Consider the following 57,671-nt stretch of genomic DNA (forward strand, 5'->3'; position numbering starts at 1 on the left):
GCAGGTTGCCCGGTGGAATTTAGATTTAATCTCACGGTGTAAGTTTTTACCAACAATTGGGCGTCAATCAGATGGTGCATTTGCTGCTAAATGGCAAGTACTTTTAGACAGCGCTGTAGATGGAACCCGTCTAGAAAGATTTTCTGCGAATATGCCGTTGGTTTGTCGTACTTATCAGGAGGGAGTGGGGAGTGGGGACTGGGGATTGGGGACTGGGGAGGAGTTTTTTCAATCCCTATTTTATGTAAACTTTCCAGCCGAACCTCAAGAATTGTTGCTGGGATTTCTTAACAGTACGATAGATGCCCAAGTGCGAGAAATGGTGGGTTCTCAACCTCCAATTGAAGCTAAAGCGAGCGCATCTTTACCAGCTGCGGTGCGACAGTGGTTGCAAGCGTTAACTAGTACATCTCATACAGTTAATGCAAATACAATTGAAGTGGAACGACTGGAAGCGGCACTGAAAGCTTGGACTATGCCGCTACAATACCAATTAAATCTTAAAACTCTATTTCGTACCTGTTTTCAACTGCGTTCTCCAGAGTCTGGCGAAACAGAGTGGACATTGGCGTATTTCCTGCAAGCGGCTGATGATTCTGAGTTTTTGGTGGATGCGGCTACTATTTGGAACAATCCAGTTGAACGATTGGTTTACAAAAATCGGACAATTGAGCAACCACAGGAAACATTTTTGCGAGGTTTGGGGGTAGCTTCCAGATTATATCCAACAATAGTAGCCAGTTTTGAAACCGAATATCCCCAATTTTGTCGGATCACCCCTATGCAAGCTTATGAGTTTATCAAAGCTGTAGCTTGGAGGTTGGAAGACAGTGGTTTAGGAGTAATTTTGCCTCCCAGTTTAGCTAACCGCGAAGGATGGGCGAACCGTTTGGGTTTAAAAATTACTGCTGAAACCCCAAAGAAAAAGCAGGGACGTTTAGGCTTACAAAGTCTGCTGAATTTCCAATGGCAATTGGCAATTGGCGGACAAACTATTTCTAAAGCCGAGTTTGATAAACTTGTTGCTTTAAATAGTCCGCTAGTGGAAATTAACGGCGAGTGGGTGGAATTGCGGCCTCAAGACATTAAGACAGCCCAAACATTTTTTACTACTCGCAAAGATCAAATGGCGCTTTCCCTGGAAGATGCCTTGCGTTTCAGTACAGGGGATACCCAGGTAATTGAAAAGTTACCAGTGGTGAGCTTTGAGGCATCTGGGGCGTTGCAAGAGTTGATTGGGGCGCTAAACAATAATCAAGCGATCGCACCTTTGCCCACACCAACAGGCTTTAAAGGACAGTTGCGACCGTATCAAGAACGTGGTGCTGCTTGGCTGTCATTCTTAGAACGTTGGGGTTTGGGTGCATGTCTCGCAGACGATATGGGACTCGGTAAATGCGTAGCGAATGATACTCTAATAAATGTAAATGGACTGTTACGCACAGCCGAGACAATCTGGAAAACTCACGCTGGACAAGCAGAGTTTGACGGCGAAGGATTTTGGACTAACCCTACAGAGGGATTACTAGTTAATTCCATAGATGAAAAAACTGGCAAAATTGTCCAGGCTAATGTTAGGCGGTTGTATCGGCAGCAAGTCTGCGAAAAATTGCGAAAAATCACGCTAGAAGATGGTAGCAATATCACCATCACTCATCGTCACAAGCTGCTAACAAGTAAAGGTTGGACAAATAACTTACAGGTGGGTGATTACGTTTGTGTACCAGGTAAAACGCTTTGGAATGGGCAACCACAAGACCCTGATTTAGTCAAGTTTCTTGCTTGGCAGATTGCTGAAGGGCATGAACTACCCGATGTGGGAAGAGTCACAATATCCCAAAAAGACACCAAAGTATTAGAGGATTTACTCCAGATTTGCCAACGTATTAAAGAGCGCTATAACCTCAAAATTAATAGCCCTAATATATCTACCTTCCCTAACAGAGTTTCTGCTCTTCGAGTTAACAGCCAAGCCTATCGGGAATTCTTAGAAGCTAAAGGTTATGTTTGGGGTAAACTATCGGCAGAAAAATCTATTCCGCCCTTCATTATGCAGGCAGACTTGGATAGTGTGCGGATATTTTTACAAAACTATTTTGATGCTGAATCTGCTGTTGTTTTGAGTATGGGGAGTATTGAAATTGCTACAGCTTCAGCTTTACTAATTCAGCAACTTTCTGCACTGTTGCGGCGCTTCGGCATTTGGTTACGAATATCGCCCAAACTGAAGTGTGCCACTAATGGAACTCATACTTTACGCACTTACTATATTGGTGTAATTGGAGGTAATTCTGCCCGCAGATTTCTCCAAGAAATTGGTTTTAATAACTCAGATAAACAGAGCAAGTTAGAGCAAATTTGTCAATTGGTCAGCAACACAAATATTGAAGGAATTCCTGCTTCTGATATGGTTGCCCAAACAGTCATAGCAACGGGACTCCCATTGCGGCATTTTGGGATGCACAACACTGTTTACATTAATGGTTCACAGCAATTTTCTAGAGATAGTTTACAGCGAGTAATAGCTGGTATGAGCCGCATGATTAGTGGAGAAGCCCAAGAACAGTATCAGCTACTAAAACCTTCCAAGTGGACAACTCAAACCCTGACAGCATATAGCAACCTAGATGTAGAACTGTTGAGCTTAACAAGACAGTCTTTGCAATGTCTCCTCGATCAAGAGGTATTTTATTGTCGGATTGAATCTATAGAAGAGATAGATTATGAGGGATGGGTTTATGACTTTGAAGTTAGCGAACATCACAATTTTGTCGCTAACAATATTATTTGCCATAACACTGTCCAATTCATTGCTTTTCTGCTGCACTTAAAAGAACAGGACGCACTAGAAAATCCAACACTATTGGTTTGCCCGACTTCGGTTTTAGGCAACTGGGAACGGGAAGTCAATAAATTTGCACCCAGCCTGAAAATTTTGCAATATCACGGTGACAAACGTCCAAAAGGAAAAGCGTTTTTAGAAGCCGTAAAAAAACATGATTTAATTGTTACCAGCTACTCACTTCTTCATCGAGATATAAAGTCATTGCAAAGTGTATCTTGGCAGATAATAGTTTTAGATGAAGCCCAGAATGTGAAAAACCCAGAGGCGAAGCAGTCAAAAGCAGTGCGGGAATTAGAAGCGACATTTCGTATTGCATTAACGGGGACACCAGTAGAAAATAGGCTGCAAGAACTTTGGTCTATTTTAGATTTTCTCAATCCAGGGTATTTAGGCAATAAGCAATTTTTCCAGCGGCGGTTTGCCATGCCAATAGAAAAGTATGGTGATACTGCTTCTTTGACTCAGTTACGTTCATTAGTTCAACCATTTATACTGCGGCGATTGAAAAGCGATCGCGACATCATTCAAGATTTACCAGATAAGCAAGAAATGACCGTATTTTGCGGTCTGACTGGTGAACAAGCTGCACTTTATCAACAAGTTGTAGAACAATCTTTAGTAGATATAGAGTCTGCTGAAGGATTGCAACGCCGGGGGATGATTTTGGCTTTACTAATTAAACTCAAACAAATCTGCAATCATCCAGCCCAATATTTGAAACAGGCGACATTAGAGCAACACAATTCAGCCAAACTTCTGCGGCTAGAAGAAATGTTAGAAGAAGTTTTAGCTGAAGGCGATAGAGCTTTAATTTTCACACAATTTGCTGAGTGGGGTAAGTTACTGAAACCCTATTTAGAAAAACAGCTAGGGCGAGAAATATTCTTTTTATATGGCAGCACCAGCAAAAAACAACGGGAGGAAATGATCGACCGTTTCCAACACGATCCTCAAGGACCACCAATTATGATTCTTTCTCTGAAAGCGGGTGGAGTCGGACTTAATTTAACACGAGCAAATCATGTATTCCATTTTGATAGATGGTGGAATCCAGCCGTGGAAAATCAAGCCACAGACAGAGTATTTCGGATTGGTCAAACTCGGAATGTGCAAGTACATAAATTTGTCTGCACAGGCACTTTAGAAGAAAAAATTCATGACATGATTGAAAGTAAAAAACAACTGGCTGAACAAGTTGTAGGTGCTGGTGAAGAATGGTTAACCGAAATGGATACAGACCAACTTCGCAATTTACTATTGCTCGATCGCAGTGCAGTAATTGACGATGATGCAGAATAATTTCGTAGTAAGGACTTTAGTCCTTGATTTGAGCGCTAAAGCGCTTACTACAAACCTCACAAAATTAATAAGACAGATTACTAAGTTTTTAAATTAATTATGACTAATTACACATTACAAGCAAGCCGAGAATGGTGGTCACAACAATGGCTAGATTTGTTAGATTCCTATCGCTTTAAAAAACGTTTAGAACGTGCGAGAAACTATGCACGTCAAGGAAATGTTCTCAGTATCGAATTTAAAGGAGCAAAAGTATTAGCTAGGGTACAAGGTAGTGAAGTCGAACCTTATAAAGTTTCCCTCTCCCTTGAACCATTTACCGATGAACAGTGGGATTATGTAATTGAAACCATGTCCCAAAAAGCAATTTTTGCTGCCAAGCTACTAGCAGGAGAAATGCCACAAAATATAGAAGAAGTATTCACGGCTAATGGTCTTTCGATATTTCCTTTTACTCTTGGTGATGTCCACAGTAAATGCTCTTGTCCTGATAAAGCAAATCCCTGTAAACACATTGGTGCTTTGTACTATCAGTTAGGCGATCGCTTCAGTGAAGACCCTTTTGTACTATTTCAGCTGCGCGGACGCACCAAAGAGCAAATTATCAGCGATTTACGTCAATTACGTAGTGCCAAGATTCAACCATATACCACAGAAACGCACGATATTCAACAGCCAATTTCTAATAACAAATACTCGGTAAAAATTGATTCTTTCTGGCAATATAATGAGCCACTAGAGTCATCCTTGGTAGTGATTGCGCCTTCCACTAATGAGATGGTATTAGATGTATTAGGAGCAATCCCCCTAGCGAAAGAAGAGGAAAACGCAGTAAGTTCAACTTCAAGTGATGTGGTAATGAAGTATTTGAATACAATTTACAGAGATGTGAGCCAGAAGGCTTTTTTAGCAGCAATGAATGTGGGAGGAAGCTGATACTAATTCGTAATGACGCAATGCTCCTGCGTCGCTAACGCGGACTCGCTACCGCGGACTCGCTACCGCTACACTAACGTAATTCGTAATTCATAATTATGAACTAGGTTGGCTAGTTCAATATTTACCCACTTCCGCACTGCCTAACGAATTGTCCGTCTGCCATTTGCCCGATTTTTATCAATGAGTTTTGGCAGATATCGAATTGCTAAAGTAGGAAATACTAAACTGTTCTCTAACTCGACATATTCCCCATTTTGTAGGTGGTAAATCTTTAGTTCACCGGAGTCATAACACCAGAGTTCTGGTACTCCCAGCGCGAATTTATCACAAACAATAGAAAATCAATTCACATCACTTGATGTAAGACATTTTTTGATATATCATCAATTGAAATTTATGAGACTAAACAAAGTAAGTATAAATTAGCAATCATCAGGCTTCAAGCAATCAAAATTTTACACAGTAAAATCAACTCTTTACCCCTTTCAGTGGCTCAAGCTTGCCCATAAACAATCATTTTTGGTGATGTTTTCATCTTCAGTTGACATCAAAACCACGGTTTGAAACAACGCTAAAGCAATGGTTTCAACTCTTTGACGTTACAAAACTTTACAGTATGTCCCAATTTACACGTATCCCGGCTGTACCCCATACCCGCTTAACTTCTACATAATCATTGCCAGTCACGACATTATATATGTCTGGATTTGTCAAACGCTGCCACTCAGCAAAACCTATTCTGCTGGTGGAAATGTTTTAATAGCACGGTCATTAAATTACCATGCGTGACAATAATCGGAGTCTTAGTATCGTACAACAAAATTTTATTTACTACTGCAACTGCCCGTTGCATTGCGGCACGACTTGATTCACCACCTAACTCTCGAAAAAAAATCTGCAAGTATGATTATGATTTTATTTTTAAGTTGAGAGTAAAGGAAAGACATTTACCTCTTGGGATATATGTTTACTATACAAAAAACGCGAAACTGATATATAAAGATGTAGCGGAAGTGAGCTTTGAATCTTTTTTCTTTCGCCCTCCTTCCTATCTTCTCTCTAGTGGGCTTTGAATCTTTTTTCTTTCGCCCTCTCTCCTATCTTCTCTCCAGTGAATTGTTAAGTTCGCCAACAGTCGTCATGGGCGATCGCCCACCAGCACAAATGGAAATCTATTTCCAAGTCAGTATCTATAAGCTTTTTTCAATGTGAAAGCTATGCCCAGATAGAATTATACTCTTTTTTACCTTCGATTTTGTTTAAGTCCCGATATCGCTTTTAGTTTAAACTCTAACCCAAAACTTCTCAAAACGCTAAAACTCACAAAAGAAAAAAATGAAACTTTTAACGATTGATACCAAAAACAATTGTTACGTTATTGACGCTAATGCAATGAACCACCTGCAACAAGATGTTGCTAGCACTTTTACTTTGGAGAAAGGGACTTTTGATATAAGAATTACCAGTGGTCGCTATAGTTATGCTCAGAGCGAAACTGAAGGCGAACCTTTGGTTGTACTTTGGATATATGGGGCTGATGGCAGTACATTTATCAACAAAAACACAGGCACTGAAACAGGTGCAACTTGGACAACTTTAAACGGATACAACAAGAAGTTACAGTTGGAAGTCAAAGGGAAAACTGTTATTTGTGCTTTATTTTTTGATGTTAACAATAGTGATAACAAAGGATCGGTCAATCTTTTAGTTAGCAGCAATAAACCACATTTTAATCCTCAAACTATAACAGTTGACAGTAAGCAAAACTGTTATGTTCTTGATGAAAAACTTATATCCAATCTGAAGCAACCAAGTTCCAATTTTGTTGAATTGGAACCAGGCAATTACAAGATAAAGATTCGTGAAAGCAACGCTACTTATTGGTCTTCTGAGCAAAGATTTCGATTAGAGCCTTGGGCTTTGCTATGGATTAAAGATGGGAAATTTGTTTCTAATCTTACTGGTCTTGAAGTTAAAGAAACTTGGTGTTCGCTCAATGGATTACAAGACGAATTCATTTTAGAAGTTAAAGAAAAAACCACTATTTTAGGATTTTTCTTTGATACCTACAAAGAAGATAACAAAGGACAAGTTGTTCTAGAAATTAACACAGTGAGTCAGGCTGTAGTAACTACAGGCTATGGCAATCAGCCGAAACCGCCAGTAACAGGAGTGCCAGACGGTAATGTGAATGAAGAAGGCAATGTCACTGTTGTAAGCACTGGTGGTGGAACTAGCACTGGAGGAACAGGTTCTGCTATCAGTAGTGGAGGAGGTAGCTTCAGTGGAGAGAATGCTTTCAGCTTCAGTTTCGATCAAGATCAGATGGAGCGAATGTGGCAAGAGATGTCAGCCAGGCTCGAAAGCTCAGTAAGCGTAACGGCTCAAAAAGACGAAAATAAACAAGCCTACTGGGAAGGTCTTGAAAAATCGATACTCAAAGGCTATCAAAGCCAAGCTAAGCAACTTGCCATGCAGGTAGCACGGCTTGAGTTCATGATGCAGACTCTGATACAACAAACGGAGGTAAATTTTAACCAAAGCTTCCAAGGTTGGTCTAGTTACTTTAATAAAAATCTCAATGACTTGTTTATTACGAGAATTCCCAGAATAGTTAATGATCAGGTCCATCTGGCAATTACTGAACAAACCCAAGAAGTTAAAAACTTAGTAATTCAACAGATACAAACAGAACTCAATGAGCGTGTTGAGTCTGTAGTTAATCTGAAACTCACTAATCAAGCTCCAGAGATTAAGGCTTCAGTCGTTCAGCAAATGCAAACAGAACTGGAGCAACGGATAGAAAATGTCGTTAATGTCAAAATTGCTAATCAATCTCAAGAGATTAACACTCAAGTCATTAACCAGATATCAAATGACATTGACCAGCGCATTGAGAATGTGGTTAACGTCAAAATTGCTAATCAATCTCAACAGATCAGCAATCAAGTAACTCAGCAGATACAATTTGACATCGATCAGCGTATTGATAATGTCGTCACTCTGAAAATTTCTGATCACACCCAGGATGTCAAGAATCTTGTAATTCAGCAAATGCAAAGCTACATTGAGGAACGGATTGACAATGCAGTTAACATCAAAATTGCTAATCAAGCCCAAGACATTACCACTCAAGTGGTTCAGCAGATCCAAAGTAACATTGATAAGCGTATTGATGCGGTAGTTAACCTTAAAATCGCTAATCAAACCCAAAATATTAAGAGCCTGGTAGTCCAACAGATTGAAGCTGATTTCGATCAACGCATCAATTCTGTCGTTAACCAATCTACCAATAATAATGTTCAGTTAGTCGTTAATAATGTCGCCAACGAGCTTGATAATCGCATCAATGTCAACTTAGACAATAAAATTGTCAACTTCCGCAATGAAGTATCTATGCTCGTTAACAATGAGATTAACCAAAACTTCACGGAGTCTCTCAAAACGACGATTTTATCAGATATCAAAAAACAGCAGTTCTACATTGATATGCAGTCAATCAAAGCTGAGGTGGAGAACTTTTACGCCCGTTTAGGACAGTTTGAGAGTCAGTTATATTTTCATATTGAACAGGGTGATACCCAACTTTATAATTGGACTCTCGAACAACTTATTGCCCTTCAAGGTTGCTTAACCGATCGCCAAGCTCTGGTTGAGATTTTTGAGGTCTTCGCCAGTAACCTTAAAGACCAACTAAATGGTGCTGAATGTGTTCATCCTAATCGGTTTACCCCTTGGGTAAGAAGAACTTCGCAAGCACAATTTCAGCCTATGGAGCCTCAGCAAATGCCAAACGCTTAATTATCCCAACTACATATCTGACTTTTCACCCTACATTCCGCAGGTTAGTTAAGAGAGAAGATAATATTTTTGACAAGGAGCGCCAAAAAACTGGAGAATCCATTGCCTTTCATGAGTCTTTCATGAGTTTAGTTGGCAATTTGCTTTATTTGGGCGACGGGAACGGGGTCAAATGAGCAACGGTACAGATACGCTAATGCTGTAACCCTTACTGTACAAGCATTCTGCCAATCGATATTTTTGGCAATTCTCAATGTACCAATTAACCCATAGGCTATTTGGTGTAACAATTTAATACGGCTCATCTTGGGTTTGAAGCTCCTAAATTTCAGAGACTTCAATTGGTACAGTTTCATCCGTGGCGATGCCTGCGGCGGCAAGCTACGCAGTATTGAAAACAGCCTATTAATTCCTTAGCGAAACTTTCGGAATCACTGCTCATTTGACCCCTAAAAGCAGCTAGGATTTTAGCGTCTGGTTTAGCCTGATGAGCTTTTGACAGTTGATGAAATCAAGATTGTAAAATAAGCTTGTGAAAAGTGTTCTGTTGAAAAGAAGCGCCTTAACGCAAATTTCTCACAAACAATAAAAAATCGATTTATATGGACTGATATGAGACATTTTTTCGATACATCACCCATTCAAATTGACGTAGATAAATAAACTAAGTATAAATTAGTATTTCTCAAGCTAAAACAATTACTCCCGATGCTCTCCCAAGTCTTTTAGAAGATTTTCAAACTGTTTCCAGCTAATGTCGTAAGGCATTACTCGGTCTGCTCGATTCTTGGCGACTGTCATTGTTACCACCTCCAGAATGTTTTATTGCCCAAACTCAAGCCTAGCCTGTTCTACCAAATTCGCTGTCACAACCTCTTGGCCTGCTTCACGAGCCAGTTGTTCAATTCTGGCTTTAGCTTGAGAGCGGACAAAAAAGGGAATATTTTGTAACTTTTCTTTAGCTTCAGATGTCCATCGCAAAGCATCAATAAAATTGGAATCGCTCATAGTATTAATTACCGTTGGTAATTCGCTCAGTTTAATCAATAGATTACTAATTTTCTTATAAAAAAAGCCCTTGCTTTTACGCAAGAGCCACTAAATTATTTAATTGTCAGTGATGAAATAAACTTTACAGCCTAATCTAGGTCATCCATGAACATCACTGGCTCAGTTTCACGGTTAATTCCTTTCTCAAAACCACCAGCCGCCGCCCGTGCGCGACCAGCGTGCCACAAGTGACCAACTAAGAAGAAGAATCCTAGTACGAAGTGAGAAGTCGCCAACCAAGCGCGAGGAGATACGTAGTTGAAGGAGTTAATTTCGGTAGCCACACCACCCACGGAGTTCAAAGAACCCAAAGGAGCGTGGGTCATGTATTCAGCGGCGCGACGAGCTTGCCAAGGTTGAATATCATTCTTGATTTTTTCCAAGTCAAGACCATTGGGGCCACGTAGAGGCTCCAACCAAGGACCACGGAAATCCCAGAAGCGCATGGTTTCACCACCGAAGATGATTTCACCAGTTGGAGAGCGCATTAGGTATTTACCTAGACCTGTAGGGCCTTGGGCAGAACCGACGTTAGCACCTAAGCGTTGGTCACGAATCAAGAAGGTCAAAGCTTGAGCTTGAGAAGCTTCTGGACCGGTAGGACCGTAGAATTCGCTGGGGTAAACGGTGTTGTTAAACCAAACATAGATGGAGGCAATGAAGCCCATCAACGACAGAGCGCCCAAGCTGTAGGAGAGATAAGCCTCACCAGACCAGATGGATGCACGACGTGACCAAGCAAAAGGCTTGGTAAGAATGTGGAAAATACCGCCAGCAATACAGATGAAGGCAATCCAAATGTGACCACCGACGACATCTTCCAAGTTATCGACGCTGACAATCCAGCCTTCCCCACCGAAGGGAGACTTGATTACATAACCGAAGATAACCGCTGGGTTTAATGTCGGATTGGTAATAACACGAACATCACCACCGCCTGGTGCCCAGGTGTCATACAAACCACCAAAGAACATTGCCTTTAGCACCAACAGCAGGGCACCGCATCCCAAAATAATGAGGTGGAACCCGATGATGTTGGTCATCTTGTTCTTGTCTTTCCAGTCGTAACCAAAGAAAGAAGAGTATTCTTCTAAGGTCTCTGGGCCACGAACGGCATGATAGATACCGCCAAAGCCAAGGACGGCTGAAGAAATTAGGTGGAGTACACCGACAACAAAGTAGGGGAAGGTGTCGATAACTTCACCACCAGGACCAACACCCCAACCCTGAGTGGCGAGGTGAGGTAACAGGATCAAGCCCTGCTCGTACATGGGCTTTTCAGGAATGAAGTGAGCGACTTCAAACAAGGTCATCGCTCCAGCCCAGAATACAATCAAACCAGCGTGGGCAACGTGAGCACCCAGTAGTTTGCCAGATAGATTGATTAAACGCGCGTTACCAGACCACCAGGCAAACCCAGTGGATTCTTGGTCGCGTCCAGTGCCGCCTAAGATACTTGGTCTATTAGAGAGCGTTACCACGTGGTAATACCTCCTCAGGGAATACAAATTGTTCGTGGGGTTGATCTTGAGGAGCCATCCAAGCGCGGATACCCTCGTTCAGCAAAATGTTTTTGGTATAGAAGGTTTCAAACTCAGGGTCTTCCGCCGCCCGCAATTCTTGGGAGACGAAATCATAAGCCCGCAGGTTGAGTGCTAAACCGACGATGCCGACGGCGCTCATCCACAAGCCTGTGACTGGCACGAACAACATAAAGAAGTGCAACCAGCGCTTGTTAGAGAAAGCAATCCCGAAAATCTGTGACCAGAAACGGTTTGCCGTCACCATTGAGTAGGTTTCTTCAGACTGGGTTGGATTGAAGGCGCGGAAGGTGTTAGCACCATCACCGTCTTCAAACAAGGTATTTTCGACTGTGGCTCCGTGAATGGCGCACAAAAGAGCACCACCTAATACACCCGCAACACCCATCATGTGGAAGGGGTTGAGTGTCCAGTTGTGGAAGCCTTGCAGGAATAGCAGGAACCGGAAAATTGCTGCCACGCCAAAGCTGGGTGCAAAGAACCAGCTTGATTGTCCCAAGGGGTACATCAGGAATACGCTGACGAATACCGCAATGGGAGCGGAGAAGGCCAGGGCGTTGTAAGGACGGATACCTACTAGACGCGCAATTTCAAATTGCCGCAACATGAAGCCAATCAAACCGAAGGCTCCGTGCAGGGCGACGAATGGCCACAAACCACCCAATTGGAACCAACGGGTGAGGTTGCCTTGGGCTTCTGGTCCCCATAACAGCAATAGGGAATGTCCCATGCTGTCGGCGGGGGTGGATACTGCCACTGTCAGGAAGTTAGCACCTTCTAGATAGGAGGAGGCTAATCCGTGCGTGTACCAAGAGGTGACGAAGGTGGTACCGGTCAGCCAACCGCCTAGTGCTAGGAAGGCGCAGGGGAACAATAGTATCCCTGACCAACCTACGAATACGAAGCGATCGCGCTTGAGCCAGTCGTCTAGAACGTCAAACCACCCTCTACTGGGGGCGCGTCCAACTGCGATGGTCATCGGACTAAAATCCTCTTTTTTTACTTAAATTGCAACGTTTCTAAGGCAGTGCGGAGAGTCAGTGTAACCGACTGCCGTGAGGAATTAACGTTTTTTTTTGACAATCTCAACAGCATGAAAGCAACTGAGATTCTGAGAGCTTGCTGATTAATTAAATCAGCATTTCTCTTTCTTTATGCCATTACACGTACCATCGGCTAGTAATCTAGCTTGTGGTAACTTAATGATTCTTAACTTATCACACTAGTCAGGGTTTTTGCCTGATACACAGAAGCAAATCAGGTATGAAACACGAACCTTATAAATAATATGAATATCAGAAATTTTACAATTTGACACAACTTTTCTCAGAAATCTAACAAAATTTAGTCAAGATGGACGTAGCTGGGTAACTCATTCCCAAGATGTGAAAAACAGGCAGGGAAAGGGGAGCAGAGTGGAAAGGGAGAAAGAATTTTTGTCAGCGATTGAGTAAAGAAATTATATAACGTGCTCTAGCAAATTATATGGGTAGCAAGAACTAGGGAGAAGCGCAGTTGAATTTTTGTCAACAATGTTTGGTAAAATGTGGATGGTTACTTCACCGCCACGGTCGTTGATACACCTCTCGAAAAACTATGTGAAACGTTAGACAACGGGAAAGAAAGTTGGCAAATCTTGACTAATACAAATAGCCTAAGTGGTTTGTCCCATAGTGCAAGCAAGCCATCATCATCCGGGACAGTAAAATTTGTAGGGTACAGGGTAAAAATTTATAGTCTGCGGTAAAGTATCCCGTGGACTTAAAATATAGCTCTCAATGCCTCCTAAGCAATCGCCGGATTGGCACAGAGAGCCACCACTTTATGCAAGAGCATTCAGTGTGCGAGTATGTCACAGCGAGTATCTCACGGGCAATGGTAGTTCAATGACGGCATCAACAACGATTAACAAAGGCGATCGCCTCCTGCATCAAAATGTTCTCGGTTCTCGTCGGTTCAGTAACTACTGGTGGGCAACTATCGTTACGCTGGGAGCAAGCGGCTTTTTATTAGCCGGGATATCCAGTTATTTAAAAGTTAATTTACTCATAGTTTCTGATCCAACTCAACTGGTATTCATCCCCCAAGGATTGGTGATGGGGTTATATGGCACTGCTGGCTTGCTATTAGCCACATACCTGTGGCTAGTAATCTTATTGGATGTAGGTGGCGGTTACAACGAATTTAATCAGGAAACTGGCACAATCAAAATATTCCGTTGGGGATTTCCTGGCAAAAACCGCCGAATTGAGATTGATAGCCGCATAGAAGATGTGCAATCTGTGCGAATAGCAGTCAAAGAAGGTCTTAATCCCATTCGTGCACTCTATCTACGCATTAAGGGTCGGCGAGATATACCCTTAACACGGGTTGGACAACCGTTATCTTTAACAGAGTTGGAAACAGAAGGCGCAAAATTAGCCCGCTTTTTGGGAGTGTCATTAGAAGGACTTTAATTTGGTATGGGGCATTGGGCATTGGGAATGGGGGATGAAGAAAAATAAATAATGTTTTGTTTGCTCCCTCATGACCCGCTACCTCCTCATCTTCCCCCACTTTCCACTCCCCAATGCCCCTCAAAACGATAAGATACTCTGGTTAAATCAGTAACTGGCAATGCGGTTAAAAATTTCACAATTTTTGCTTTCTCTTGTGATCATCAGTGTCTTGATGTTGGGAGGATGTTCAACACAGCAAGTCGCTTCTAATAAATCTTCTCCAACCTCGACAGCTACCTCGACCACAAGCGAGGCTGGTACTAAGACAACTACTGAAGCAACATCTGTATCTCAAACTAGTAGTGAGAGTATTCCTGGAATAACAGATTTACCAAGGCTCGAAGGTAAGGCTACTGTAGTGCTCACGGTTAAAGGCTCACCGATTACTATCGAAGTAGACGGTACTGATGCCCCCATTACAGCTGGCAACTTCGTAGATTTAGTGCAAAAGGGTGTGTACGATGGTTTAGCTTTCCATCGAGTTGTGCGCGACCCCCAACCGTTTGTAGTTCAAGGGGGCGATCCCCAAAGCAAAGACCCAAAAGTTCCAGCAGATAGACTAGGAACAGGTAGCTATATTGACCCAAAAACGGGAAATGCTCGTTATATACCTTTAGAAGTTAAGGCTAAAGGTTCAGATACTCCGACTTACAATAAACCATTTGATGCTACTGCTCAACCTGTCGTATTGCCCCATAAGCAGGGTGCAGTAGCGATGGCGCGATCGCAATCACCAGACTCCGCTTCTGCCCAGTTTTACTTTGCTTTAGCGGATCTAGCCTTCTTGGATGGTAACTACGCCGTGTTTGGCAATGTCACTCAAGGCCTTGATGTAGTCAACAAAATTCAGCAAGGCGATCGCATTGACTCTGCTAAAGTTACCCAAGGTGCTGAAAATCTGAAAACACCAGGGCAGTAGACGAGCAGAGGGAGAATACTACTCTGACAATTCAGTCCATGTGGAAAAGTGCACTCAAAACCTAACCCCCTTCCCGACGCGGAAAGGGAGAAATTCAAAGTCTCTCTCCTAAAAGGCTACGGTGTACACACAAGTCTTAAAAACCTAGCTTGATAAGGCTTGACTCGTTCCCAGTCTCCGACTGGGAATGCATTCATTGAGTCTCTGACTCAATATCTGACTGGAGGCGGCAGCCCCTAATAATCCATTCCCATGCAGAGCATGGGAACGAGAGAAATCCACCTTTTTCGCCTGGAAAATGGCTCTGGGTCTACTTGTGTGTATACCGTAGCCTAAAAGGAGAGAGAAATAGAGGTGAGGTTTTCCAGATACCGTGAAAAGTCAGAATAACTATTAACTCCTAAATTAGTGAAGGTTTGTGTTACTGGTATTGGTCTAGTTTCCGCCTTGGGTGGAAGCTTAGAGGATAGCTGGCAAAATTTGCTAGCAGGTAAATCTGGAATTCAGTTGCATCAACCATTTCCAGAAATTACACCAATTCCTTTAGGTTTAATCGGTCAACAACCATCTGAATTGACAATGTTAACTAAGATGGTTGTTGCTTTTGCTTTGCAAGATTCTGGGTTAGTTTTACCTTTAGCTGATTGTGCTGTAGTCATTGGATCAAGTCGCTCTTATCAAGCGTCTTGGGAAATTATGGCTCGGCAAATGTATGAAGAAGCGGCAAATTTGCCCGTGTCCTCTTTTGGAAATTGGCTAAATACATTACCTCACATGAATGCGATCGCAGCTGCACGACAAATCGGTGCATCTGGAATGGTTTTAGCACCGATGGCAGCTTGTGCAACTGGAATTTGGGCAATCGCCCAAGCAGCTTTGCTTATACAAACTGGGCAATGTCAACAGGCGATCGCTGGCGCAGTGGAAGCACCAATTACACCCCTAACTTTGGCTGGGTTTCAGCAGATGGGTGCTTTGGCAAAAACTGGCGCTTATCCCTTTGATTTGCACCGGGAAGGCTTAGTGTTGGGCGAAGGCGCAGCTGTGTTTGTCTTAGAATCAGCAGAGTTGGCAAAGCAGCGTCAAGCAAAAGTGTATGGTGAAATTCTCGGTTTTGGCTTAACTAACGACGCATATCATAGTAATTCACCAGAACCTGAAGGGAAAAGTGCGATCGCTGCCATCAAACAATGTCTAGAACGTAGTTGTCTGACACCAGCCGATATTGATTATATTCATGCTCATGGCACAGCTACCCAGCTAAATGACCAGATGGAGAGCATGGTCATCCAGCGTTTGTTTCCCCAAGGCGTGGCAGTTAGTTCTACAAAAGGAAGCTCAGGTCATACACTAGGAGCATCTGGAGCCTTAGGCGTGGCTTTTTCTCTCATGGCATTAAAGCATCAGATAATACCACCTTGTGTAGGATTGCAGCAGCCAGAATTTGATTTGGAAATCGTTACGGCAGCACGTCTCAGTAAAATTAGCCAAGTATTATGTTTGAGTTTTGGCTTTGGGGGGCAGAATGCAGCGATCGCGTTGGCAAGGTAGAAACTTGTAAGTTTAACTATCTGACCGACATAATATATAAGTTTTACTTAAGTATTTGTTTTTAATGTATAAGCACCCTGTTTTGCATCCATAGCAGGATATAAAATATAAAACTGTAACAAAAACTACAAAATTTCTACTTTCCCAAAAAAAAGGATAAGCTAGTTACATATGATATCCGGTTCGCAAAGATACCGTGATTAGGAGAAAATTTTATGATTTCAAAATCTCTGTTGCTGCCAGAACCTGCTTCTCCAGCGCACATATGTCCATTTGACCAGGCCTGTAGCTACTTAGAAGCGGCAGCTAAAGAATTAAATTTAAATCAGGGTGTGCTGGAAATTCTCAGCCACCCGCGTAAGGTTGTCACGGTTTCCATTCCCGTGAAATTAGATGATGGGGAAATACGGGTTCTTGCTGGACATCGCGTGCAGCACTCTGATGTTTTAGGCCCCTACAAAGGCGGAATTCGTTACCATCCGGCTGTGACACTACGTGAAGTATCCGCTCTAGCAATGCTGATGACCTGGAAATGTGCTTTGTTAGGTATTCCTTACGGTGGTGGCAAAGGTGGCATTCCCATAGATCCAAAACGCTACAGTGTTGGCGAATTAGAGCGAATCACCCGCCGTTATATCAGCGAGTTGATTAAAGACATTGGGCCTGCCGTAGATATTCCTGCCCCAGATATGGGTACTTCTGCCCGTGAGATGGCTTGGATGATGGACACTTACTCTGTGAATGTCGGTCATGCGGTACCAGGGGTTGTAACTGGGAAACCACTTTCTATTGGTGGTTCCCTGGGAAGGGAAATGGCAACCGGACGTGGCGTGATGATTATTGTCCGTGAGGCGCTGGCACAGCAAGGTAAATCTTTGGCAGGAGTGCGAGTAGCTATTCAGGGTTTCGGTAACGTTGGTAGTGCCGCAGCAGAATTACTACATCAAGCAGGCGCGAAAATTATCGCTGTTTCCACAGGTGCTGGGGGAGTATTTTCCGAAGTCGGTCTTGATATTCCCAAGTTGAAAGTCTACGCTGCTGAAAATCGCAAGAGTATTATGGGCTTCCCCCAATCTGTACCAATTAGCAATGCAGATTTATTAACTTTACCCTGCGATGTCTTAATACCAGCCGCTTTGGAAAACCAAATCACTGAAGAAAATGTGCATCAGGTGCAGGCGCAAATTGTAGCAGAAGCGGCTAACGGCCCGGTTACTCTTGAGGCTAACTTAGTGTTAGAGGCGCGGGGTGTGACAGTGCTACCGGACATCTTGGCGAATGCTGGGGGTGTGGTAGTCAGTTATTTGGAGTGGGTGCAGGGCCTTTCCTACGTATTTTGGGATGAGGAGCGCGTTAACCGCGAAATGGAGCATTTGATGGTACAAGCTTACCATCGAGTAATTCAGCAGTCGGAGGTGCGCCAAATTCCTCTGCGATTAGCTGCTTACACTTTAGGGGTGGGTAGAGTGGCGCAGGCGCTAACTGACAGAGGTCTTTATCCTTAAGATTTTATACTTAGTTGTTCACGGGGCAGAATAGATCATTGTTGGCAGTAACTATACTTCCACCGTCATTGATTTATCTGCCTTTTTTTGTTGAGCGATCGCTAAAAAATAACTAGTACTAAACGTCTTCGATATCACAATAATAAGCTTAGTATATATAGCAAGCAAACTCAAAAAAAGACGTTATTAATTCTTCAAGCAAATTTTTGACTATTCACGCGTTTTTTTGCAACACAACTTTCTTTACCAACGTCATTGATTAGAAATGCGACTTATACCAATTACTTGTGAGGTTGCTCCAGAACTTGGGCTTAAGTTCCAAGTTTGACTAAGGTTGATTTTGTCCAGTCTCCCAAAGAATTGGTATTAGTAATTATTATTTTTAGACTGAGAAGTTTGGTTATGATCACGTTTTTTGACTGGCGAAAACCTTTAGCGATAACTGCAACGCTTTCGTTGACACTGACAGCATATCCTGCTGGTTCTACTATTCCTACATCACTCCAGCATTCAAGTAAATACCAACTTGTACAGGCCCCAGATAACTGCCGTCGAGTTGAGACTAATGGTGATAATCTCAATATCCGGTCTAGTCCAGATGGTGAAATTATTGGAACATTGCGTAATTACTCACTTGTAATTATTGAAAATAGTAATTATTCAGGTACTTGGATACCAATATCATCGCCGCAGTCTGGCTATGTATCTGCCACTTATCTCAAGCCATGTGGGCAGCCAATACCTCCTTCACAAACAACTTCTCAAACAGATAATTGTCGCAAAATTTTTGTAGGAGGAGTTCTACGCGTAAGGCAAGCACCCTCTATTAACAGTCCTATTCTTGGAGTTCTACAAAGTGGTCAGCAAGTAACAATTAAAAATCGTGGAAAAGATGGTTGGGTACCAATTTCATCCCCTGTGAGTGGATATATTCCCTCAATAGTCCTCAGCAGTTGTACATAAATTACGACAGATGTGGTTCAAATAAATGAAAACTCCTATCCAATTCTCTCGTAATTCATCATCTTGAATTGTCGCGGTGCGTTAGACAAAACGTCTAACGCACCTACGATTAATGGATAATTTATTATTTGATATCGCCTTATTTGGTCAAGAATACTTCAACCTATCTTACGACTGTCCAGAAGGTGCAGCAGCGTGAATTAGGTCTGGCTTATCATCAACAGGAGGACGCTCAATAGTTTGAGCCGATGTGGGACGTTGATGGCGTAGTTTACCGCCGCAGGCATCGCGAGTTTGAATCTGCACAGGTTGATGCGTCTCAATTGACTGGTAAAGCGCTTGAATGATAGAAACATCAATCAACCCTTCCGTCCCAGATGGCTCTGGGTCTTTATCTTCGAGAATACAATCAGAGAAGTAGATAAATTCAGCTGCTAATTGATCGTGATCCTCAAAGGTACGCTCTTGGGTTTCACCATTAATTGTCAAGTAGTGCTTCAGTTCTCCCTGCCAAGCATAAGCAGGTTTTACTTGTAAATCGCCTTGATTACCTACAATTTGATAGGTTGAAACATTTGCCGCTCCAAAACTACAGGTAAATGTTGCTAATCGCTCATTGGGGAAACGCAAGATGACGCTAGTCATTTCTTCCACTTCACTGAAGCGTTGTTCTCCCTTATTGGCAGCTACAGCAAATACTTCAATTGGTTCATCTTGAAATAGATAACGTGCAGCATTAATGCAGTAGATGCCAATATCATAGAGCGTCCCGCCACCTGTGACATCTCGTAAACGAATATTCCCTTCTTCTACTTGCTGAGTAAAAACTGAGTTGAAAATCCGTGCTTCACCAATTTGCTTTGAACGCACAATTTCGACTGCTTGTAAATTGGCTTCTTCTAAATGTAAACGGTAGGCAATCATCAGCTTGACATTATTGTCATTGGCAGCTTTAATCATTGCCTCACATTCTTGTTCAGTCACTGCCATTGGCTTTTCACATAACACATGAATTGCCTGATTAGCAGCCCGTATAGTGTAGTCGCAATGCAAGTGATTGGGCAGCGCAATATAAACTGCATCAACCTCACCGCTTGCCAGACAGTCCTCATACTCCTCGTAGGAGTAAGTATGCTCAATACCATACTTTTTGCTCAGTTCTTCGTTTTTAGTGGGGTCATCTGAAACCAGTGCCACTAATTCTGAGTTTTCGGCGTGGGCAAACGAAGGTAAGGCAGCTTCTTGGGCAAACCAACCTAAACCAACAACGGCGTAACGAATTTTGCGCTTACCATTTGTAGCAGTCATTTTTCTACTCTCTGAATGAAGAAATACTCTGGTGATTTAAATGCACTAATTACGTGCTAATTATGGTTATTTTTTTATGAAACCTCTTGAAAAAATGCATTATTACATTGCTAATGCAGCTTCTATATCTGGCATCAATTTAGCTTTAGCTTCCTGAAACTCTTGTCCCAATTCAATTAGCTCTTGCTCATCCATACATTCGCGCACAGCATTAAAAATTTCGCTTTCTTCTTCTTCTATATGATGAGCAAGTGTTTCCTTTAATTCACTCATTTTTTCTTTAAACTCAGAGTCAGTAGGCTTCAGTGCCTTAATCTCTTCTAAAATCACTGAAACTTCTTCATGTTCTTCTTCAGCTTCTTCAACATATTGTTCAGTTTCTTCATATTCTCGCAAAGCTGGGTAGAAGACTAATTCTTCAGTTCTTGCATGTAAGCTCAAGGCTATATAGATTTGATTGAATTGCTCAACCAATTTTGCGCCCTTAGCTTTTTCTGCTTCTGCAAAAAGTTTCTCAACTTGGCGATGCTCTGCTTCAATTAATGAAAGAATGTCTGTTGCTTTAGTTTTAGCCATTTTTCCCCTCAGTAATAATCAATTTATAGGGCTGAGAATTTGGAGCTTGAGGAATGGGATCTCGTATATTCTCAATGACTTGGTAAATTAAAACCTCATTCTTTCAGTAAGCTTTAGTTTAGACTTAAGGAATATTTGCGGTATTGCACTCTAACTGAAATTCATAACCTCGGCATGATGGATACTGAGTATGTAGCGTTATCAGCCAAAGGCTACGATCTAAATATTGAATGCCTGCCAGTTGAAGATTCCCACAAATTTGGTGCAGCCTCACAAAGAAGTGGTGCGATTTGGCAAATATGATCATTAAATACTCAACTTGATGTGCGCTTAAACGCGATCGCCTACATAAGTACTGCTTTGTATCCAAAATAGATCAGAAAATAAGTGCAAATACTTTTTAACTTTATTTAGTCGTGTTGCACAGTCTGCTTTTTATCATAACTATACGTAACCACCCATTGCTTCTCTACCAAACCCGATTAAAATAAATACGCAACTTGGGCTTCCATAGGAGTTATCCAGCCGTGCAGCCGGACTTAATAGGCTTGGAAATTAGTAAGGGGGAACTGAGACGTTTAACTGGGTTCGATCCAGAAGACGTTTTTCGACCCTCTGTTTTGCGAGATAGTAAGAAGCGATTAGGGTTTTTAATCAATGAAATGCTAGTGACGCTGGCGCTAACGCCAATAATTGTTGGTTTTGTTTATGCGTTTATTATTCTGCCAACAATTGGTTCTTCAATTCGACTAGGAATTCTTTTACTAATTTTAGTGCCAATGCCGATATTAGTGGGGCGATGGCTGTGGCGGCAGTTGACCTGCCCCGAAGGACTGACAATACTTTTAGATGAAGTTGATAAATATCATGACTTGATCAGCGCCATAGATATTAATGACCAATTGGCAGCATCAGGAAACGTAGAAAGCAGTTTCCATGACCGAGATCAAGTAACCGCCGCCCTGCAACTGATTAGAGAAGATTTAGTCCGCGCTCTGAAAACGGAACGAATTTTGCGAGATAATAAAAAATTGCTTGCTAATAACCAAGAGTTATTTGTGAATAATTTAGCCAGTCTGCAAGCTTTACAAGTTAGTAGTCAAGCAGGCGAATATGCTCAACTGCTAAATCAATCATTGCAAATTGCGATCGATGTGCAAGCAGAAATCAGAAAATTGCACAAAGGCTGAGTAGAGTTTTTCTTTGCTGATGACTTTTTCAAAAAACAATCGCCCCGTTGACTTAAATGAGCAACAAACCCAAAATAATTGTCTTGGATGATGACCCTACAGGTTCTCAAACAGTCCACAGCTGCTTGCTGCTAATGCACTGGGATGTAGACACTCTACGCAGCGGGTTGCAAGATGATTCACCGATTTTCTTTGTGCTGACTAATACTAGATCGCTAACGCCAGAGTCAGCTGCATCTATCACCAAAGAAGTTTGCCAGAACCTGAAAATCGCTTTAAATGCTGAAGGAATCGACGATTTTCTGATTGTCAGCCGTTCTGATTCTACTTTGCGGGGACATTATCCCATTGAAACTGATGCGATCGCACAAGAACTCGGCCCTTTTGATGCTCATTTTCTTGTACCAGCTTTTTTTGAGGGTGGACGCATCACTCGTGACAGTGTTCATTACTTGATTATTGGTGGTGTACCTACCCCAGTGCATGAAACTGAGTTTGCCCGTGATTCAGTCTTCAGCTACCATCACAGTTACTTACCCAAGTATGTCGAAGAAAAGACTCAAGGACGAATTAGTGCCGAAGCTGTAGAAAGGTTTCTCCTAGCTGATATTCGCGCTGGTAGTTTGGAGAGCTTGTTACAACTCAATGGTAATAAGTGCGCTGTTGTGGATGGTGAAACTCAAGATGATCTCAACCGCTTTGCAGTAGACATATTAGCAGCAGCAAGTCGAGGGAAACGCTTTCTGTTTCGCAGTGCAGCAAGTATTTTAACGTCTTTAGCCGCTTTACCACCGCAACCCATTGCCGCCGAAAACATGGCGCAGTACGTGCGACAAGGCAAACCAGGTGCGGTAATTGTTGGCTCCCATGTGAAAAAGACTACTCAGCAATTAGAGGCGCTGTTACGAGTAGAAGGAACAGTGGGAATTGAAGTAAATGTAGCGCGATTACTTGATGATGGGGCAAATCAATCTGCGGCACTGCTAACTGAAATTCAGGAAAGTACACGGGCGGTACATGAGGCTGGCAAAACACCAGTAGTTTATACTAGCCGTCAGGAACTGAGTTTTAAAGATGTCAACACCCGATTAGAATTTGGGGCAAAAGTTTCAAGTTTATTGATGGATATTGTGCGGGGTTTACCATCTGATATAGGATTCTTAATCAGCAAAGGTGGTATTACCTCAAACGATGTCTTGAGTACTGGACTAGCTTTAACTTCAGCCCGCCTACTCGGTCAAATTTTAGCTGGTTGTTCAATGGTGTTAACGCCATCCGATCATCCCCAGTTTCCTGATTTGCCTGTGGTGCTGTTTCCAGGTAACGTCGGCGATGCTGATGCGTTGGGGACAATTTATCAGAGGTTGACCAAAACAGTCTAGAGTGTTTAGTGAAAATAAAAATAATTCCGAACTACAGCGGATTGCAAGTTAGTGAGGTACAGTATTTTGGTCTGCAAGCCAGATAAAAAGCCTTTTTTATTACAGCATTTTTCAGGTATTTAAACCACGACTGAGACGGTGAATGGAAAGTAGGAAGTGATGTAATTCAATTACTTGATAAAACGCTGTAACTCCTCCTGTCTCCTGCCTCCTGCCCCCGACCTCCTAACTCCTAACTCCAATCTCCGCACTTTCTTACCTGACACTGATCTAATATTGGTAATTATTCGGAGTGTCCCTTGTCTTTTGGCTAGTACTGCATGACTTCTGATTCTGCGATTCCCAATCTAAAGTCAAATTCTGCACTTCCTAATGCAGAACCAAACTCTATCCATTCCGAGGTAGAGGTAAATCCTACTGTTTCTGATGTAGAGTCAGATTCTATCCTCCCGGATGCGGAGTTAAAATCTGTCCTTCTTTATTTAAAATCAAATACTGTCCTTGAAGATGTCAAGTCAAATCCTGCTAACCCTGATGTAGAGTCAAATACTGATACGGCATCAGATTTTATCCTTACTGATTCAAATCCTAATGAGTCAGCATTACCAGGGCATCGCGTAAATGACAATACTCAAGTCCAGTTAAAAAGTAAGGAGGGACGACTTTTATTAATTTTGCCCCCGGAATCTCAAGTATCTGCCTCAGAACTCAGTTGGTCTGATATTTGGCAACAAATAAGACAGCGTTTGAATGCAGGCGATCGCTTTCGGATATCTAATACTCCTGTGCATCTAATGGCACAAGACCGCCTAGTAGATGCCAGACAATTGCAAGAACTCGCCGAGGCTTTGAGTGAAGTCCAACTCCGGCTCATATCTGTCTCGACGAGTCGTCGGCAAACTGCGATCGCAGCCGTAACATCCGGGTATTCTGTAGAACAACTACAGCCCGTAACTTCCCTGAGTTCAGAGCCAACGGCTACAGCCATACCCCAAGCAGATGCCCTCTATTTAGAAATGACAGTCCGCTCTGGAGTAGAAATTCGTCATCCTGGTACAGTAATTCTCTTGGGAGATTTAAATCCAGGTGGTATTGTAATTGCAGATGGAGATATTATCATCTGGGGCCGCCTACGTGGAATTGCTCATGCTGGTGCTGGAGGCAATCATGAGTGTCTGATTATGGCCTTGCAAATGGAACCAACCCAATTGCGGATCGCAGATGCTGTAGCTAGGGCACCAGAAAAACCGCCAATGCAGTTTTCTCCAGAGGTGGCACATATTACGCCCCAAGGAATTCGCATCGCTAGGGCTACTGATTTTTCCAGAAACCAATTCACCAAGAGCAATCAAGAGCCATAAATATTTACTTAAAGGATGAAGTAGATAAGGATGAAATAAAACAAATATTAATGCCTCGCCCTCATCAGGGAGAACAGATATTTCTTCATACTTGATACGATACTTCATACTTTATACTGCAATTTACTGTTTTATATTTTCTGAACCCTTATTGACCGTATTTCTATCATGACTCGCATTATTGTGATTACCTCCGGCAAAGGAGGAGTGGGTAAAACCACAGTTTCAGCAAATCTGGGCATGGCTTTAGCCAAAATGGGACGTCAAGTTGCCTTGGTTGATGCGGATTTTGGTCTGAGAAATTTGGATTTGCTGCTAGGGCTAGAAAACCGCATCGTCTATACTGCGGTGGAAGTTTTAGCCAGAGAGTGCCGTTTAGAACAAGCTTTGGTGAAAGATAAGCGCCAACCCAATCTCGTACTCCTGCCGGCAGCCCAAAATCGCTCCAAAGATGCAGTCACGCCTGAACAGATGAAGTTGTTGGTGAATGCACTGGCACAAAAATATCAGTATGTGATCATCGATAGCCCCGCCGGCATTGAAAATGGCTTTAAAAATGCGATCGGCCCAGCAAAAGAAGCACTAGTTGTCAGCACACCAGAAATTTCCTCAGTTCGTGACGCTGACCGGGTAGTGGGGTTACTAGAAGCACAAGGTATCAAGCGTGTTCATTTAATAATTAACCGCATCAGACCCGCAATGGTGCAGGCAAATGATATGATGTCAGTGCAAGATGTTCAGGAACTTCTCGCCATTCCCCTGATCGGGGTAATCCCTGACGACGAGCGTGTTATTGTATCTACCAATCGCGGCGAACCCTTAGTGTTAGCGGAAAATCCCTCTTTAGCTGCCACAGCCTTTGAGAACATTGCTCGTAGATTAGAAGGGGAAAGTGTCGAATTTCTGGAGATCGACTCGTCCCAAGACAGCATCTTCGCCCGTCTACGAAGGTTGTTGTGGACAAAGATTGTTTAACTTACTTTTCCAGTCTCCGCCCCAGACCTATTCGTAATGATTGAACTTCTAGAACGACTTTTTTCTCGCGGTCCTGATAGCAGTCGAACTCAAGTTAAACGTCGCCTGCAATTGGTGATTGCTCACGATCGCGCTGACTTAGATCCTCAAACGTTGGAAAAAATGCGGAAAGAAATCCTAGATGTAGTATGTCGCTATGTCGAAATTGAGACGGAGGGCTTGGAGTTCTCCTTAGAAAGCAACCAACGAACTACAGCTTTAATTGCTAATTTGCCCATCCGCCGGGTGAAGGGTGCTATACCTGAGTGGGAAAGAGGTGATAAGCCTCTGTAGTTTTTATTTTAAGTATTTTTAATTTAGCATTGCTTTTTTCGACAGTTTCGCCCTATTTTCATAAGTTTTAGTTACTAACTTCACAATAGGATTATTAGCATTCCAGGTCACTCGCTTCGCTCGAATTCAAAATTCAAAATTCAATCCCACGACTTAAGCCGTGGACTTGGAACAAGGACACCTTGCGACGCACTTCTCTGCGAGACGCTGCCGCGAACGTGCCGCTACGCTAACGCGCTGCGCGTCTCGGAGCAATTCTTTTTTAAAGTAAGCTCTGTATCCCACAACTAAAGTTTCTAAGTAATTTTTAATTTTTAATTTTCTATTTTTAATTGTTTTGTCATAGTGGATGCCAAGTGTAACGCTGTTTCAATCTCTAAACGGATATTCAGTTGTTAGTTGTAGGTGAATTCTCCGATAAGCTTCATAAATTGAGTACCGAGAGAACTATTTTCTAGTCCATTATTTTAGACTTATCAAAAGCCTAGAAGCAATGCCTACGGCGGTAAACTACGCACGATTGAGAACCAAAAATATTTATCACATAAAAAAATCCCGTTGTTGCCAGTGACCACAACGGGAGTATATAGGATTTTGAATAAACTATCGGTATGCCATTTGTGGACCTGCCCAAATTTCTGTAACCTTTTTACCAAAAGTAATCGGCTGATCTTCGTCTGTTGTAGGTACAGTCTTGCCATCATTAGCAACTTGCATTAGTGGCCAGTTTTCGTCGCCCAATTCACCCGCACGAAATAGCACATGATTCGGTTGCCTTTTACTCCAACCTAACAATACTGCAATTTTTTCATGCTCATCTTCCTCATTAGCAGGAGCAACTGTGTTAGCGTGATTTTTTTGCCGATCCCAAATAACTGCACTATCTGTGGAATCGCCTGTATTAAAAATACCTTCAAACTTACGTGCTAAGAAGCGATCGCCTTTTTCTGACCAGCTAACTGGAACTAATACCCCAATTTTACCACTCGTATCAGTTTCTTCTGATGATGCCGCTTTTACAGCCTTTACCTTTAATAAAGGATCGCTAACAGGAGTAGTTGAAGCCATCACCCACAACTTCTTGCTTTGCATATCTTGGACAAACAGAACGCTGGTAACGCGGCTGTTGTACATTTCGGGTTTTACCTCTAGTTGCACCCGGCTATAAACAGCATATTTCCCATCTGGAGAAACCACGGGTACGCTGCGGTAATGGCGCACTCCTGAACCACCGTTGGAACTAATTGCCTCTTGAGTCGCTGTAATCCATTTCCAAGGAATAGGATGAGGACTACCTATGGGATCTATTTGTTCTGCTTGGGACTCATCACGTGGTTCAGCAACTGGTATTTCCGTCGTTGTAGTTGGTTGTGATTCTCTAAGAGTTGGTGCTACTTGAGTTGCTGTCAAAGATCGAGTAAAAGACTTTTCTCTAAAGAGAGAATTTTCTTGTCCTTTCAAAGACTTGATATTAGCAGCTTTGAGTTTTCGTACTAAATTAAGCTGACTAACAGGAACATCCGTTAATGGTGCGAGTTCAACTGCTGCCAAAGAATCAGGAACAAGTAAATCGCTGTTTGATACAGAACTATCTGTTTGATCCAAAGGCTCAATTTTATCCGCTAGTAATACTTGCGGTTCCTGGACAGCAGTATTTTGTGTTGGTACAGAATCAAATTCTTCTGTTGAGGAGTTGATTTGATCTGTTGTGAATATTTCAGCTATCTCAGGTTCCCCAACTACAGCTATTTCCTTTGATACAGAGTCAGAGCCTCCAGTTATGGAAGTTAGTTTAGCTACTTCGGATCTAACTGGGATCGAGTGACCTGATGCCCCTAGTAAGGGTGCGATCAGTATCACAACGACAACGTAATTGAGAAATGGTTGCGCGCGGAACCATCCTGACAGCAAAAGGGGTTTAAGCATTTGTAGACTCTCTAGAGGGGGCGATCGCTATGTGAGAAGCAATACCTATGCAGCAATGGGGCAGGCGGTAATTATATGTATAACAAGAAACTAAAAGCAATGACTAGATATTTTCTTCAAAGTTTGCAGAGTTTTACAAAAATTAAGTATCATTGTCTACACCTTTACATACCCAGGTACTGAATGTTTTTTGTCAAAAATATGCAAGTATAGTAAATATGCTGAGAACTCAGTAATTACTACACGATGTATAAGGCTGCTGTTGCTATACCCAACCACACCAAAAACAGGTATTAGTTAAGGGAGATTCAAGGTATAGTTTGGGCTAATGAAGCTGCCAACCAAGAGTAAGATAACTCGGCTGTTGGGGATCGTACTAGCGATCGCTAGTACACAGAAAAAAAGCCAAGTTACACACTAATATAAGAGGGCAAACCCTCATAATGGTAAGGTAAACGTGAGGCGTTACGTAAAAAGCTGGGAAAGCAGATGCATAATACATCATACTCAGAAAACACTGCTGTCAGCAACCCAAAGTTATAAACTGCAATCTCAACTACAGAAATAGCTAGAAGACGCAATAGTTTTTTACAGACCCAACTGTATTTAACGCCAATTTTCGGCAAATCAGCAGGAACACAACAAAATTTACTCGGTAGATGCTCTAGCGGCTCGTGACGAGACACCACTAAACTATTAGGTTCACTAAAGACAATGCAGTTTATAGTACCTGTTACACCTGTTAACTTAACTATTGAGTTAATCAAGCAGCCTTTGGTTTCACCAATACGAAAATATTGTACCACCAAACAGCCGATATTATTTACCATTAACTAATGACTAACGATTAACAAGTAATTATTAATGAAAATAGTATTCTTTGGTACACCACAGTTTGCGGTGCCCACGTTGGAAAAGTTATTGAATCATTCAGAATTTGAGGTGTTGGCAGTTGTCACCCAACCAGATAAACGCCGGGAACGCGGAAATAAACTTACTCCTTCACCCATAAAAGCGATCGCTACTGCTCACAACTTACCAGTATGGCAACCTGAGCGGGTGAAAAAAGACACTGAAACTTTAACCCAACTCAAACAATCAGACGCAGATGTGTTTGTTGTTGTCGCCTATGGACAGATTTTATCGTCAAAAATATTGAAGATGCCAAAGTTGGGCTGCATTAATGTGCATGGCTCAATTTTACCCAAATATCGCGGTGCAGCGCCGATTCAGTGGTGTTTGTATAACGGTGAGAAAGAAACGGGGATCACGACCATGTTGATGGATGTGGGGATGGATACCGGCCCAATGCTACAAATAGCCACTACACCCATTGGATTGCTGGATAATACCCAAGATTTAGCTGAAAGACTAGCTGCGATTGGTGGGGATTTGTTGGTGGAAACTCTGTTGAAGTTGGAACGCCAGGAAATTCAACCAATTCCCCAAGATAATTTAGCAGCTACTTATGCACCTCTGATTCAAAAAGAAGATTATGGTTTGGATTGGTCAAAAAGCGCTATTCAATTACACAATCAAATCAGAGGCTTTTACCCTAACTGCACCGCTACCTTTCGTAACAACCTGTTTAAAATCACCGCTTCTGCTCCCCTTGGTTCTATAGGCGATGTCTGGCGACAAGCCGCTCCGCGTCTACGCGATCTTCCACCAGAATTACAAGAAATAGCACATAAATTACCCAATTTGTCAAACTTATCAGATAAACCGGGAGTTGTAGTGAGCATTGTTAAAGGAATCGGAGCGATCGTCCAAACTGGGGAAGGTTTGTTGCTGTTGCGAGAGGTTCAGCTAGCTGGTAAACGTCCTCAGTCGGGATGGGATTTTGTTAATGGTACCCGCTTAACTGTGGGAGAAGTTTTTGGTGCGGGTAGTTGAGGGAGTTGAGGGAGATAAGGGAGAATAACTGTTAACTTCTAACTGTTAACTTCTAACTTTTCATAAAAGCGGCAAGATTCGCAAGGGCCATCTGGGTTGACTGCACAGCGCATGATTTCTGAATGAGCATTGTAGGAGCAGGTGGCATCGCCAACTACCCAACGTCCCGCTACCAAACTTTTTTCAGATGGTCGTTTAGCCGACTGCACATAAATGGCAATATTATGCAAGCGGTAGCGCCCTGCTCTAAGTTGGTATCGATGGCGGCGTTCTAAAACTGCGTAGGTTTTACCTTCAAAATCGAGATAGTTTCCGGGTTGGGGTGTCCAATCAAGTTGTACTCTACCGAGGGACTCACGCGGATGCGTCAGAATCACCTCGGTTTCTAAAGAGTCTGGCTCCATAAGCTTATGTGATTTGATTTACATTCTAAGGATGGTATTGCAATAGCTTCCTTTAGCTTACCGAATTTAGATTACAATTAATGTTTAACTCTTCTTTGCGAGAAATATACATACAGTAGGGGCGATCTGTGCACCGCTAAAAATTAAGGCAACCAAAAGTCAGGTAGGATAGATTTGCCAAAGTCACGCAAAGTTTGGTTGAGCGATCGCGCCACTTGTATATGCGCTTCATCCTCTTCTACAGCTAAAATCTCAGATGGCTGACCTTCTCCTAAATAAGACACCACCAAATTCGCCGCCTCCAAACCAGTAATATAAGCCTTTTCCTGTGACCAGGAACCATGACTGTTCACAATCCAATCCCCACTCATAAAGACATTTTCAAAACTTGTCTTAGCGGGCAACATATAACGATAACTACCAGGTGCAAAGTGAGTCACCGCTTGAGGCAGACGAATTACACTGCTATCAATGATCTTTGCCCCCCGAAACGCCGGTACACAAGTTGCTAAATAACCCTGAACTATTTGTAAAATCTCCTCATCACTCAAACTGAGAAACTGATTTGCGTGATAAAAATCAGCTTCTATAACTGTTCCTGGCTCATCCCGATATTCATCATGTAGAGCATTCAAATCAAAAAACGTCCAACCTGTACTTGTGTCGAATCCAAAACAAGCATTAGAAGGACGAGGAATATCAATTTTGCGGTCAAACCATAGCCGCGTTGCCAAAACATCAATTGCTCCTAAATTGCTCAAATTACGGAATTCTTCACAGCTTTGTAAACTAGGACTAGTTGAGACAATTTTCTTCATCCCTGTGATCCCAACCGCAAAAATCACTGCATCTGCTTCAATTACTTCATCGCCACAAACCACACCCTTTGCTCGATGATTACTATCAACAATTAAATCTGTAACTCGACGCTTGGGTAACACTCGCGCACCAGCTTTTTCGATACGTTCCACCCAAGGACGAAATATCTTTTCTCCAACAGTTCCCCGACACCAAACTACATCAAAATCCGGTTGATGAGCCAGAATAAAAAAGTAAAGCATCCCTAAAGTTGCTGCGGCTGAACACTGTTCGCCAGGGGCAAACAAGCCCACTAATAACATTGGTTCAAAAGCCTCGCGGTAAAGCCGTGCAGAAACGTTAAAGTCTTTGAACAACTCACGGGCAGTTACAAAATCATAGCGTCGCCAAGCTGCATCAGAATTATCAAAATCAACGACAGCATAAAGTAAAGGCAGGGCGCTGAGACGATCGATTAGTGGCAGCCGCTTAAACTGAGTGTAGAGAAAAGTTCCCAGTGGCGAGGGGAGCCGCGGTAAGTCTTGAAAAATCGGTGATTCAACTTCCAAACCTGCTGGCGAATATTGCGAAGAACGAGTCCAAGTAGTAAAAGGATTAATTCCTAATTCATTGATTAGGGAAAAAATATTTTTGTAAGGATACCAAAAGCCATGAATGCCCGCTTCAACAGATTTGCCGGCTGGTGTTTGCCAACCTGCCACCAATCCACCAGGATAGGGGCCTGCTTCTAGAAGTGTCACATCATAACCTTGTTTTGCCAAATGGTAGGTTGCTCCTAAACCAGCCCAACCAGCACCTATAACTACCACCCGTTTTTGTTGTGACCCTTCTACCATCACAGCCTCCAATTGTTGCAGTCCATCAACTAATGTATACGAACTTGTGTTCTGATCAGGCAATGGGTTGTAACTATAACGATTTTCGTTGGGATGCAATAGGCGCTTTGAGCGCACATCTGTGCGCCCATACCATATCCCATTGAACTTAAAATAGCTATAGACTTTGAAAAAGGCTCAAGGCAAGCGGTTGAGTAAAAATCACTTGCGGTTAATGCTGAGTTGAGAGTATAACAGAAAACAGACTTAACTATTCATGAGGAATAATCATAATGAGTCAATTAGCAGATGTAAAATTTAGTCTGAATGACTTTGAATTACGAGATGGCATTTATTTTCCTAGCGATTATGAACAGTTGAATAATACTCAACATAAAAAAACATGGGACGCAATCGGGAAAACATATTATGGTTCCCAAAAAATTGAAAAGATTGCAGATACATCGCCCATTAAACAAGATTACACTCTGCTAACTGGCACACCTGGAGGGACTTGGAACAAATTTCCATTGAATAAATCTGTTGGCTCTATTCTAGAGATTGGTTCTGGTTATGGTCGCGCACCTTTGCATCTCTCGAAAGCGAAAAATCTGAGATGTGAAAAATATTATGGAATTGATATTTCTGAGCCTTTGTTGCGGCGGTTAATTAAGGTTAAACAAGAATATAATTTTTTTCCAGAGGCTGAATTTAACTTGATTTGCACTTCTGCTGAAATATTGCCTTTAGAAGATAATTCTATAGATTTGGTAATTTCTAACTGCGTTTTTATGCATATACCAGATGCACAATTAAGAAGTTTGTTAGCTGATATATCTCGTGTACTAAAACCTGGTGGAATTTTTGTTTTTAATCATTCCTTTCACAATAAGTCTTGTCCTTCTCATATTATCCACAATTTTATCAGAAGGCTGAATCCATTTGTGAGAAATCCAGTTTATCTCAAGCAATATTCTGCTACTGAAATAAATGAAATGTTAGCGACTGCTGGCATCCAAACTAAGTGCCCACAATACATCGTCGAACCAACGCAAGAATATGCAATTTTGCCGGAAACCATTAAAGGAATTCCAGTGCCCTTTGCTAATGCTATTAACAGAAGTCTTAAACCATCAGATGCTTTAAAAGAAACTTTGGCCTATGGTTTTAGTGCCTACAGCACGAAACTGGACTAATTAAAAACTATCTTGTTATCATTAGTATTCGACAACCTAAAATTGCTGGGTAAGAGTGGGAAGTAGAGACGCGATTCATCACGTCTCTATGGAGTCAGGAAATTACAAACTTTTTACCCCGCAAAGTAGCCAAAGTGCAAGATTTTTTTATTAACTGAATACAAAGAATCTACAGAGGCATAACATTGTTGTGCCTTTGTTTTTGCAAGAAAACCTTTTAAACAATAAAATCTAAAAGTGTAGATACGTTTGTAGTATCTTGCACAACAGCAATTAGGTCACTATTTCTGTAAATCAGGGTATCTAAGGCTGCGGTACCGATGAAATTAGAGGTTTTTTGAAGACTGTAAGCATTGATACTACCACCAATCCTAATTTTGTCACCTTCCGATCGCTTGAAGTCTGTGATGATGGCATATCCACTACCCAAATAATCAATGTTGGTGCTAAAAGATCCATTAAAACCAAGGCTGAATGTATCCGTCCCAGCACCGCCAGTATACCTGTCAATTTCGCTACTATCACCGCCGTAGCCACTCAAGAAATCATTGCCTGCACCACCAAGCATTGTGTCATTTCCACGTCCGCCGTACAGCAGATCGTTACCATCTTGACCACTCAAGTAATCATTACCTGCGGGAGTACCGCTACCATTAGTGATTTCGTCACCAAAGAGGACATCACCACCTATTCCACCATAAAGTGAGTCATTACCAGTTCCACCGATCAGGTTATCGATGCCATCACCACCGTAAATATAATCGTTCCCACCTTTACCTTGAAGGTAATCGTTTCCTCCCAAACCACTCAGGAAATTTGAGTATTCATTTCCTGTAATCTCATTGTTGAGGTTGTTGCCAATGCCATAGTAAGCAGTATTTGCATACAACAATGTTAAATTCTCCAGGTTTGCCCCTAGAGTGTAGCTAGAATAGGATAGAACCGTATCAGTTCCCTCGTTAGTATATTCAGTAATCGTGTCAGCCGTATCTCCTGTTTGTGCAGAAATCAGGTAAGTATCATTACCTGTTCCACCAAGTAAAATATCTGTGCCTGCTCCACCCCATATAAAGTCATCACCTGCTTCACCAAAAATAACATCGTTGCCATTGTCTCCAAAGAGGTAATCTTTGCCTGCACGGCCTAAGATGGTATCACCGCCCTCACCGCCATAAACATAGTCATCTCCCTCTCCAGCATCGATGATGTCGTCTCCGCCTTTGCCATAAATGTTATCGTTGCCTGCATAGCCAAAAATGGAGATGTCAGCGGATTCAGTACCGTTTAAATTGTCATTACCAGAAGTGCCGTAGATAGCAGCCATAAATAATCTCTTTTGCTATTTTTCTTAGGACTTACGCAAATGTAATATCTTTTTCGTAGAGGTTTTTCAGGGCGGAGTCTTTGCCTTTGCTATCCCATAACAGAAAATACATCTGCCAGTTGCGTGAGTCTTAACATATTCTTTCTCCAATACAAGTATTCTGTTTTTCAGATTTTCTTCATTGTTCGTAATCTAATTGATCAAGTTTTACCAACTTTTAGAGGTTAAAGTTGGTAAATTAGGGATTAATTGAGCTAATTCTTCCCTACGCAACTATGCCATTGGATTTATCGCCTCTTTGGATATCACTCAAAACTTCATTACTTGCCACATTTATCACTTTCTTCTTGGGTATTGCTGCTGCCTACTGGATGCTGGGATATCGTGGCAAAGGTAAATCATTGATTGAGGGTATCTTTATTGCGCCACTGATTTTACCGCCCACAGTTGTAGGCTTCTTGTTGCTGCTATTTTTTGGCAAAAATGGCCCTGTAGGGAAACTCATGCAGGCTTTTGACTTCACCATTGTCTTTACTTGGTATGGTGCTGCGATCGCAGCCACAGTAGTTTCTTTCCCATTAATGTATAAAACTGCACTGGGAGCCTTTGAACAAATAGATGGTAATCTGCTGCGAGTAGCTAGAACCCTTGGTGCAACTGAAGCCACAATCTTTTGGCGCATCAGTTTTCCCTTAGCGCTACCCGGCATTGTAGCTGCCACAATGCTAGCTTTTGCCCGTGCTTTGGGAGAATTTGGTGCGACATTGATGCTGGCTGGTAACATTCCCGGACAAACACAGACAATCCCAATGGCGATTTATTTTGCTGTGGAAGCGGGAGCGATGAACGAGGCATGGTTTTGGGCGATCGCAATTATGGTGATTTCTCTATCTGGAATTATTGCAGTCAACTTCTGGCAAGAATGGAGGGATAAGAAGAGGGGAGCAGGGAGCAGGAAGACGGAAGCGGGGGGAGAAATTCTATATACTCCGCACTCTAACTTTGAATCTGGTGGATTATTTATCAATATTGAAAAAATACTTCCTAGCTTTCATTTAAAAATTGCTTTCACTAGTGATGAGCAACCTTTGGGATTATTGGGGGGTTCTGGTGCAGGTAAGAGCATGATTTTGCGCTGCCTTGCGGGGATAGAAACGCCCACAATCGGGCGCATAGTTTTAAATGACAGAGTTCTATTTGACTCAGAAAAAGGAATTAATGTACCCAGCCGCGATCGCCGCATCGGTTTTTTAGTGCAAAATTATGCTCTCTTTCCGCACATGAGTGTGGCGCAAAACATTGCTTTCGGCTTGTCCAAAAAATTATCTGCTGGTAGTATTCGGGTGCAGGTAGAACAGCAACTAATAGCGATGCAGTTGCAGGGATTAGGCGATCGCTATCCGCACCAACTTTCAGGCGGTCAACAACAACGGGTAGCCTTGGCAAGAGCTTTGGCAAGTCAACCGGAAGCGTTACTTTTGGATGAGCCATTTTCCGCACTTGATACCCATTTACGTAGCCAATTAGAACAGCAAATGACAGAAACTCTAGCTGGCTATCAAGGTGTGACTCTATTTGTCACTCATAATATGGAAGAAGCTTATCGGATTTGCCCGAATCTGTTGGTATTGGAGCATGGTAGATCTGTTCACTATGGCAGCAAACATGATATTTTTCAGCATCCTACTACCGTTAGTGTTGCCCAACTTACCGGATGTAAAAACTTCTCTCGCCTTATTCTCCAGTCGTCGCAACAAGTGGAAGCAATTGACTGGGGTTGTACTCTTCAAGTAATTGAACCAATCAAGAGCGAATTATCCCACGTCGGCATTCGTGCCCATCAATTCATTTTTACCAACGACTCATCACAGGAAAATACTTTTCCCTGCTGGGTGGTACGAACAAGTGAAACGCCCCACCGGATGACGTTGTTTCTCAAACTACATTCGGCTGGCAAGAATTCTCAAGATTACCATCTGCAAGCTGAAGTCTTCAAAGAAAAATGGGTGACTATGAAAGAGCAGCCTTTTCCTTGGTATGTGCGTTTAGATCCTCTGCGCTTGATTTTGATGGAGTGAACGCAGAGATATATGGGACGCGGGAAATTTTTTTAAAGAATATTACTTCAAGCGCCCAGACCCAAAGAGTCTGAGCGCTTGAATATTAGGTTGCAGAGAAACTTCTGCTAGTTCGGGGAATTATGCGGCCATCATTTGCATACTTCTGCAAGACTCTGCACACTTGCGACAAGCAGCAGCACATTCCATCATTTTCGCGTCATCCCTCATCATCTCACAGGCCATAGCAGTGCGATCGCACATTTCCGCACACAGCATACAAGTGCGTTCCATGAACTCAGAACCGCTCATCATCATATTCATGCACATCATGCACATTTCAGAGCAATCGCGCATCATGCTCATCATGCTCATCATGTTTTTGTCCATCTGCTTACCACCTTTGCTCATGCAGTAAGTCATGGTTTCCATGCACATTTTGTGACAGTCCATACAAGCATCCATACAAGCTTGCATTTCGGTAGTCATGGTTTCAGTCATCATCATCATCATCATAGGAAATACCTCTTGATTTTTTGATGCATAGATAGTGTCCTTGGAAGGACTACTCATAACATTAGTCTTACTTTTTTAAAGAGTCAATGGGGTTTTTAATTCAGGTTTTATAAGCCTACTATCCCGATATAATTACCGGAAAATCAAACTGAATCTACACTAGTTTAGTGTTGTTTTTTTGAGTATTGCTATGCATTAAGGATTAGAAACACCCATTTCAAAGTGGGGTTTTCTTAAGTAAGTCAACTTTCCATTGGGGATCAAAAGTTATAGTTAAATCTGGATCAAAAATAATGTCATTTTTTTTAACAAACGCCTAAACAAAGCATTTGTAAATTTATATTAATCCAGGGTTTATTAACTTATGTTAATGGAAGATAGGCACACTTAAAATTCGTAATTCCTAATAAGATTTAAACTCCATCTACAAAGCTATGTCTGAAGGTAGGGATAAAAAACCCTATACTTAATTAAGAGAAATCAAGCTTACAACGCGGAATAAAAATCGGTTTTCTGCATACCCAATAACCAATACCAATTTTCAAGCTAGAGCATTTTCTAAATCAGCTTGCAAATCTTGCTGATGTTCAATTCCTACCGAAAGACGGACTAAATTATCCTTTATTCCCCGCTGAAGTCGTTCTGCTTCTGGTAGAGAACCGTGGGTCATTTTCGTTGGATAGCAAAGCAGGGATTCCACACCGCCTAAACTTTCAGCCAGCAAAAATAACTTGAGTCGAGAAGCGAATCTTTCAACCTCAGCAAAACCACCCTTTAATTCCAAACTAATCATCCCCCCAAAGCCAGACATTTGCTCTTTTGCTAATTGATGCTGTTCATGACTGGATAACCCTGGATAATAAATGCGCTCGATTTTGGGATGCTTTTCTAAAAATTCAGCTAAAAATAAAGCGTTTTTTTCATGTTCTCGCATTCTCACAGCCAGAGTTTTAATTCCTCGCAGCACTAACCAGCTATCAAAAGGACTAGGAATCGCTCCGATCGCATTTTGATAAAACTTTAGTTCAGTGTATAGTTGCTCGTTAGATGTGATAACTGCGCCACCAATAATATCGCTATGTCCCCCTAGATATTTGGTAGTGCTGTGAACCACAATGTCAGCACCTAAATCTAACGGCGTTTGAAAATAAGGACTAGCAAAAGTATTATCAACTACTAAGATGATATTATTTCTACGGGCAATATTTGCTAGTGCGGCAATATCAATAATTTTTAACAGAGGGTTAGTAGGGGTTTCAATCCAAATCAGCTTAGTATTTGGTTGAATGGCAGTTTCAAAATCAGCCATGTTATCAATATCTACATAGCTAGTTGTAACACCCCAGTTTTTTACAACTTTTTCTAGCAACCGATAAGTTCCACCATACAAATCATCACCAGCAACAATATGATCGCCATTTTTGAGTAGACTTAATACTGTGGTAGTTGCAGCCAAGCCAGAGGCAAATGCCAAACCAAATTTTCCATTTTCAATAGAAGCTAAAGCCTCTTCTAAAGCTGTACGAGTGGGGTTTCCCGTGCGAGAATATTCATATCCTTTGTGTTGACCTATGGCTTCTTGTTCATAAGTAGAAGTCAAATAAATGGGGACAATAACAGCACCCGTTTGTGGGTCCGATTGCTGACCTTCATGAATTGCTCTAGTCTCAAATTCCATAATTTCCTCTTAATTATTCTTGGTTTTGGCTAATCCAATATCTGATTAAATCGGCTCTGGTAATTAAGCCAATCGGAACATCATGCCGCTTAATAATAATCCCGGTGCTTCCTGATAACAACACTCGATAAGCTTCAGAAATATCTACTTCTTCATCGAGAATCGGCAGTGGTTTCCCCATAACTGCCGAAACTTCCTGGTTAGAAAAGTTGATGCCATCATGGAGAAATTTCATTAAAGAGGCTTCATTGACGCTTCCTACTACATGATTATTATCAATCACAGGTAGCTGTGAGATATTCAGCTTTTGTAGGTAGTTTGTGGCTTTACTTAAGGTATCACGGGGACTGACAGCAACTAGAGAAGGAAAATCTGTTTTTTGAGCAAGAATTTCACCAACTTTGATACTTTTTACTGTTGTACCTTCCCAAAAACCATTTTCCTGCATCCAGGCATCGGAGTAAATTTTATTAATGTAGTTTCTTCCCGTATCTGGTAATAGGGTTACAATATACTTCGGCTCTGTTAATCTGGCTGCATACTTGAGCGCTGCGGCTACTGCTGTACCACAAGAACCTCCTACTAATAAACCTTCTTCTCGTGCTAAACGACGAGCTATATTAAAAGATTCTTTATCGCTAACCCGAACCATTTCATCGACTAATTGACGATTAAATGTCTTGGGAATAAAGTCTTCACCAATCCCTTCAACTTTGTAAGATTTGGGTGTGTCACCAGAAAGAATTGAACCCTCTGGATCTGCACCAACAATTATTATATTTGGATTTTGCTCTTTCAGATATTTAGCAACTCCTGAAATTGTACCACCTGTGCCCATACCTGCAACAAAAACATCAACTTTACCATTACTATCTGACCAGATTTCTGGGCCTGTAGTTAAATAATGAGCTAACGGATTATTTGGGTTTTCAAATTGATTTGGTCTATAGGCTCCTGGTATTTCTTTGGCAAGTCTTTCCGCTACACCGTTATAACTTTCTGGCGAGTCAGGCGGTACAGATGTGGGAGTAACAACTACTTCTGCACCGTAAGCTTTGAGTAGGTTGATTTTATCCTGGCTCATTTTATCAGGCATGACAAAAATACAGCGATATTTTTTTACTGCTGCAATTAATGCCAGTCCCACACCAGTATTACCTGCGGTAGCTTCAATAATCGTGCCACCGGGTTGTAGTTGTCCTGTTTTTTCAGCGGCTTCAATCATCGTGAGGGCAATTCTATCTTTGGTACTCCCGCCAGGATTGAGATATTCTACTTTGGCATAAATACTTGAGTGAATACCTTCGGTAATTTTGTTTAGTCTGACTAATGGAGTTCTACCAATTGCTTGCAAAATGTTTTCATAAGTAGCCATATAGAAGTCCTAAATGATTTTTAAAACAATTTTTTTATTCTCTTCACGTTCTACTCTTTGGGAAGATAAGAAAATAAATGAATCTTAAAATGTTGGTTGTAGAGTTGATTGCAGTTTGAGTAAGCGATCGCTCGCTGTTTGTAATGTCTCAGGTCTTTTGCTAAAACAAAACCTGATCATCGACTGTTGCTAGCATCACAGATGCCATTGCTTCTGTGGAACCACAGGTAACGGTGATTTGGGTTTCGGGGTCTATATCTAAGCCGAGATACCAGCAGACTTTTTTGGCGATCGCACGCATGACGAAATAGGCATAGACGCGTTGGCGTTCGCGGAGCGTGTCGCAGACAAGCCTCTCGTAGAGAAGCGGCTTGTCGCCAGACATCGCCCCAAGTAATGGCATACTGATTAACATCTGCCTCTATTGCCTCATAAGCAGCCTGTTTCAACTCCAAGGGACAGGGAAAATCAGGGAACCCCTGCGCCAAATTCACCGCACTGTATTGTAGTGCAACCCTCGTCATTTCTCGAATCACCGACTCTGTAAACTGGTCTGCCTTCGCTGATATTTTTTGGCGCACAATCTCACTCACCCCTATACCTCCGTATTGCGGTTATGCGGAAATTTCTGTAAACCCAATACAATCCATAATATCGATAGATTTATCGTAGTATACTCAAATTCCAGATCCAGAGGGAATAGAACCTTATTATCTATATACTGAATTATTGAGATTAATAGTCAATTATTGAAGGTACTGATCCAGAATCATCATGAAATCTTTGCACCGTCCCGATCTGTATAGCTGGTCTAATTTCAATCCGGCAAGAAATATTGATTTCAATGGGATTGCCTGGATTCGCCCAGATGGCAACATCTTGATTGACCCAGTAGCCCTATCAAACCATGATTGGAATCATCTGAAATCCCTCGGTGGTGTGGTTTGGATTGTGCTAACGAATTCCGAGCATGTCAGGGCAAGTAAAGAAATTGCCGATCAAACCTATGCTAAGATAGCCGGCCCTCTGGCAGAAAAAGACAATTTTCCTATACATTGTGATCGCTGGCTGTCTGACGGTGAAGAATTTGTTCCAGGACTAGAGGTGATTGAACTCCACGGTTCTAAAACTCCTGGTGAATTAGCTCTGTTACTGGAGGAGACAACTTTAATTACAGGGGATTTAGTCCGGGCACGCAAAGCAGGTAGCTTGACGATTTTACCAGATGACAAGCTGCTGAATCGAGAGGAGGCTGTTGCTTCTGTGCAGAGGTTGGCTCAATTAAGTCGGGTAGAAGCAGTGCTGGTAGGGGATGGTTGGCCTGTTTTCCGTGATGGACGCGATCGCTTGCAAGAACTTGTAGCGACGCTGTAAATGGGTGGGGCGATTGGTCATATCATGTCCACCCAAAAGACCTCTCCCTGGTTTTACTACGCAAAACCTGTCCCTCTCCGACTCGGAGAGGGACAGACTTGAACTTTAGTTCAAGGCAGAGAGAGGTCTGGCAAAATAACGTTGCTTGGCTGATGTGGCTAGGAGTTCATTTAGTATATCTTCCTGGCTATCACAGTCGTTTCCTAGTATTACTTACTTGGCTTCACACTTACCTATTCAGCGATCGCTCAGTTCGCTTAATTCTGTCTGTGAAAAAACGTTAGCTTTCAAAGCGGATGGTTGTCCCGTCTTCCGCGATGGAAGCGATCGCTTGCAGAAACTTGTAGTAAAGCTGTAAATGGGTGGGTAGTGGAGCAAGCGGCACAGGCAGGAATGTTGATATCTCCTGGCTATAAGTGGGATAGTTAACGCTACAGTTGAGTGAAATAATATCACATAAGCTGAGATAGCCAATAATAGCGCCTGGATTTGACTCTGTTTAATTATCAGGAGCAAAGTGCGATTCTCCTGTGGAAAGGCTGCGCGATCGCGTGCAGAATATTTACAAGTGTTGCCTAAAATTATGGATAATTCCCCAGTGGTCGCTCAAGCAGATGCATCCTTAGCAAATTACACTCAGGAAAGTATACATCTAGTGGAGTCAACAGTTGGATTGAATTCACCACCGAAGGAAAAAATAGGAAGTGACTTTGACTCTCGCATGATGCTGCGGTGTTTGGAACTTGCTCGCCGCGCTTTAGGACGTACTTCGCCAAATCCGCTAGTGGGAGCAGTGATTGTCAAGGATGGCGAGATTGTCGGCGAAGGGTTTCATCCTCGTGCAGGTGAGCCTCATGCAGAAGTGTTTGCCTTGAGGGCAGCAGGCGTTGGCGCAGCCTCTCCCCAGGAGAATCGCGCCCGTGGTGCAACAATTTATGTCAGCCTAGAACCTTGCAATCACTACGGACGGACTCCCCCATGTTCAGAAGGATTGATCCAAGCAGGGGTGGCAAAAGTGGTGGTAGGTATGGTTGACCCCAATCCACTGGTAGCTGGAGGTGGTATTGCCCGTTTACGTGCGGCGGGGATCGAGGTGTTGGTAGGAGTAGAAGAGTCTGCTTGTCATCAGCTAAATGAAGCTTTTGTACATCGCATTCTCTACAAGCGACCTTTGGGAATTTTAAAGTATGCCATGACTTTAGACGGCAAAATTGCTACCACCTCCGGTCACAGCGCCTGGGTGACAAGCCAAGAAGCCCGCAATGAAGTACATCAGTTGCGGGCGGCTTGCGATGCAATAATTGTCGGTGGTAATACAGTCCGACAAGATAATCCTTACTTAACCACCCGTCAGGTGGAGGCACATAATCCCCTGCGGGTGGTAATGAGCCGCCATCTCAACTTACCGGAAAGTGCCCATCTCTGGCAAACTGCGGATGCTCCAACTTTGGTGTTAACAGAGAAGGGTGCTAATCCCGACTTCCAAGAACTGTTGCTCAAGCAGGGGGTGGAGGTGGTGGAATTAACATTACTTACACCAGATAAGGCAATGGCGTACTTGTATGAGCGGGGTTTTTGTAGCGTCTTGTGGGAATGTGGTGGTACCTTAGCTGCTAGTGCGATCGCTCAAGGAGCAGTGCAAAAAGTTTTAGCATTTATTGCCCCGAAAATCATTGGTGGTAGCATTGCTCCCACACCGGTGGGCGATTTAGGTTTTACTACCATGACTGAGGCGTTGTCTCTAGAACGGGTTCGTTGGCGTGTAGTAGGCTCTGACTGTTTAGTAGAAGGTTATTTCCCCCAAAAAGCAAATAGTCAATAGTAATAACACTTGACTATCAATCAATTCATCGTGATATTGCTCATAAACACTGACGTTCATGAGCCATATCACGTATAAGGGCTAGCCGAGATTGAATGTAGTGGCATAGAAAATCAGTTTCGTTAGAATCTAACAACACTTGCGTTTCGGTTTGTTTTACTAACCACTGCACCAAGCTAGCATCATCCAGTTGTAAGAGGAGCTTGGCTTGGGCAGTTTCAACCACTGACCAAAGCTGACGCATGATTGTAGGAGTCATCAGACCTCAATTGAATAATTAGCTTCGCTGTATTCAGATTACACAATTACGATCGCACTTTACGATATGAATGTAGAAGCTGAGACAAGTATTATTAAAAACTTAATAATGGTATTTATAACTTTATGAAGATTAAGAATTGAAAACTTAGTTTAAAAAATGGGTATTCGGCATGGAGCAGGGTATGGGAAGGATATATTTTCATTGCTTTAGTTGCAAAACCTAGAAAACAAATCCACTAATTCTAAAAACTGGCTTTTTGTGCTTGTTAAGACCGAAATTGTCTTGATTGTAGCCCAATAAAGTCAGTTTTTTAATGACTATATTGAATCCTCCATTTGTCTTATAGGATACAAAAAATCTCACTTTTGAGAACAATGCTTAACAGGAAATTAACACCTTTTACCTGTAGATGGACTCACAAAATCATGTAAGTTTGCATCCCAAATGCTAATGTAAATAAAATTACATTCTTGGCGCATAATCTGACCCTTAACTGAGCCATTCTTAAAACTAAAATTATCAGATTGGCGCTGTTGTACCTGTTTGAGTCCCTGCTTAATATCTTCAGTGGCTTGTCCATCTAACAATCCATTCAAGGTAGCCTCCATTAACTGTGGGTCTACCGATTGGGCAAAAGATACTTCAGTTTGACGCAGCACTTTAGAATTACGATCAAATAAGTAGCCAAGGTCAATTTTGTTTGGCACTAGTTTGTAAACGACAGCACGGGTATTGCCCCATGCACCTCTTAAATCTCGATTTGGTTTGCCGAGGGTAGCTTCTACGGCGCTTCTTGGTGTACCTGTAGGAAAAGCGGGAACGTTTTGGCTACTAGGCGGCTGATCGTTGTTTTGTGGTGCTGAAGGCGCTTCTGGTGTAGGAGATGCAGGAGATGCAATATTTTCTGGTTCTGGCTGTGGTGTGGATACTGCTACTGCTGCTGGAGTATCTGAAGTTACAGGCTCTTTTTCTGGCTGTGGTATGGATACAACTGGGGGATTAGAGGTTGGCAGAGGATCGGGAATTACTGGCTGTCGTCGTCGTGAGGTCGGTATAACTGGAACTGGAGAAGTCTGGGAAGAAATGGGCGGTTTGGTAGATGTAGGAGTCGGAGAAAATTCTGGCGATGGCGTGGGACTTGTGGCAATGTTTGTTTCTGGTTGTTCTTGACGAGTGATGCCAGAAATTGCTACTGCACCAAGCAAGCCGCCTATTAGTAAACTACCAACAATCACAGCAGGTTTTTGCCAGTTTCCAGGAGATGTGATACCTTCGGTGAGCTTCGCTAACGCAGAATTCTTTTGCGGAGAATATAATGGCTGGGTTTGTCGAGTTGATGTAGCAGTGGGAGAAAAACTGACTGTGGAATTATTTGCAGCTAATTCAGGAGGTATATTATTAGCAGATTGCAAGGCATGTAGCATTTTACTGGCAGTGCTGTAGCGATCGCCAGCATGAGGCTTAATTGCTTGATTGAGTATCGCTGCAAATTGGGAAGAGACATTAGGGGCGTGCTGCTGCCAAAGTATTTCACCAGTTTTCAAATCAGTTAGTAGTTCTTGCGGGTGTTTGCCAGTCAGCAGATAAATCGCCGTTAAACCTAAGCTGTAAATATCAGTGCCGTAAACTGGGCGGCCAACAGCTTGTTCGCTAGGCATATACCCAGGCGTACCAATGACTAGCGATCGCGTGGGGTATCCTGGAGAATTAACCACTGAACGGATTGTTTCTTTGACTGCACCAAAATCAATCAAAACTGGTTTGCCATCAACAGAACGGAGAATAATGTTTTCAGGCTTGATATCCCGGTGAATAATGCCTTTGCTATGGACATAATCTAAAACTGAAAGCAGACTCAAGAGAATTTGCCGAACAGCAGTTTCACTCTCGAATCCAAAGGATTCGACAATTTTGGTCAGGGTTTGGCCGTGAATCCATTCTTGGACGAGGTAAAATTGCCCATTCTCAGAAAAGTAGGCGTAGAGTTTAGGGATTTGGTTACTACTTTCACCCAAATACTCCAAGGTTGCTGCTTCCCGTTCAAACCGTTGTTGGATAAGCTGGTAATTTTGCGGGTCATTATTGGTTATCGGTTTTAGCTGCTTGATTACACAGCGACGGCGAGAAGGCATATGGACATCTTCCGCCAGAAAGGTTTCGCCAAACCCACCAGCACCGATTACCTGGATAACTTGATAGCGATTGTTTAGCAGGGTTATTGTCATGAAAAATTACAAGCGTAGACACCGGAGACATTCAGCCTCTGGGCTTGTCGTCAGACATCGCCCTTTCCAAATGTACATCAGATAAGTTCATGAGTTATGCACACTGAATTGAGAACGCCATCCCTTCCCAATAGTTTATGGGTAAAGTGATGGCGTAAATACCTTTAGCGTAGGCGTAGCCCGTCGTAGACATCGCTTTTTTGGATGGAGAGATTACTTAATAAACCTCACCAAGGCGGCGGGAAGCCCACTTCTTCTCTACAAGACGCTCTGCGAACAAGGGGTGTCCGGGATAGCCGCCCCGCCGCCGTTAACAGTTAACTCCACACCCACAAGGGACAGGGTATGCACCAATGAGCAATGACTAATGACCCATGACTAATGACTACTTAATCAAAACTCTATTTCTGACACTTTTTGCGGTGACTGTATTAAGTAAACTCTATAGTCTCAACAAACTCTAAAATACTCTCCTTGATGTCTTCGGCTTCTTCTTCAAGGGAATCGGGAGTTTCGCCGTTGATAAAGCTGTGCTGACTACTAACTATATACAAAAATTCACCACTGATAAAGGTGAGCAGCCCCCGGTAAGCGTCTAATCTGATAGCAGTTCCATTATTTTCTTGCTTAGAAATCGTTGAACCTTTGGGCATATCGATTAACACGTAGTAAGCGCCTCGCAAAGTATCTTCCAGATATTCGGTATACTCCACAGAAGCATCTGGTACATTGACAAAAATCGCTTGGGGTACATACTTGTCTACTAAGATTGTTTGTAAATATTCTTCTTGTCCAACAGACTCAAGTTCCTCTAACTGTTCTAGAGGGAAAGGATAATAATCGATTCTCAGCAAAGTACCGATGTCATCGGAAAAGCCAACTACTCCTTCCTGGCTTTGAATTCTACCGCCCTGCTGCGGATCAACCGGAATCGGCACGGTAAAATTACCTAAAGGGGATTCATAGGTCTGTTGACTAAAATCTTCTATGACTACTGTCTCATCTTCGTCGTCTGTATATTCTTCTTCTGCTTCTTTAAAGGCTGCAATTACCTCCTTGATGATTTCCTCTGCCTCTTCATCCTCCAGTTCTAAGGCTGCTTGTAGCTTTTTGAGGTAGGCTTGTTTCGATTTGGGGATGGCGAGTTCATCGTCTAAAAGCACTATCACCCCAGCGGCAAAACCATCCAGCACTAATTCATCTGAGAGAGATACTTTGGCGACATTAAATAGGGGCCCAATTCCCTCTTCTTCTACAATGCCTATAAGTCTATCAACTATTTCGGCGATTTCATCTTCTGAGTATTCCTCGAAAACCTCGAATTCCCAAAGGATACCCGCTAAACTTTCTGCATCAACATCTTCAATGGATGAATCAGCGATCGCAGTGACAGTTGCGATCGCCGCCACCGCTTCCTCTGGACTTAACGATTCCTCTGATGTCTTTGGTGAGTTAAAAACCTTGTCATACTTGGTCATAAATGCTACCTCAATTAATTGCTTTATAGTAATAACAGATTGAAAGTGACAATGGTCAGTTTACCAATGGAGCGAATCTTCTAGAGAAAAAGTTGGCTAATACGTGGTTTACTCAGTATTTCTCAGGTGTAACCAAACCTTTTTGACAGCTAATCTCCAGCGCTAATTCAGTCTTGCTGTAATCCGACTTTACAAACTGCTGACTTTACATATCATGATTTGATACATACTCCGAAGCGATGGCGATATTTTCGTAAAAACTTGAATCTAACCAGTAAATTTCGTGTCCTTTGTCTTCCCAGGATGCCTGTCAATGTTGTCCAGGTTTTTATAGTAATTCAAATGACCCCTATTCGAGTCTTTCAGATGGTAGTAATTAACCCAACAAATTTGATCGAGTTTCCATCCCATTGGATTATTAACTAGCTATTGACTTTGCAGTGCAAATTCTAGTTTCACACAGAAGGAGTTAAGGTTTTATAAAATATGTTGTGGAATATACGTTTAAACACGAGATGAACTCAGTATTTTCCGTAGATCAAATTTACTATGTAATGTAAATTTTTGTGATGAGGCAATTAATATAAGTAGACATAATTAAACATAAAATAAAATCCTAGTTCGTAGTCAGCGATTAATCGCTTAAAACAAGAATTATCAGCACTAAAGTCCTTACTCCATACTTTAATTTATTTACACCTAGCTACTTACCGTTAATCACTACTATATTTTTTTATTTTTATCCTCTAGCAAATGAATTATATCTATCGGCATAATTATAAACTAGCTAGCGATAGATACCTACACCGTGGGCAGGATGTCACAATACCGACGTTATCTGTAGTGACACACAATACTCGAAACGTTGTACTGTTGGTTCTACAAGTGTGAATTACATAAAATTTTGAGTTTTTTTTATGGTAAAAACCCCTCCATCCCAGTTTTCACCAGATCAATACAAAGTTGATTCTGCACAAGAAAAAGTAGAAGCTCTAATAGAAACACCACCATCAGATACGGAGATTGACTTAGAGTTTCTTTACACCAGAGATATTGAATTTCGTCAGGAAACCATTTATTTTCTTGTTGTTGATCGCTTTTATGATGGCGATCCAGATAATAGTGAAGGTGCAAACTCAGAACTGTACGATCCAACTAGACAAGATTGGGGTAAGTACTGGGGTGGCGACTTGCAAGGTGTCATCGATAAACTGGACTATCTCAAAAACATGGGAGTGACAGCTATTTGGCTAACTCCACTGTTTGAGCAGGTTGAAGAGTTATTTGTTGGGAATGCAGCGCTACATGGCTATTGGACAAAAGACTTTAAGCGGATTAACCCTCGCTATATTGCTGATGGAGAGAACCCTTCATTAAACGCTACCCAAGAAGAAAAAAATACGACTTTTGATCGGTTAATTACAGAACTGCACAAGCGGAATATGAAGCTGGTGCTGGATATTGTCTGCAACCATAGCAGCCCTGATACCAGCGGTAGCAAAGGCGAATTGTATGATGATGGAGTCAAAATTGCTGATTTTAATGATGATGTCAATCATTGGTATCACCATTATGGCGAAGTGCAAAACTGGGAAGACGACTGGCAAGTACAGAACTGTGAGTTAGCTGGTCTAGCAACCTTTAATGAAAACAATACTGAATATCGTCAGTATATCAAATCAGCAATTAAACAATGGCTAGACCGGGGTGTGGACGCACTACGGGTAGATACTGTCAAGCACATGCCTATCTGGTTTTGGCAAGAATTCACTGGCGAGATGACCAATCACAAACCAGATGTATTTATTTTTGGTGAATGGATCTACAGTAATCCTAGTGACGATCGCTCGGTGGAATTTGTTAACCACTCAGGCATGACACTTCTAGACTTTGGGTTGTGCGTGGCAATTAGAGCCGCACTGGCGCAAGGTTCAGAAAACGGATTCCAAACAATTCAATACATTTTTGACCAGGATTATCGCTACAACGGGGCAACAGAGTTAGTTACCTTCATTGATAATCATGATATGTCCCGCTTTCAATCGCTGAACCCCGATCCAGCGATGTTGAAGGTTGCGATCGCCTTAATTATGACCTGTCGCGGCATTCCCTGCATCTATTACGGTACAGAACAATATCTGCATGACGATACCGATGGCGGTAACGACCCGTATAACCGCCCGATGATGGAAAATTGGGATACTGAAAGTGAGATTTATCGTTGTATCCGGCTGCTGTCTGGCTTACGGCGACTAAATCCAGCTGTATCAATGGGTAGCCACTGGCAAAAATACCTAACACCAGATATTTACTGTTATGTACGCCGCTATCGTGACTCTGTGTGTTTTGTAGCTTTAAACCGGGGAGGAGAAGTTACTCTCCCAGAAGTAGAAACAGAATTGCCCGATGGAGAACATACTTGCGTAGTGACTCGCAACAAGTATGAAGTTAAAGACGGCAAGATTTATGACTTGGTATTAGAAGAACGGGGAGTGCTTGTTTTCAGCCACGTTGGGGAACGGATCAAAGCGCAGACAATTGTGCGCGTGCAACTGAATGGCGTGGATACCCAACCCGGTGAAACCATTGTGGTAACAGGAGATTGCCCAGAGTTGGGTAACTGGGATATCAGCAAAGCATATCCTTTAGAGTACATCAACTCGAATACCTGGTCTGCTGAGATTCCTTTTGATGAGAGTACTGGTAAGCTGATTGCTTATAAATATGCCATGTGGCGCGAAGGGCGATCGCCTCTGCGCGAAAACTTGGTAAATCGCCGCTGGGTAATTGCTAAAGAAGGTACTGTCAAATGGCGTGATACTTGGGCATCGGGAAGAGAATCGTAGAAATTTCAGATAAAAAATGAAGTGCGAAGGAGCAAAATTTTCATCCTTTGCACTTTATTTTTTCTGAATTAATAGCGCTTCTCGTACACTATGGGTCAATACGGTTCAGTTAGCGCCATAAATCTTAAACTGTTGGGTTGCGCTTTGCTTAACTGAACTGTATTGCAGGGTACTCAATTGGAGAACTCTTAGAGTAGCCACTACACATCCAATACGGTTCGGATAAGGTTTTTTGATGAAAGTTGTAGATCACAAAGACGCGATAAATCGCCGTCTCTTCCCTTAACCGAAGCGTATTGACTACACGTTTATCTATGCAATACTCTGATTTCTTTTCTTCAATATATTTCAGTTGACAGTGATCTGGATCACACCATTTTGTCAGTCAAAATAGGTAATATCAGGCTGATAAGCACCCAACAACTGTTAAAAAGAGGGGTACAAGGATCTACTTTTACAGGATCAAAGGGAATACGCTTGGGTTAAGCATTTTTACTTTCTCTCCGAGTCCTCTGCGGTAACCTGCGGCAAGCCTACTCTAAAACAATTGACTTTAACAAAGGGTTTTAACCCTAACTGAACCGTATTGGGATAAAAGGATGCATGATACCTTTATAAGCACTAAACTCACCAGTTTTTAATACTTACTAAGTCATCTAATCTAAAAAAATGAGAAAAAGGTAAATACTAATGTTCGACCTATTACTGAGAAATCAATTAAGTGCTCCCAAAAAAGTAAAATTTAAAAATGAAATTTTGGCACGAGTTGAAGGTCGAAAACCAGAACCTTTAAATGACGAAATAAATTTTTATAAAACTGAATTACTTCCCTATTTTATCAAGTTGAGCCAACAAAATCCTGTTTTTAGCGTTACAGAGCAATTACGGCTTTTAGTGGGTGTTTGGACACCAATCTGGTCTACCATATCGTTTCATGAAAGTTTACCCAAAAGAATACAAGAGCAGTCCTTCCAAATCTTCCAGCATGATGGTTACTGTGCCAGTGTAGCTCGCTATATAATGGGAAAAGAACCGTCTTTATCTCAATCTCAGAATTTTCAATCAAGTTTACCAGCTTATGATTTCATGGTGATCCAAAAATATGGAGTTCAAAATGGTAAATGGTATCTTCAAAATATTGATAGATTTCAGGCTTTTACAAATAGAGAAATTCCTCTAACTTTAGAGTCAGTCTACAACTGGTTTACTCATGTAGTTAACACTAAAGTCAAACTGAATGCCTCAAAAGGAGTTTCGCCTAAAGCTCTCAAATTAGAAAATATAGACATAAATCATGCTAATGGATTTCCAAAAACATCCTTAGCAACTTCTCAAGTGTTTGAACATTTATATATAGATAATGACTGGCGACTTGTAAAAACTCAAACAGATGCTTCACATATACCTAGTTACACAATTGCTGTGAGGAGGCAATAAGGATATAGCGGTTCCCATTCAGATGTGGTACAACATTACATCACTAGGTGTAGGGGCAGTGCCGCGCCCCTACTTGCGGTTATACTCCAGCACATGGGCTTTGGAGTTGAAACAACCAGTAGTTATGGTAAATACCTATTGTCAAAGGGTCATGTATCATTCATTGCACGCAAACCATGTGAATAAATATCTGAATCAAATCCAATATCTAATTTTTTTTGCTATGGTGATCCCAAAGGAATTGTTAAGTACTTATGAGGTGTCAATCAAGTGACTAGTCGATTACCTTGTATATTAAAATACAAATACATAGAGATGTTTTCTCTATAAAGTGGATTTGTTTTGTTACTTATTCGGTTGGGCAATACGCGCTTCAATATCTTCCAATGTTTGTAACAATAGACGACTTGCCTGCAATTGCCAACCCCATTTCTGAATTCTAAAAGCTAATACAGTTCCAACTATAGCTGCTAACAAACCTATGGGTTGGTTTAAAGAAATTCCGAATAACAAACCCAATCCAGCAATTCCCCAAAATGGTAAGGCAGCTGTTTGTCTCTGTTCTTCCACAATTTGAGCAATCATATTAGAAGATTGCTTAGTGGCAAGTAATGCCTCTTTTACTTGCCGCTGTTCGGCTGCCGATACTGATAAACCTATTTTGCGCCGTAGTTTTTCAATTTTGCGGGCATCAGTGCTGTACTCAGTTAGCTCATCTTCTGCCATTTTCAGAAGTCGTTCTAGTTGTGCCATTGTGCATTGTATCCGGTATTACGATACAGCCATTATCCCGAATAATTGTTATTTATGGACTACAGTTTTGTATTTAATTGCACAATCTAAAATCACGCCACTAACTGTAATATCTAAAATTGAATATGGGAAAAATATACTAGCGGTTACCCACTGTCAAACTGAGTATAAAGTTAAAAGGTAATATTTATGACTACAGTATCTAAAAGCACATTATCTCAATCTTCTCAAGAGCGATCGCTCATCTTGTGGTTTGATGAAGTTGGTATTGCTGATATCCCCGTAGTTGGTGGTAAAAATGCCTCACTGGGGGAAATGATTCAACAGCTAACGCCCAAAGGGATTAACGTTCCCACTGGATTTGCCACCACTGCTTATGCTTATCGTTATTTCATTCAATCAGCCGGCTTAGAAGCAAAGCTACGCAAACTCTTTGCTGACTTGGATGTTGAGGATGTCAAAAATTTACGAGAACGGGGAAAAAAAGCGCGATCGCTATTAATCCACACCCCATTTCCTTTAGAATTGCGGGAGGCGATCGCTAAAGCTTACCAGAGCTTGTGTGAAAGATATAACGCAGAGACAGATGTTGCAGTCCGTTCCAGCGCCACCGCTGAAGACCTCCCAGACGCTAGTTTTGCTGGACAGCAAGAAACTTACCTCAACGTTGTCGGCGCTGAAGGAGTTTTAGCAGCTTGTCATAAATGCTTTGCTTCCATATTTACCGATCGCGCTATTTCTTATCGTCACGCCAAGGGATTTGATCACTTTAGCATTGCTCTGGCTGTGGGCGTGCAAAAAATGGTGCGTTCTGACTTAGCAACCTCTGGGGTGATGTTCTCTATTGACACAGAAACCGGATTTAAGGATGCTGCACTGATTACAGCCGCCTACGGTTTAGGAGAAAATGTTGTTCAGGGGTCTGTCAATCCCGATGAATATTATGTTTTTAAACCAACTTTAAAAGCAGGCTTTCGCCCAATTATCGATAAAAAATTGGGTAGTAAAGAACTGAAAATGATTTATGATGACGGCTCCAAATTTACGAAAAATGTTTCTGTTTCATCCAGTGAAAAAAACAAATTTGCCCTGAATGATGAAGAGATTTTACAACTAGCAAATTGGGCATGTTTAATTGAAGACCATTATTCTCAAGTCCACGGTATTTTCACTCCAATGGATATTGAGTGGGCAAAAGATGGAATTACTAACCAACTTTTTATTGTGCAAGCGCGTCCCGAAACCGTCCAGTCGCAGAAGACGGGAAATGTGTTGCGGAGTTATCGATTGCTATTAGGGAATAAGGAAAAATCTTCCCACTCCCCACTCCCACTTATTACGGGACGTGCGATTGGGGAAGCGATTAGTCAAGGGAAAGCCCGCCTAATTTTAGATGTTCAAAAACTCGAACAGTTCCAAGTCGGGGAAGTTTTGGTAACAGAGAGAACTGACCCAGATTGGGAACCGATTATGAAACGCGCCAGTGCAATTGTCACCAATTCTGGTGGAAGAACATGCCATGCAGCAATTATTGCGCGAGAATTGGGTGTACCTGCGATCGTCGGATGCGGCAATGCTACGGAGATCCTGAAACCTGGTCAAGAGGTGACGATTTCTTGCGCTGAAGGCGAAGAAGGAAAAGTTTATGCAGGTTTATTACCTTTTGAAGTAAAAGAAGTCCCTTTAGATAATTTACCCCGCACCCGCACTCAAATTTTAATGAATGTGGGTAATCCTCAAGAAGCATTGAGTTTATCTGCAATTCCCAATGATGGAGTAGGTTTAGCGCGGACAGAATTTATCATCGCTAACCAAATTCAAATTCATCCAATGGCGCTGATTCACTATGACTTGTTAAAAGATGAATTTGTCAAAGCTAAAATTGCTGACATTACCGCCCTTTACGACGATAAACCCCAGTATTTTGTAGATAAATTAGCCCAAGGCATAGGTAGAATTGCAGCAGCATTTTATCCCAAACCAGTGATTGTCCGAACATCAGATTTTAAAAGTAATGAATATGCCAACTTGTTAGGTGGGCGACAGTTTGAACCCCATGAAGAAAACCCAATGCTGGGTTGGCGGGGGGCGGCACGTTACTATGATGAAGGCTACAGAGAAGCTTTTGCCCTAGAATGTCATGCTATCAAGCGGGTACGGGAAGAAATGGGCTTGACGAATGTTATCCCGATGATTCCCTTTTGCCGTACTCCCGATGAGGGGCGTTTGGTTTTAGCAGAGATGGCAAAAAATGGTTTAAAGCAAGGTGTTAACGACTTGCAGGTTTATGTAATGTGCGAGTTGCCTAATAATGTGATTATGGCTGAGGAGTTTGCTGAGGTATTTGATGGCTTCTCCATTGGTTCTAATGACCTAACTCAGTTGACACTGGGTTTAGACAGAGATTCGGCATTAGTGGCACAGTTATTTGATGAACGCAGTCAAGGTGTAAAGCGAATGGTAAAAATGGCGATAGAAGCGGCGAAAAAATGCGATCGCAAAATCGGCATTTGTGGACAAGCACCCAGTGATTACCCAGAATTTGCTCAGTTTTTGGTTGAACAAGGAATTGACTCGATTAGTCTCAATCCAGATTCGGTTTTAAAGACGATGCTGGAAGTTGCAAAAGTCGAGGGTACTAATTTGTAATTCGTAATTCGTAATTGATATTATTGATGGCAAAATTTGGATTCAACTTGATGGTACTGAAGAGGGGGTAGCAACAGAATTGGTGAGGGCAGGTATATTAAAAGCTCGGATTGTGTTGGGTTTCCAGTCTGAGGAACTGCGGAAAGATTCAGAATTTGCGTAGTTTACCGCCGCAGGCATCGCATAACCAACGGTAGTTGAACTTTTGGATAACTGCTCATAGCATAGCAGCGATCGCCATATTTTCTTTGTGTTATTGTCTACAAAACTTTTGACTCCTCAACCATAAGTATCTTAGTATTTTGCAGAATGGCGATTTAGTTTAGCCAAAAGCAAGATGACAAATCTGTTGGAAACAGAACGCTTGATTATTCGCAGTTGGATACCCGAACGGGATGCCGAGCAAGCCTTTGTAATGTACAGTGACCCAAAAGTTACGTACTTTCTTGGTAATGGTTCTCCCGTTACGAGCATTGAGTCACAGCGTCAGCGCTTGATTGAAAACATCGAGCGATTCCACCGACGCAACAATGGTACTGGGTCTTGGGCAATTGTTGAAAAGGAAACTACAACAATTGTGGGAACTATCCTTCTCAAACAATTGCCCGACAAAGATGGTTTACCCACTCAAGATTATGAGGTAGGCTGGCACTTAAGGCGAGCTTCTTGGGGTAAAGGGTATGCAACAGAAGCAGGACAAGTTATGCTCAACTACGGATTTAGTGTTTTGAACTTGCCACTGATTTATGCCGTAGTGAAGCCAGAAAATCATGCTTCAATCCGTGTAACTCAAAGACTGGGTATGAAACCAATAGGGCGAACAAACAAGTATTACGGTATTGAACTACTCCTGTTTCAACTAGATTCACCTGAAAAGTGTAGGGAAAACAAGGGATCAGAGCGGCAGAGAATAGGGGAGAATAACTCTTGATTAATGCCCAATACCTAATGACTAATAACTCTTGACTAATGAATAAAAAGTGGTTCCGAATTGGGATGGTGAGTGTATTTGTTCTCTCACTTGCCTTACGGTTTTGGGGACTGGAGCGATTCAACACTCTGGTATTTGATGAAGTTTACTTTGCAAAATTCGGCAATAATTATCTCACGCATACGCCATTTTTTAATGCTCATCCGCCGCTAAGTCAATATATGATTGGCATCGGCATTTGGATTGGCAGTCATATTCCTTTTTGGCACGATACGGTAAATGGATTGACAGGTTCATTGCGATCGCCTTGGACTTATCGGTGGTTCAATGCCCTTACTGGCTCATTTATCCCTTTAGTTGTGGCTGCGATCGCTTATCAATTAAGTTATCGTCGTAGCTTTGCAATCCTAGCAGGTTTATTCACAGCTTGTGATGGCATCTTTTTAGTTGAGTCTCGCTATGCTTTAAGTAATATTTATATCGTCATCTTTGGTTTGTTAGGTCACTGGTTTTTATTATTGGCATTAGATAACCAAAACCGACAACGTTATTTTTGGTTAGTTTTTGCTGGCATTAGTTTTGGTGCGTCAGTTGGTACTAAGTGGAATGGTTTATGGTTCCTGTCAGGTGCTTATCTCATTTGGATAGCAGCTTGGGTAGTTAATTCAATCCATTCTTTTTCTAACTCCAAACTATTTATTACATCCCCTTCATTGAAGGAGGCAGGAGGCAGGAGTCAGGAGGAGGCAGAAGGTAGGAGGCAGGAGGAAGAAGGTAGGAGTCAGGAGTCAGGAGTTAGTACTTATTCTTCCTTATCCCCCTTATCTTCCTCATCTCAGACACCACTACAAAACTTAACTCAGCTAAATATTTTTCACATGCTGTTTTATCTAGGAATTATCCCAGCTTTTATTTACAGCATCATCTGGATTCCTCACCTTCAGCTAGATAAAACATACGGATTTATTGCAGTACATCAGCAAATTTTGAAGTTTCACTTACAGTTAGGTGGCAATAGTCCTAACGTGCATCCTTACTGTGCTGCCTGGTATAAATGGCCATTGATGACTCGACCAATGGCATATTATTATCAAACGGCTGAAAGCATCACCGAACCGTTACCTGTGATGGGGCCGCCTTTACCTGGGGGTGTTGGACAAGTTATTTATGATGTCCATGCAATGGGCAATCCATTTTTGTGGTGGTTTGGTGTCGCGGCCATGTTGTTTTTAGTAGGAATACTAGTGTCACAAGCCGTAATTCCTTGGGTGAAAGAAAAGCGTTTTTCTATGCCTGCAACTCTTAGTGTTGATACTTGGATTGCCTTATATTTAGTTATAAATTATGCTGCTAACTTATTACCTTGGGTGAAGGTGACAAGGTGCGTTTTCATCTACCACTATATGTGTGCAGTGGTATTTATATTTTTAGCGATCGCTTGGTTTGTAGATCAATGTCTTCGCAGTTATTATCAACAACTCCGGGCATTAGGTATCACCATTACTTTTATCATTCTGATTGCTTTTATTTTCTGGATGCCCGTTTATTTAGGTTTACCCCTTTCCCCTGATGGTTATAAGCTGCGAATGTGGTTCAACTCTTGGATTTGATTACAGCAGTTTTCTTTTACATGAGGTACAAAGTTGCTGGTTTTGAGGCAGGATAGCGTAGCGGTAGCGAGTCTGCGAGCGTCGGCAGGAGGAAGAAGAATAATTTGATTGTTCTGTACCTCATTTAGTTGCAAAGTGCTGTAAAGGAGCATTGGTAGCCATCGGTACATAATTAAGGGTTCGCCCGTCCCATTCTCCTGAACTGAGTTCAGGAATTTCTCAAGCTATTTAGTACTTTCAGA

At 42.1% G+C, this 57,671-nt stretch carries 46 protein-coding genes (1 of these 46 only partly in view); 26 read left to right on the forward strand and 20 right to left on the reverse strand.

What is annotated here, in order from left to right:
- Both ACEYW6_RS18775 and ACEYW6_RS18780 read left to right on the forward strand, forming a co-directional pair.
- Positions 1-4,144, forward strand: partial view of an SNF2-related protein gene (locus ACEYW6_RS18775; protein ID WP_412980923.1) — the 3' portion only. 545 nt of this gene lie to the left of the window's left edge; 4,144 of the gene's 4,689 nt are visible here — the last part of the coding sequence; its start codon lies off the left edge, out of view; it ends in the stop codon at positions 4,142-4,144.
- Positions 4,145-4,243: 99 nt separating this feature from the next.
- Positions 4,244-5,080 (forward strand): SWIM zinc finger family protein, encoded by an 837-nt coding sequence (locus tag ACEYW6_RS18780; protein WP_412980924.1) that lies wholly within the window; start codon positions 4,244-4,246, stop codon positions 5,078-5,080.
- 727 nt (positions 5,081-5,807) lie between these two features.
- Here ACEYW6_RS18780 and ACEYW6_RS18785 read toward each other — a convergent pair.
- Positions 5,808-5,936 (reverse strand): hypothetical protein, encoded by a 129-nt coding sequence (locus ACEYW6_RS18785; RefSeq protein ID WP_412980959.1) that lies wholly within the window; start codon positions 5,934-5,936, stop codon positions 5,808-5,810.
- Positions 5,937-6,418: 482 nt separating this feature from the next.
- On the opposite strand from ACEYW6_RS18785, the gene ACEYW6_RS18790 reads away from it, so the two are divergent.
- Entirely contained in the window at positions 6,419-8,884 is a 2,466-nt protein-coding gene (locus ACEYW6_RS18790) for a hypothetical protein (RefSeq protein WP_412980925.1), read from the forward strand.
- A gap of 128 nt (positions 8,885-9,012) precedes the next feature.
- Here ACEYW6_RS18790 and ACEYW6_RS18795 read toward each other — a convergent pair whose 3' ends face one another.
- The 4 genes from ACEYW6_RS18795 to psbD all read right to left on the reverse strand — a co-directional run bounded on the left by ACEYW6_RS18795 (position 9,013) and on the right by psbD (position 12,454).
- Positions 9,013-9,189, reverse strand: a complete 177-nt coding sequence (locus ACEYW6_RS18795; protein WP_412980926.1) for a hypothetical protein — start codon at positions 9,187-9,189, stop codon at positions 9,013-9,015.
- Between the two features lie 517 nt (positions 9,190-9,706).
- Positions 9,707-9,892 (reverse strand): PCP reductase family protein, encoded by a 186-nt coding sequence (locus ACEYW6_RS18800; protein ID WP_190914277.1) that lies wholly within the window; start codon positions 9,890-9,892, stop codon positions 9,707-9,709.
- A 131-nt stretch (positions 9,893-10,023) separates the two neighbouring features.
- Positions 10,024-11,415, reverse strand: a complete 1,392-nt coding sequence (psbC, locus tag ACEYW6_RS18805) for a photosystem II reaction center protein CP43 (protein WP_412980927.1) — start codon at positions 11,413-11,415, stop codon at positions 10,024-10,026.
- Complete coding sequence (gene psbD / locus ACEYW6_RS18810; protein WP_179066789.1) at positions 11,399-12,454, reverse strand: photosystem II D2 protein (photosystem q(a) protein); 1,056 nt, start codon at positions 12,452-12,454, stop codon at positions 11,399-11,401. The genes psbC and psbD overlap by 17 nt, the downstream gene beginning before the upstream one ends.
- Positions 12,455-13,361: 907 nt before the next feature.
- Between psbD and ACEYW6_RS18815 the strand changes: the two genes are divergently transcribed.
- The 5 genes from ACEYW6_RS18815 to ACEYW6_RS18835 all read left to right on the forward strand — a co-directional run bounded on the left by ACEYW6_RS18815 (position 13,362) and on the right by ACEYW6_RS18835 (position 18,911).
- Complete coding sequence (locus tag ACEYW6_RS18815; RefSeq protein WP_196511271.1) at positions 13,362-13,931, forward strand: photosystem I assembly protein Ycf4; 570 nt, start codon at positions 13,362-13,364, stop codon at positions 13,929-13,931.
- 160 nt (positions 13,932-14,091) lie between these two features.
- Complete coding sequence (locus tag ACEYW6_RS18820) at positions 14,092-14,892, forward strand: peptidylprolyl isomerase (RefSeq protein ID WP_412980928.1); 801 nt, start codon at positions 14,092-14,094, stop codon at positions 14,890-14,892.
- 408 nt (positions 14,893-15,300) lie between these two features.
- Positions 15,301-16,443: a beta-ketoacyl-ACP synthase gene (locus ACEYW6_RS18825; RefSeq protein WP_412980929.1), complete on the forward strand. Its 1,143-nt coding sequence runs from the start codon at positions 15,301-15,303 to the stop codon at positions 16,441-16,443.
- Between the two features lie 215 nt (positions 16,444-16,658).
- The gene (locus ACEYW6_RS18830; RefSeq protein ID WP_412980930.1) at positions 16,659-17,948 is read left to right on the forward strand and encodes a Glu/Leu/Phe/Val family dehydrogenase; all 1,290 of its coding nucleotides are present in this window, start codon (positions 16,659-16,661) and stop codon (positions 17,946-17,948) included.
- A 402-nt stretch (positions 17,949-18,350) separates the two neighbouring features.
- Complete coding sequence (locus ACEYW6_RS18835; protein ID WP_412980931.1) at positions 18,351-18,911, forward strand: SH3 domain-containing protein; 561 nt, start codon at positions 18,351-18,353, stop codon at positions 18,909-18,911.
- A gap of 168 nt (positions 18,912-19,079) precedes the next feature.
- Here ACEYW6_RS18835 and ACEYW6_RS18840 read toward each other — a convergent pair whose 3' ends face one another.
- Entirely contained in the window at positions 19,080-20,219 is a 1,140-nt protein-coding gene (locus ACEYW6_RS18840; RefSeq protein WP_412980932.1) for a Gfo/Idh/MocA family oxidoreductase, read from the reverse strand.
- Between the two features lie 102 nt (positions 20,220-20,321).
- Positions 20,322-20,795, reverse strand: coding sequence for a hemerythrin domain-containing protein (locus ACEYW6_RS18845; protein ID WP_412980933.1), 474 nt, complete (start codon positions 20,793-20,795; stop codon positions 20,322-20,324).
- A 174-nt stretch (positions 20,796-20,969) separates the two neighbouring features.
- Here ACEYW6_RS18845 and ACEYW6_RS18850 point away from each other — a divergent pair, with 174 nt between their 5' ends.
- From ACEYW6_RS18850 to minE, 6 genes are all read left to right on the forward strand, one after another.
- Positions 20,970-21,098, forward strand: a complete 129-nt coding sequence (locus tag ACEYW6_RS18850; RefSeq protein ID WP_412980934.1) for a hypothetical protein — start codon at positions 20,970-20,972, stop codon at positions 21,096-21,098.
- A 224-nt stretch (positions 21,099-21,322) separates the two neighbouring features.
- On the forward strand, positions 21,323-21,985 hold the full coding sequence (locus ACEYW6_RS18855) for a hypothetical protein (protein ID WP_190899800.1): 663 nt from the start codon (positions 21,323-21,325) through the stop codon (positions 21,983-21,985).
- Positions 21,986-22,041: 56 nt separating this feature from the next.
- Positions 22,042-23,367 carry a four-carbon acid sugar kinase family protein gene (locus tag ACEYW6_RS18860; protein ID WP_412980935.1) on the forward strand — a complete coding sequence of 442 codons (1,326 nt, stop codon included), beginning with the start codon at positions 22,042-22,044 and terminating at the stop codon, positions 23,365-23,367.
- 320 nt (positions 23,368-23,687) lie between these two features.
- A complete protein-coding gene (minC, locus tag ACEYW6_RS18865; protein ID WP_412980936.1) occupies positions 23,688-24,728 on the forward strand; it encodes a septum site-determining protein MinC in 1,041 nt (346 codons plus the stop codon).
- Between the two features lie 168 nt (positions 24,729-24,896).
- On the forward strand, positions 24,897-25,703 hold the full coding sequence (minD, locus tag ACEYW6_RS18870; RefSeq protein ID WP_012410009.1) for a septum site-determining protein MinD: 807 nt from the start codon (positions 24,897-24,899) through the stop codon (positions 25,701-25,703).
- 36 nt (positions 25,704-25,739) lie between these two features.
- Positions 25,740-26,036, forward strand: coding sequence for a cell division topological specificity factor MinE (gene minE, locus ACEYW6_RS18875; RefSeq protein ID WP_190899806.1), 297 nt, complete (start codon positions 25,740-25,742; stop codon positions 26,034-26,036).
- Positions 26,037-26,639: 603 nt separating this feature from the next.
- Here the strand turns inward: minE and ACEYW6_RS18880 are convergent.
- Both ACEYW6_RS18880 and ACEYW6_RS18885 read right to left on the reverse strand, forming a co-directional pair.
- Positions 26,640-27,962 (reverse strand): hypothetical protein, encoded by a 1,323-nt coding sequence (locus ACEYW6_RS18880; protein ID WP_412980937.1) that lies wholly within the window; start codon positions 27,960-27,962, stop codon positions 26,640-26,642.
- A 410-nt stretch (positions 27,963-28,372) separates the two neighbouring features.
- On the reverse strand, positions 28,373-28,792 hold the full coding sequence (locus tag ACEYW6_RS18885) for a hypothetical protein (RefSeq protein WP_412980938.1): 420 nt from the start codon (positions 28,790-28,792) through the stop codon (positions 28,373-28,375).
- 34 nt (positions 28,793-28,826) lie between these two features.
- Between ACEYW6_RS18885 and fmt the strand changes: the two genes are divergently transcribed.
- Positions 28,827-29,858, forward strand: a complete 1,032-nt coding sequence (gene fmt / locus ACEYW6_RS18890) for a methionyl-tRNA formyltransferase (RefSeq protein WP_412980939.1) — start codon at positions 28,827-28,829, stop codon at positions 29,856-29,858.
- 38 nt (positions 29,859-29,896) lie between these two features.
- Here the strand turns inward: fmt and ACEYW6_RS18895 are convergent, their stop codons facing one another.
- Together ACEYW6_RS18895 and ACEYW6_RS18900 are read right to left on the reverse strand one after the other, a co-directional pair.
- Complete coding sequence (locus tag ACEYW6_RS18895) at positions 29,897-30,262, reverse strand: DUF6464 family protein (protein WP_412980940.1); 366 nt, start codon at positions 30,260-30,262, stop codon at positions 29,897-29,899.
- Between the two features lie 143 nt (positions 30,263-30,405).
- The gene (locus tag ACEYW6_RS18900) at positions 30,406-31,917 is read right to left on the reverse strand and encodes an FAD-dependent oxidoreductase (RefSeq protein WP_412980960.1); all 1,512 of its coding nucleotides are present in this window, start codon (positions 31,915-31,917) and stop codon (positions 30,406-30,408) included.
- 272 nt (positions 31,918-32,189) lie between these two features.
- Between ACEYW6_RS18900 and ACEYW6_RS18905 the strand changes: the two genes are divergently transcribed.
- Complete coding sequence (locus ACEYW6_RS18905) at positions 32,190-33,092, forward strand: class I SAM-dependent methyltransferase (RefSeq protein ID WP_412980941.1); 903 nt, start codon at positions 32,190-32,192, stop codon at positions 33,090-33,092.
- Positions 33,093-33,309: 217 nt separating this feature from the next.
- On the opposite strand, the gene ACEYW6_RS18910 is transcribed toward ACEYW6_RS18905, so the two are convergent.
- Positions 33,310-34,416 (reverse strand): calcium-binding protein, encoded by a 1,107-nt coding sequence (locus ACEYW6_RS18910; protein WP_412980942.1) that lies wholly within the window; start codon positions 34,414-34,416, stop codon positions 33,310-33,312.
- Between the two features lie 275 nt (positions 34,417-34,691).
- Between ACEYW6_RS18910 and modB the strand changes: the two genes are divergently transcribed.
- Positions 34,692-36,494: a molybdate ABC transporter permease subunit gene (gene modB / locus ACEYW6_RS18915; RefSeq protein WP_412980943.1), complete on the forward strand. Its 1,803-nt coding sequence runs from the start codon at positions 34,692-34,694 to the stop codon at positions 36,492-36,494.
- A 120-nt stretch (positions 36,495-36,614) separates the two neighbouring features.
- On the opposite strand, the gene ACEYW6_RS18920 is transcribed toward modB, so the two are convergent.
- From ACEYW6_RS18920 to ACEYW6_RS18935, 4 genes are all read right to left on the reverse strand, one after another.
- Positions 36,615-36,986 carry a four-helix bundle copper-binding protein gene (locus ACEYW6_RS18920; protein WP_412980961.1) on the reverse strand — a complete coding sequence of 124 codons (372 nt, stop codon included), beginning with the start codon at positions 36,984-36,986 and terminating at the stop codon, positions 36,615-36,617.
- A 544-nt stretch (positions 36,987-37,530) separates the two neighbouring features.
- Positions 37,531-38,667, reverse strand: coding sequence for a cystathionine gamma-synthase (locus ACEYW6_RS18925; protein ID WP_412980944.1), 1,137 nt, complete (start codon positions 38,665-38,667; stop codon positions 37,531-37,533).
- 13 nt (positions 38,668-38,680) lie between these two features.
- Positions 38,681-40,042: a cystathionine beta-synthase gene (locus tag ACEYW6_RS18930; RefSeq protein WP_412980945.1), complete on the reverse strand. Its 1,362-nt coding sequence runs from the start codon at positions 40,040-40,042 to the stop codon at positions 38,681-38,683.
- A 160-nt stretch (positions 40,043-40,202) separates the two neighbouring features.
- Complete coding sequence (locus tag ACEYW6_RS18935; RefSeq protein WP_412980946.1) at positions 40,203-40,445, reverse strand: hypothetical protein; 243 nt, start codon at positions 40,443-40,445, stop codon at positions 40,203-40,205.
- Positions 40,446-40,816: 371 nt separating this feature from the next.
- Between ACEYW6_RS18935 and ACEYW6_RS18940 the strand changes: the two genes are divergently transcribed.
- The 3 genes from ACEYW6_RS18940 to ribD all read left to right on the forward strand — a co-directional run bounded on the left by ACEYW6_RS18940 (position 40,817) and on the right by ribD (position 43,238).
- Complete coding sequence (locus ACEYW6_RS18940; protein ID WP_196510190.1) at positions 40,817-41,416, forward strand: MBL fold metallo-hydrolase; 600 nt, start codon at positions 40,817-40,819, stop codon at positions 41,414-41,416.
- 217 nt (positions 41,417-41,633) lie between these two features.
- Complete coding sequence (locus tag ACEYW6_RS18945; protein ID WP_412980947.1) at positions 41,634-41,774, forward strand: hypothetical protein; 141 nt, start codon at positions 41,634-41,636, stop codon at positions 41,772-41,774.
- A gap of 225 nt (positions 41,775-41,999) precedes the next feature.
- On the forward strand, positions 42,000-43,238 hold the full coding sequence (gene ribD, locus ACEYW6_RS18950) for a bifunctional diaminohydroxyphosphoribosylaminopyrimidine deaminase/5-amino-6-(5-phosphoribosylamino)uracil reductase RibD (RefSeq protein ID WP_412980962.1): 1,239 nt from the start codon (positions 42,000-42,002) through the stop codon (positions 43,236-43,238).
- A gap of 40 nt (positions 43,239-43,278) precedes the next feature.
- On the opposite strand, the gene ACEYW6_RS18955 is transcribed toward ribD, so the two are convergent.
- The 3 genes from ACEYW6_RS18955 to ACEYW6_RS18965 form a co-directional block, all read right to left on the reverse strand.
- Positions 43,279-43,497 (reverse strand): hypothetical protein, encoded by a 219-nt coding sequence (locus ACEYW6_RS18955; protein ID WP_190893672.1) that lies wholly within the window; start codon positions 43,495-43,497, stop codon positions 43,279-43,281.
- Positions 43,498-43,889: 392 nt separating this feature from the next.
- Positions 43,890-45,725 (reverse strand): protein kinase domain-containing protein, encoded by a 1,836-nt coding sequence (locus ACEYW6_RS18960; RefSeq protein ID WP_412980948.1) that lies wholly within the window; start codon positions 45,723-45,725, stop codon positions 43,890-43,892.
- 431 nt (positions 45,726-46,156) lie between these two features.
- A complete protein-coding gene (locus tag ACEYW6_RS18965; RefSeq protein ID WP_190893677.1) occupies positions 46,157-47,203 on the reverse strand; it encodes a hypothetical protein in 1,047 nt (348 codons plus the stop codon).
- Between the two features lie 917 nt (positions 47,204-48,120).
- On the opposite strand from ACEYW6_RS18965, the gene ACEYW6_RS18970 reads away from it, so the two are divergent.
- A complete protein-coding gene (locus ACEYW6_RS18970) occupies positions 48,121-50,049 on the forward strand; it encodes an alpha-amylase family glycosyl hydrolase (protein WP_412980949.1) in 1,929 nt (642 codons plus the stop codon).
- A 690-nt stretch (positions 50,050-50,739) separates the two neighbouring features.
- Positions 50,740-51,486, forward strand: coding sequence for a hypothetical protein (locus tag ACEYW6_RS18975; protein ID WP_412980950.1), 747 nt, complete (start codon positions 50,740-50,742; stop codon positions 51,484-51,486).
- Positions 51,487-51,831: 345 nt separating this feature from the next.
- Here the strand turns inward: ACEYW6_RS18975 and ACEYW6_RS18980 are convergent, their stop codons facing one another.
- Positions 51,832-52,239, reverse strand: coding sequence for a hypothetical protein (locus ACEYW6_RS18980; RefSeq protein ID WP_190893685.1), 408 nt, complete (start codon positions 52,237-52,239; stop codon positions 51,832-51,834).
- 189 nt (positions 52,240-52,428) lie between these two features.
- Here ACEYW6_RS18980 and ppsA point away from each other — a divergent pair, with 189 nt between their 5' ends.
- From ppsA to ACEYW6_RS19000, 4 genes are all read left to right on the forward strand, one after another.
- Complete coding sequence (gene ppsA, locus ACEYW6_RS18985) at positions 52,429-54,888, forward strand: phosphoenolpyruvate synthase (RefSeq protein ID WP_412980951.1); 2,460 nt, start codon at positions 52,429-52,431, stop codon at positions 54,886-54,888.
- A gap of 22 nt (positions 54,889-54,910) precedes the next feature.
- Positions 54,911-55,051: an element excision factor XisI family protein gene (locus ACEYW6_RS18990; RefSeq protein ID WP_412980963.1), complete on the forward strand. Its 141-nt coding sequence runs from the start codon at positions 54,911-54,913 to the stop codon at positions 55,049-55,051.
- A 174-nt stretch (positions 55,052-55,225) separates the two neighbouring features.
- The gene (locus ACEYW6_RS18995; RefSeq protein ID WP_412980952.1) at positions 55,226-55,819 is read left to right on the forward strand and encodes a GNAT family N-acetyltransferase; all 594 of its coding nucleotides are present in this window, start codon (positions 55,226-55,228) and stop codon (positions 55,817-55,819) included.
- Between the two features lie 38 nt (positions 55,820-55,857).
- The gene (locus ACEYW6_RS19000; protein ID WP_412980953.1) at positions 55,858-57,429 is read left to right on the forward strand and encodes a dolichyl-phosphate-mannose--protein mannosyltransferase; all 1,572 of its coding nucleotides are present in this window, start codon (positions 55,858-55,860) and stop codon (positions 57,427-57,429) included.
- Positions 57,430-57,671 lie beyond the last annotated feature (242 nt).

Origin of the sequence: Nostoc sp. UIC 10607 (genome assembly GCF_047228265.1) — a bacterium.
Classification (GTDB): Bacteria; Cyanobacteriota; Cyanobacteriia; order Cyanobacteriales; family Nostocaceae; genus Nostoc; species Nostoc foliaceum_A.

Bases quoted from the DNA above. Each gene is read 5' to 3' on its own strand.
- ACEYW6_RS18780 (WP_412980924.1), top strand. From the start codon at position 4,244: ATGACTAATTACACATTACAAGCAAGCCGAGAATGGTGGTCACAACAA.
- ACEYW6_RS18785 (WP_412980959.1), bottom strand. From the start codon at position 5,936: ATGCAACGGGCAGTTGCAGTAGTAAATAAAATTTTGTTGTACGATACT.
- ACEYW6_RS18790 (WP_412980925.1), top strand. From the start codon at position 6,419: ATGAAACTTTTAACGATTGATACCAAAAACAATTGTTACGTTATTGAC.
- ACEYW6_RS18795 (WP_412980926.1), bottom strand. From the start codon at position 9,189: ATGAGCCGTATTAAATTGTTACACCAAATAGCCTATGGGTTAATTGGT.
- ACEYW6_RS18800 (WP_190914277.1), bottom strand. From the start codon at position 9,892: ATGAGCGATTCCAATTTTATTGATGCTTTGCGATGGACATCTGAAGCT.
- psbD (WP_179066789.1), bottom strand. From the start codon at position 12,454: ATGACCATCGCAGTTGGACGCGCCCCCAGTAGAGGGTGGTTTGACGTT.
- ACEYW6_RS18815 (WP_196511271.1), top strand. From the start codon at position 13,362: ATGACGGCATCAACAACGATTAACAAAGGCGATCGCCTCCTGCATCAA.
- ACEYW6_RS18820 (WP_412980928.1), top strand. From the start codon at position 14,092: ATGCGGTTAAAAATTTCACAATTTTTGCTTTCTCTTGTGATCATCAGT.
- ACEYW6_RS18830 (WP_412980930.1), top strand. From the start codon at position 16,659: ATGATTTCAAAATCTCTGTTGCTGCCAGAACCTGCTTCTCCAGCGCAC.
- ACEYW6_RS18835 (WP_412980931.1), top strand. From the start codon at position 18,351: ATGATCACGTTTTTTGACTGGCGAAAACCTTTAGCGATAACTGCAACG.
- ACEYW6_RS18840 (WP_412980932.1), bottom strand. From the start codon at position 20,219: ATGACTGCTACAAATGGTAAGCGCAAAATTCGTTACGCCGTTGTTGGT.
- ACEYW6_RS18845 (WP_412980933.1), bottom strand. From the start codon at position 20,795: ATGGCTAAAACTAAAGCAACAGACATTCTTTCATTAATTGAAGCAGAG.
- ACEYW6_RS18850 (WP_412980934.1), top strand. From the start codon at position 20,970: ATGATGGATACTGAGTATGTAGCGTTATCAGCCAAAGGCTACGATCTA.
- ACEYW6_RS18860 (WP_412980935.1), top strand. From the start codon at position 22,042: ATGAGCAACAAACCCAAAATAATTGTCTTGGATGATGACCCTACAGGT.
- minC (WP_412980936.1), top strand. From the start codon at position 23,688: ATGACTTCTGATTCTGCGATTCCCAATCTAAAGTCAAATTCTGCACTT.
- minD (WP_012410009.1), top strand. From the start codon at position 24,897: ATGACTCGCATTATTGTGATTACCTCCGGCAAAGGAGGAGTGGGTAAA.
- minE (WP_190899806.1), top strand. From the start codon at position 25,740: ATGATTGAACTTCTAGAACGACTTTTTTCTCGCGGTCCTGATAGCAGT.
- ACEYW6_RS18880 (WP_412980937.1), bottom strand. From the start codon at position 27,962: ATGCTTAAACCCCTTTTGCTGTCAGGATGGTTCCGCGCGCAACCATTT.
- ACEYW6_RS18885 (WP_412980938.1), bottom strand. From the start codon at position 28,792: ATGGTAAATAATATCGGCTGTTTGGTGGTACAATATTTTCGTATTGGT.
- fmt (WP_412980939.1), top strand. From the start codon at position 28,827: ATGAAAATAGTATTCTTTGGTACACCACAGTTTGCGGTGCCCACGTTG.
- ACEYW6_RS18895 (WP_412980940.1), bottom strand. From the start codon at position 30,262: ATGGAGCCAGACTCTTTAGAAACCGAGGTGATTCTGACGCATCCGCGT.
- ACEYW6_RS18900 (WP_412980960.1), bottom strand. From the start codon at position 31,917: ATGGTAGAAGGGTCACAACAAAAACGGGTGGTAGTTATAGGTGCTGGT.
- ACEYW6_RS18905 (WP_412980941.1), top strand. From the start codon at position 32,190: ATGAGTCAATTAGCAGATGTAAAATTTAGTCTGAATGACTTTGAATTA.
- ACEYW6_RS18910 (WP_412980942.1), bottom strand. From the start codon at position 34,416: ATGGCTGCTATCTACGGCACTTCTGGTAATGACAATTTAAACGGTACT.
- modB (WP_412980943.1), top strand. From the start codon at position 34,692: ATGCCATTGGATTTATCGCCTCTTTGGATATCACTCAAAACTTCATTA.
- ACEYW6_RS18920 (WP_412980961.1), bottom strand. From the start codon at position 36,986: ATGATGATGATGATGACTGAAACCATGACTACCGAAATGCAAGCTTGT.
- ACEYW6_RS18925 (WP_412980944.1), bottom strand. From the start codon at position 38,667: ATGGAATTTGAGACTAGAGCAATTCATGAAGGTCAGCAATCGGACCCA.
- ACEYW6_RS18930 (WP_412980945.1), bottom strand. From the start codon at position 40,042: ATGGCTACTTATGAAAACATTTTGCAAGCAATTGGTAGAACTCCATTA.
- ACEYW6_RS18935 (WP_412980946.1), bottom strand. From the start codon at position 40,445: ATGCCATTACTTGGGGCGATGTCTGGCGACAAGCCGCTTCTCTACGAG.
- ACEYW6_RS18940 (WP_196510190.1), top strand. From the start codon at position 40,817: ATGAAATCTTTGCACCGTCCCGATCTGTATAGCTGGTCTAATTTCAAT.
- ribD (WP_412980962.1), top strand. From the start codon at position 42,000: ATGGATAATTCCCCAGTGGTCGCTCAAGCAGATGCATCCTTAGCAAAT.
- ACEYW6_RS18955 (WP_190893672.1), bottom strand. From the start codon at position 43,497: ATGACTCCTACAATCATGCGTCAGCTTTGGTCAGTGGTTGAAACTGCC.
- ACEYW6_RS18960 (WP_412980948.1), bottom strand. From the start codon at position 45,725: ATGACAATAACCCTGCTAAACAATCGCTATCAAGTTATCCAGGTAATC.
- ACEYW6_RS18965 (WP_190893677.1), bottom strand. From the start codon at position 47,203: ATGACCAAGTATGACAAGGTTTTTAACTCACCAAAGACATCAGAGGAA.
- ACEYW6_RS18970 (WP_412980949.1), top strand. From the start codon at position 48,121: ATGGTAAAAACCCCTCCATCCCAGTTTTCACCAGATCAATACAAAGTT.
- ACEYW6_RS18975 (WP_412980950.1), top strand. From the start codon at position 50,740: ATGTTCGACCTATTACTGAGAAATCAATTAAGTGCTCCCAAAAAAGTA.
- ACEYW6_RS18980 (WP_190893685.1), bottom strand. From the start codon at position 52,239: ATGGCACAACTAGAACGACTTCTGAAAATGGCAGAAGATGAGCTAACT.
- ppsA (WP_412980951.1), top strand. From the start codon at position 52,429: ATGACTACAGTATCTAAAAGCACATTATCTCAATCTTCTCAAGAGCGA.
- ACEYW6_RS18995 (WP_412980952.1), top strand. From the start codon at position 55,226: ATGACAAATCTGTTGGAAACAGAACGCTTGATTATTCGCAGTTGGATA.
- ACEYW6_RS19000 (WP_412980953.1), top strand. From the start codon at position 55,858: ATGAATAAAAAGTGGTTCCGAATTGGGATGGTGAGTGTATTTGTTCTC.